At 71.6% G+C, this 55,379-nt stretch carries 51 protein-coding genes, 1 tRNA gene and 4 pseudogenes (1 of these 56 only partly in view); 33 read left to right on the top strand and 23 right to left on the bottom strand.

Features of this window, described 5'->3' with window-relative positions; genetic code table 11:
- Positions 1-572: the start of a low temperature requirement protein A gene (locus GA0070613_RS07300; protein ID WP_089011590.1), read on the bottom strand. 610 nt of this gene lie to the left of the window's left edge; only the first 572 of its 1,182 coding nucleotides appear in the window; the start codon lies at positions 570-572; its stop codon lies off the left edge, out of view.
- A gap of 666 nt (positions 573-1,238) precedes the next feature.
- Entirely contained in the window at positions 1,239-1,883 is a 645-nt protein-coding gene (locus GA0070613_RS07295; protein ID WP_089011589.1) for a class I SAM-dependent DNA methyltransferase, read from the bottom strand.
- Between the two features lie 166 nt (positions 1,884-2,049).
- Here GA0070613_RS07295 and ssd point away from each other — a divergent pair, with 166 nt between their 5' ends.
- The 7 genes and pseudogenes from ssd to GA0070613_RS07260 all read left to right on the top strand — a co-directional run bounded on the left by ssd (position 2,050) and on the right by GA0070613_RS07260 (position 7,580).
- Positions 2,050-3,153: a septum site-determining protein Ssd gene (gene ssd / locus GA0070613_RS07290; protein ID WP_089011588.1), complete on the top strand. Its 1,104-nt coding sequence runs from the start codon at positions 2,050-2,052 to the stop codon at positions 3,151-3,153.
- On the top strand, positions 3,150-4,361 hold the full coding sequence (locus GA0070613_RS07285; protein WP_089011587.1) for a TadA family conjugal transfer-associated ATPase: 1,212 nt from the start codon (positions 3,150-3,152) through the stop codon (positions 4,359-4,361). Before ssd ends, GA0070613_RS07285 begins: the two co-directional genes overlap by 4 nt.
- A gap of 998 nt (positions 4,362-5,359) precedes the next feature.
- A pseudogene (locus tag GA0070613_RS34345) lies at positions 5,360-5,686 on the top strand (hypothetical protein); the annotation flags it as partial.
- Positions 5,686-6,429: a type II secretion system F family protein gene (locus GA0070613_RS07275; RefSeq protein WP_089015807.1), complete on the top strand. Its 744-nt coding sequence runs from the start codon at positions 5,686-5,688 to the stop codon at positions 6,427-6,429. The pseudogene GA0070613_RS34345 and the gene GA0070613_RS07275, both read left to right, overlap by 1 nt.
- Positions 6,430-6,451: 22 nt before the next feature.
- Complete coding sequence (locus GA0070613_RS07270) at positions 6,452-6,619, top strand: DUF4244 domain-containing protein (protein ID WP_076470820.1); 168 nt, start codon at positions 6,452-6,454, stop codon at positions 6,617-6,619.
- A 185-nt stretch (positions 6,620-6,804) separates the two neighbouring features.
- Entirely contained in the window at positions 6,805-7,197 is a 393-nt protein-coding gene (locus GA0070613_RS07265; RefSeq protein WP_231929703.1) for a TadE family type IV pilus minor pilin, read from the top strand.
- Between the two features lie 20 nt (positions 7,198-7,217).
- Positions 7,218-7,580: an Rv3654c family TadE-like protein gene (locus GA0070613_RS07260; protein ID WP_231929702.1), complete on the top strand. Its 363-nt coding sequence runs from the start codon at positions 7,218-7,220 to the stop codon at positions 7,578-7,580.
- Positions 7,581-7,730: 150 nt separating this feature from the next.
- Here the strand turns inward: GA0070613_RS07260 and GA0070613_RS07255 are convergent, their stop codons facing one another.
- Together GA0070613_RS07255 and GA0070613_RS07250 are read right to left on the bottom strand one after the other, a co-directional pair.
- Positions 7,731-8,309: an LURP-one-related/scramblase family protein gene (locus tag GA0070613_RS07255; RefSeq protein ID WP_089011585.1), complete on the bottom strand. Its 579-nt coding sequence runs from the start codon at positions 8,307-8,309 to the stop codon at positions 7,731-7,733.
- 170 nt (positions 8,310-8,479) lie between these two features.
- Positions 8,480-10,999, bottom strand: coding sequence for a DEAD/DEAH box helicase (locus tag GA0070613_RS07250; RefSeq protein ID WP_408630992.1), 2,520 nt, complete (start codon positions 10,997-10,999; stop codon positions 8,480-8,482).
- Between the two features lie 35 nt (positions 11,000-11,034).
- On the opposite strand from GA0070613_RS07250, the gene GA0070613_RS07245 reads away from it, so the two are divergent.
- From GA0070613_RS07245 to GA0070613_RS07215, 7 genes are all read left to right on the top strand, one after another.
- Complete coding sequence (locus GA0070613_RS07245; protein ID WP_089011584.1) at positions 11,035-11,391, top strand: STAS domain-containing protein; 357 nt, start codon at positions 11,035-11,037, stop codon at positions 11,389-11,391.
- On the top strand, positions 11,391-11,825 hold the full coding sequence (locus GA0070613_RS07240; protein ID WP_089011583.1) for an ATP-binding protein: 435 nt from the start codon (positions 11,391-11,393) through the stop codon (positions 11,823-11,825). Before GA0070613_RS07245 ends, GA0070613_RS07240 begins: the two co-directional genes overlap by 1 nt.
- 317 nt (positions 11,826-12,142) lie before the next feature.
- On the top strand, positions 12,143-14,503 hold the full coding sequence (locus tag GA0070613_RS07235) for a sodium-translocating pyrophosphatase (protein ID WP_089011582.1): 2,361 nt from the start codon (positions 12,143-12,145) through the stop codon (positions 14,501-14,503).
- A gap of 119 nt (positions 14,504-14,622) precedes the next feature.
- Positions 14,623-15,162, top strand: coding sequence for a hypothetical protein (locus tag GA0070613_RS07230; protein WP_089011581.1), 540 nt, complete (start codon positions 14,623-14,625; stop codon positions 15,160-15,162).
- Complete coding sequence (locus GA0070613_RS07225; RefSeq protein ID WP_089011580.1) at positions 15,153-15,764, top strand: hypothetical protein; 612 nt, start codon at positions 15,153-15,155, stop codon at positions 15,762-15,764. The genes GA0070613_RS07230 and GA0070613_RS07225 overlap by 10 nt, the downstream gene beginning before the upstream one ends.
- Positions 15,765-16,157: 393 nt before the next feature.
- Positions 16,158-19,004 (top strand): type I DNA topoisomerase, encoded by a 2,847-nt coding sequence (topA, locus tag GA0070613_RS07220; protein WP_089011579.1) that lies wholly within the window; start codon positions 16,158-16,160, stop codon positions 19,002-19,004.
- A gap of 81 nt (positions 19,005-19,085) precedes the next feature.
- Positions 19,086-20,339: a CapA family protein gene (locus GA0070613_RS07215; protein WP_231929700.1), complete on the top strand. Its 1,254-nt coding sequence runs from the start codon at positions 19,086-19,088 to the stop codon at positions 20,337-20,339.
- Here the strand turns inward: GA0070613_RS07215 and GA0070613_RS07210 are convergent.
- Positions 20,291-21,619, bottom strand: a complete 1,329-nt coding sequence (locus tag GA0070613_RS07210; protein WP_089011578.1) for a D-arabinono-1,4-lactone oxidase — start codon at positions 21,617-21,619, stop codon at positions 20,291-20,293. The two genes, GA0070613_RS07215 and GA0070613_RS07210, sit on opposite strands and share 49 nt — an antisense overlap.
- Positions 21,620-21,841: 222 nt before the next feature.
- Between GA0070613_RS07210 and GA0070613_RS07205 the strand changes: the two genes are divergently transcribed.
- The gene (locus GA0070613_RS07205) at positions 21,842-22,414 is read left to right on the top strand and encodes a TetR/AcrR family transcriptional regulator (RefSeq protein ID WP_089011577.1); all 573 of its coding nucleotides are present in this window, start codon (positions 21,842-21,844) and stop codon (positions 22,412-22,414) included.
- Positions 22,415-22,558: 144 nt separating this feature from the next.
- Here the strand turns inward: GA0070613_RS07205 and GA0070613_RS07200 are convergent, their stop codons facing one another.
- A complete protein-coding gene (locus GA0070613_RS07200) occupies positions 22,559-23,767 on the bottom strand; it encodes an alanine racemase (protein ID WP_089011576.1) in 1,209 nt (402 codons plus the stop codon).
- 148 nt (positions 23,768-23,915) lie between these two features.
- On the opposite strand from GA0070613_RS07200, the gene tmk reads away from it, so the two are divergent.
- The 6 genes from tmk (at position 23,916) to GA0070613_RS07170 (ending at position 29,974) form a co-directional block, all read left to right on the top strand.
- The gene (gene tmk / locus GA0070613_RS07195) at positions 23,916-26,138 is read left to right on the top strand and encodes a dTMP kinase (protein WP_269459034.1); all 2,223 of its coding nucleotides are present in this window, start codon (positions 23,916-23,918) and stop codon (positions 26,136-26,138) included.
- Positions 26,138-27,409, top strand: coding sequence for a DNA polymerase III subunit delta' (locus GA0070613_RS07190; RefSeq protein ID WP_089011574.1), 1,272 nt, complete (start codon positions 26,138-26,140; stop codon positions 27,407-27,409). Before tmk ends, GA0070613_RS07190 begins: the two co-directional genes overlap by 1 nt.
- 118 nt (positions 27,410-27,527) lie before the next feature.
- Positions 27,528-27,857, top strand: a complete 330-nt coding sequence (locus tag GA0070613_RS07185; RefSeq protein ID WP_089011573.1) for a YbaB/EbfC family nucleoid-associated protein — start codon at positions 27,528-27,530, stop codon at positions 27,855-27,857.
- A gap of 1 nt (position 27,858) precedes the next feature.
- On the top strand, positions 27,859-28,164 hold the full coding sequence (locus GA0070613_RS07180) for a type VII secretion target (protein WP_089011572.1): 306 nt from the start codon (positions 27,859-27,861) through the stop codon (positions 28,162-28,164).
- Positions 28,164-28,832, top strand: a complete 669-nt coding sequence (locus GA0070613_RS07175; RefSeq protein ID WP_089011571.1) for a hypothetical protein — start codon at positions 28,164-28,166, stop codon at positions 28,830-28,832. Before GA0070613_RS07180 ends, GA0070613_RS07175 begins: the two co-directional genes overlap by 1 nt.
- A 302-nt stretch (positions 28,833-29,134) precedes the next feature.
- Positions 29,135-29,974, top strand: a complete 840-nt coding sequence (locus GA0070613_RS07170) for a PSP1 domain-containing protein (protein WP_089011570.1) — start codon at positions 29,135-29,137, stop codon at positions 29,972-29,974.
- Between the two features lie 51 nt (positions 29,975-30,025).
- On the opposite strand, the gene GA0070613_RS07165 is transcribed toward GA0070613_RS07170, so the two are convergent.
- The gene (locus GA0070613_RS07165) at positions 30,026-31,762 is read right to left on the bottom strand and encodes a metallophosphoesterase family protein (protein WP_089011569.1); all 1,737 of its coding nucleotides are present in this window, start codon (positions 31,760-31,762) and stop codon (positions 30,026-30,028) included.
- Between the two features lie 134 nt (positions 31,763-31,896).
- Between GA0070613_RS07165 and GA0070613_RS07160 the strand changes: the two genes are divergently transcribed.
- A tRNA-Thr gene (locus GA0070613_RS07160) sits at positions 31,897-31,973 on the top strand.
- A gap of 154 nt (positions 31,974-32,127) precedes the next feature.
- Here the strand turns inward: GA0070613_RS07160 and GA0070613_RS34340 are convergent.
- Positions 32,128-32,235 (bottom strand): annotated as a pseudogene (locus tag GA0070613_RS34340) (tyrosine-type recombinase/integrase); the annotation flags it as partial.
- Between the two features lie 190 nt (positions 32,236-32,425).
- On the opposite strand from GA0070613_RS34340, the gene GA0070613_RS07150 reads away from it, so the two are divergent.
- Positions 32,426-34,327, top strand: a complete 1,902-nt coding sequence (locus GA0070613_RS07150; protein ID WP_157746292.1) for a cell wall-binding repeat-containing protein — start codon at positions 32,426-32,428, stop codon at positions 34,325-34,327.
- A gap of 391 nt (positions 34,328-34,718) precedes the next feature.
- Here GA0070613_RS07150 and GA0070613_RS07145 read toward each other — a convergent pair whose 3' ends face one another.
- The 3 genes and pseudogenes from GA0070613_RS07145 to GA0070613_RS34335 all read right to left on the bottom strand — a co-directional run.
- On the bottom strand, positions 34,719-35,237 hold the full coding sequence (locus tag GA0070613_RS07145) for a site-specific integrase (protein WP_157746291.1): 519 nt from the start codon (positions 35,235-35,237) through the stop codon (positions 34,719-34,721).
- A gap of 131 nt (positions 35,238-35,368) precedes the next feature.
- Positions 35,369-35,596, bottom strand: coding sequence for a helix-turn-helix domain-containing protein (locus GA0070613_RS07140; RefSeq protein WP_089011566.1), 228 nt, complete (start codon positions 35,594-35,596; stop codon positions 35,369-35,371).
- Between the two features lie 119 nt (positions 35,597-35,715).
- Positions 35,716-36,000, bottom strand: a pseudogene (locus GA0070613_RS34335) (replication initiator); the annotation flags it as partial.
- Between GA0070613_RS34335 and GA0070613_RS33280 the strand changes: the two are divergent.
- The 3 genes from GA0070613_RS33280 (at position 35,999) to GA0070613_RS07125 (ending at position 38,024) form a co-directional block, all read left to right on the top strand.
- Positions 35,999-36,097 (top strand): divalent-cation tolerance protein CutA, encoded by a 99-nt coding sequence (locus GA0070613_RS33280; RefSeq protein ID WP_231929699.1) that lies wholly within the window; start codon positions 35,999-36,001, stop codon positions 36,095-36,097. The pseudogene GA0070613_RS34335 and the gene GA0070613_RS33280 sit on opposite strands and share 2 nt — an antisense overlap.
- 112 nt (positions 36,098-36,209) lie before the next feature.
- A complete protein-coding gene (locus GA0070613_RS07130) occupies positions 36,210-37,325 on the top strand; it encodes a hypothetical protein (RefSeq protein WP_089011565.1) in 1,116 nt (371 codons plus the stop codon).
- A 201-nt stretch (positions 37,326-37,526) separates the two neighbouring features.
- Complete coding sequence (locus tag GA0070613_RS07125) at positions 37,527-38,024, top strand: YcxB family protein (protein ID WP_089011564.1); 498 nt, start codon at positions 37,527-37,529, stop codon at positions 38,022-38,024.
- A 75-nt stretch (positions 38,025-38,099) separates the two neighbouring features.
- Here the strand turns inward: GA0070613_RS07125 and GA0070613_RS07120 are convergent, their stop codons facing one another.
- On the bottom strand, positions 38,100-38,660 hold the full coding sequence (locus GA0070613_RS07120) for a GNAT family N-acetyltransferase (RefSeq protein WP_089015804.1): 561 nt from the start codon (positions 38,658-38,660) through the stop codon (positions 38,100-38,102).
- Positions 38,661-39,578: 918 nt separating this feature from the next.
- On the opposite strand from GA0070613_RS07120, the gene GA0070613_RS07115 reads away from it, so the two are divergent.
- From GA0070613_RS07115 to GA0070613_RS07105, 4 genes are all read left to right on the top strand, one after another.
- Positions 39,579-40,142, top strand: a complete 564-nt coding sequence (locus GA0070613_RS07115) for an NADPH-dependent FMN reductase (RefSeq protein WP_089011563.1) — start codon at positions 39,579-39,581, stop codon at positions 40,140-40,142.
- 64 nt (positions 40,143-40,206) lie between these two features.
- Positions 40,207-40,431, top strand: a complete 225-nt coding sequence (locus tag GA0070613_RS07110; RefSeq protein ID WP_197699059.1) for a hypothetical protein — start codon at positions 40,207-40,209, stop codon at positions 40,429-40,431.
- 11 nt (positions 40,432-40,442) lie between these two features.
- Complete coding sequence (locus GA0070613_RS32685) at positions 40,443-40,853, top strand: DUF6069 family protein (RefSeq protein ID WP_172875721.1); 411 nt, start codon at positions 40,443-40,445, stop codon at positions 40,851-40,853.
- Positions 40,854-41,440: 587 nt separating this feature from the next.
- Positions 41,441-42,949, top strand: a complete 1,509-nt coding sequence (locus GA0070613_RS07105) for an MFS transporter (RefSeq protein ID WP_089011562.1) — start codon at positions 41,441-41,443, stop codon at positions 42,947-42,949.
- A 530-nt stretch (positions 42,950-43,479) separates the two neighbouring features.
- Here the strand turns inward: GA0070613_RS07105 and GA0070613_RS07095 are convergent.
- The 7 genes from GA0070613_RS07095 to map all read right to left on the bottom strand — a co-directional run bounded on the left by GA0070613_RS07095 (position 43,480) and on the right by map (position 50,112).
- Complete coding sequence (locus GA0070613_RS07095) at positions 43,480-44,025, bottom strand: MarR family winged helix-turn-helix transcriptional regulator (protein ID WP_089011561.1); 546 nt, start codon at positions 44,023-44,025, stop codon at positions 43,480-43,482.
- A 483-nt stretch (positions 44,026-44,508) separates the two neighbouring features.
- Positions 44,509-45,885 (bottom strand): permease prefix domain 1-containing protein, encoded by a 1,377-nt coding sequence (locus tag GA0070613_RS07090; RefSeq protein ID WP_089015803.1) that lies wholly within the window; start codon positions 45,883-45,885, stop codon positions 44,509-44,511.
- A complete protein-coding gene (locus GA0070613_RS07085; protein ID WP_089011560.1) occupies positions 45,882-46,256 on the bottom strand; it encodes a PadR family transcriptional regulator in 375 nt (124 codons plus the stop codon). The genes GA0070613_RS07090 and GA0070613_RS07085 overlap by 4 nt, the downstream gene beginning before the upstream one ends.
- Positions 46,257-46,845: 589 nt before the next feature.
- Entirely contained in the window at positions 46,846-47,286 is a 441-nt protein-coding gene (locus GA0070613_RS07080) for a VOC family protein (RefSeq protein ID WP_089011559.1), read from the bottom strand.
- 508 nt (positions 47,287-47,794) lie between these two features.
- Positions 47,795-48,607, bottom strand: a complete 813-nt coding sequence (locus GA0070613_RS07075; protein WP_089011558.1) for an alpha/beta fold hydrolase — start codon at positions 48,605-48,607, stop codon at positions 47,795-47,797.
- Positions 48,608-48,719: 112 nt separating this feature from the next.
- A complete protein-coding gene (locus GA0070613_RS07070) occupies positions 48,720-49,280 on the bottom strand; it encodes a transposase (RefSeq protein ID WP_231929698.1) in 561 nt (186 codons plus the stop codon).
- 13 nt (positions 49,281-49,293) lie between these two features.
- On the bottom strand, positions 49,294-50,112 hold the full coding sequence (gene map, locus GA0070613_RS07065) for a type I methionyl aminopeptidase (RefSeq protein WP_089011557.1): 819 nt from the start codon (positions 50,110-50,112) through the stop codon (positions 49,294-49,296).
- 90 nt (positions 50,113-50,202) lie between these two features.
- Here map and GA0070613_RS07060 point away from each other — a divergent pair, with 90 nt between their 5' ends.
- Complete coding sequence (locus GA0070613_RS07060; protein ID WP_089011556.1) at positions 50,203-50,469, top strand: helix-turn-helix domain-containing protein; 267 nt, start codon at positions 50,203-50,205, stop codon at positions 50,467-50,469.
- A 37-nt stretch (positions 50,470-50,506) separates the two neighbouring features.
- On the opposite strand, the pseudogene GA0070613_RS34160 reads toward GA0070613_RS07060, so the two are convergent.
- Positions 50,507-51,452, bottom strand: a pseudogene (locus GA0070613_RS34160) (IS701 family transposase); the annotation flags it as partial.
- Positions 51,453-51,578: 126 nt separating this feature from the next.
- On the opposite strand from GA0070613_RS34160, the gene GA0070613_RS07050 reads away from it, so the two are divergent.
- Positions 51,579-51,962 carry a hypothetical protein gene (locus GA0070613_RS07050; RefSeq protein ID WP_197699058.1) on the top strand — a complete coding sequence of 128 codons (384 nt, stop codon included), beginning with the start codon at positions 51,579-51,581 and terminating at the stop codon, positions 51,960-51,962.
- On the opposite strand, the gene GA0070613_RS07045 is transcribed toward GA0070613_RS07050, so the two are convergent.
- The 3 genes from GA0070613_RS07045 to GA0070613_RS07035 are packed head-to-tail and all read right to left on the bottom strand — an operon-like array spanning position 51,943 to position 54,371.
- The gene (locus GA0070613_RS07045; protein ID WP_089011555.1) at positions 51,943-52,734 is read right to left on the bottom strand and encodes an ABC transporter permease; all 792 of its coding nucleotides are present in this window, start codon (positions 52,732-52,734) and stop codon (positions 51,943-51,945) included. The genes GA0070613_RS07050 and GA0070613_RS07045 overlap by 20 nt on opposite strands.
- Positions 52,731-53,693 (bottom strand): ATP-binding cassette domain-containing protein, encoded by a 963-nt coding sequence (locus GA0070613_RS07040; protein WP_089011554.1) that lies wholly within the window; start codon positions 53,691-53,693, stop codon positions 52,731-52,733. Before GA0070613_RS07040 ends, GA0070613_RS07045 begins: the two co-directional genes overlap by 4 nt.
- A 12-nt stretch (positions 53,694-53,705) precedes the next feature.
- On the bottom strand, positions 53,706-54,371 hold the full coding sequence (locus tag GA0070613_RS07035; RefSeq protein ID WP_089011553.1) for a DUF4097 family beta strand repeat-containing protein: 666 nt from the start codon (positions 54,369-54,371) through the stop codon (positions 53,706-53,708).
- Positions 54,372-54,597: 226 nt separating this feature from the next.
- On the opposite strand from GA0070613_RS07035, the gene GA0070613_RS07030 reads away from it, so the two are divergent.
- Positions 54,598-55,332, top strand: coding sequence for a GbsR/MarR family transcriptional regulator (locus GA0070613_RS07030; protein ID WP_089011552.1), 735 nt, complete (start codon positions 54,598-54,600; stop codon positions 55,330-55,332).
- Positions 55,333-55,379: the final 47 nt, after the last annotated feature.

Raw genomic sequence — 55,379 nt, 5'->3', positions numbered from 1 at the left:
GGCGTACGGCCCGCCCCCGGGGTGGGGAAGCCGATTCTGCCTGCCGTGTGGTCAAGGACCACCGCGAGTGCCCACAACGCGCCACGCGCCGTACCGTGCACGAGCGCCCCCGCGATCCACGGCAGCGCCGACAGGCCGTACCAGAACAGCCCGCGCACGCCGATGCGCTGCAGCTCGTGGCCACGCAGAAAGGCCACGAGGACGAGCCCGCGGCCGAGCTGGATGGCGACGTAGGCGCCCGCGAAGATCAGGCCCGTGTCGCCGAATGCCTCGGGCACCGCGGCCGCCATCACCAGGGTGCCGACCATGGTCGCGATGACCAGTGCCTGGATTGCCGGTTGTTGCGGGTCCGTCCGGTCGGTTAGCCACGCGGTGCTGGACCAGACCCACCACATGGCCCCCAACAGCACCAGCGTCCGGAAGGCACCGCTCCACCCGAGATCCTCGGCCAGGCCGCGCGAGAGCTGAGCGAGCGCGACGACAAGCACCAGGTCGGAGAAGAGTTCCAGGAACGTCTCCCGCTGCGGGTCCTCGGCTTTCCGCAGCAGCTTGGCTGCTCTGCTCGTCGTCATCGGCTTGCCCGTTCTGCCAGCTCTGCTCCAGGTTGGGGGCATTCTGGCATACGGCAGCGGCGGTGACCGCGGACGTGCTGCCGTGGACTGGATCGAGCGGCCCGCGTTACACGGACGGGCGACGGTCGAGGCCGATGAGTTCCTTCCATCCGTCGCCGCGGGTTCGGATTAGCTCGTCGACCTTGGCCAAGCGTCGGCCAGTGCTACGGAGGGCGGAGTGTCACCCAGGTCCTGATGCCGATATGTCACGCAGGTCCTGAGACCGGACAGCCGGCTGCCAGCGTTCAAAGTTTCTGAGCGTCTTCAAGGAGGCCCTGAGCGGCCGCACGCGCCGTCGCCTGGGCGCGCGGCCTGCACTCCGCTGCCGCTCCGCTCCAGCCACGCAGAACGCCCGGCGGCTGGCGCGGAAAGCGGAAAGCCCGGAGGGCCGCCGCAGCACGACAGACTGTTGATTGGTGAGGCGGTAGACCGGCAGCCGGCCGGGCCGCGCCGCCAGGACCCGTGCGGCGTGGGGGCGCGCACGCCGACTGCGCCGGCGGCCTGGTGGGGGTCGCCGGGTTGCGGTTACTGCGCCTCCGGCGGGGGCGCCCCGGCTCCAGGATGGCCGGGGCTGCGCCGGCGGCCCGCGGTCCGTCGGTGGTTGCGATAGTCCATCCCGCCCTGCAGCTAGGGCTGGCGGCGCGCGAAGAGGACGGCCCCTGGAACGCTCTCGTCCAGATCGAGCAGCATCTGAGCCTCGACGGTGAATCCGGCGTCGCGCAGCCAGGCTGCCACTTGGCCAGGCTGACGGCGGTGGACGTAGACCCTCATCGGGTGGCCACCGTAGCCCTGTGTTTTCAGCCGCGATCCGTCGCCGACGTGAACGCCGAGCAGCAGCGGTCCGCCGGGACGCAACGCTCGCCGGAAGTGGCCGAAAACCCTGGAGACCGCGTCGTCGGGGACGTGGATCAGCGACCAGAAGGCGAGCAGGCCGGCAACCGAGGCGTCGGCGAGGTCCAGGTCCGTCATCGAGCCCACCTCGAACCGCAGGCCGGGGTGGTCACGCCGGGCCACGTCGACCATCGCGGGTGAAAGGTCGATGCCAAAGGCGTCGACGCCCAACTTGCGCAGGTGGGCGGTGACGTGTCCTGGTCCGTAGCCCACGTCCGCCACCGACCCGCCGCCGGCGGCGTGAACCAGGTCGGCGAACAACGCCAGACTCCCTCTTAGGTAGGGCTCGACCGCGAGAGCGTCGCGCACCTGGTCGGCATAGCTGACCGCGACCGTGTCATAGGAGGTCCGGGTGTCAGCCAACCAACCTTGATCGCTCATCCCTGAAGGGTAGTGACTCGACGCGCCATAGCAGATCCAGATCTGTCGCGGGCGTTGTCCACAGCGGTCGAAGTTGTCCACAGGCGACCGGCCTGGGGCTCCGGACCGGTCCGGTCGGCGGCAGGCTCGACGGCAGCACGTTCGAGCCCGACCGCTGGAGGCCGCCATGCCGCCCCGTACCCCGCTCCCACCGCACCGCCGCCTTCCCCTGCTGGTCACCGCCGACGGCGACCTGCTCGACGAGCTGCTCCGGCTCGCCGCGGCGGGTGGCACCGAGGTCGAACTCGCCGCCGACCCCGCCGCCGCCCGCGCCCGCTGGCTGCCGGCCCCGCTCGTGCTGGTCGGCAGTGACCAGGCTCAGGCCTGCCTGCGGGCCCGGCTGCCACGCCGGTCCCGGACGGTGCTGGTGGGTCGCTCCGGTCACCTCGACCCGGGCGCGGAGATCGCCGAGCTGATCGGGGCCGAGCATGTGGCCACGCTGCCCGCCGCCGAGCCGTGGCTGGTCGACCGGTTCGCCGAGTGCGCGCTGGGCCCGGCCACCGGCGGCGCGGCACGGATCCTCGCGGTGCTCGGCGGGCGGGGCGGCGCGGGTGCCAGCGTGCTCGCCGGCGGCCTCGCCGTCACCGCCGCCCGGGCTCGGCTGCGCACCCTCCTGGTGGACGCCGACCCGCTGGGCGGCGGGCTCGACCTGGTGCTCGGCTGGGAACAGCTGGAGGGCCTGCGCTGGCCCGGGCTCACCGGCACCGACGGACGGGTCGACCCACCCTCGCTCGTCCGGGCCCTGCCCAGCCGGGGCGACCTGGTCGTGCTCTCCTGGGATCGCGGCGACCCGCTGCACCTGCCCGCCGAGGCGATGGCCGCCACGGTCGACGCCGCCCGCCGGGGCCGGGATGTCGTGGTCGTCGACCTGCCCCGGCAGCTGGACGACGCGTCGGTTGTGGCGTTGCAGGCGGCAGATCGGGCCCTGGTGGTCGTACCGGCCGAGCTGCGGGCCACCGCCGCCGCGGCCCGGGTGGTCGCCACGGCCGCCCCGCACTGCGCCGACCTGGCGCTGATCGTGCGCGGCCCAGCCCCGGGCCGGCTCAAGGCCACCGAGGTGGCCCGGGCGCTCGGCCTGCCGCTCGCCGGCACCCTCCGCCCCGAGCCCGGGCTCTGCCGGGGGCTGGAGCGGGGTGAGGCACCCGCGGCGGGCGGGAAGGGGCCGCTCGCCGCGCTCTGCCAGCGGATCGTCGGCGAGCTGACCGGCGTGCCGGTCACCGGTGCGGCATGACCGGCCCCGTCGACTCCGGAGAGCTGGCGGCCCGCGTCCGGCGCAGGTTCGCCGCCGCGGCCACCCCGGTCACCCCCGCCGCCATCGTCTCCGCCGTACGTGCCGAGCCGAGCGCCGCCGTGCTCGGCGACACCGCCCTGCTGCGCATCGCCGATCGGGTGCACGACGACCTGGTCGGCGCCGGCCCGCTCGCCCCGTTGCTGGTCGACCCGCAGGTGACCGACGTGCTGGTGAACGGCACCCGGGTCTGGGTCGACCGGGGGCTGGGGCTGCGCCAGGTGGCGGTGCCGATCGGCTCCGTCGAGGACGTACGCCGGCTCGCGCAGCGCCTCACCGCGGCGGCCGGCCGCCGGCTCGACGACGCCTCCCCGTACGCGGACGCCCGACTGCCCGACGGCACCCGGCTGCACGCCGTGCTGCCGCCGGTGGCGACCGACGGGCCGTACCTCTCCCTGCGGACCTTCCGGCAACGGCCGTTCACCCTCGAGGAACTGGTCCGGCAGGGCACCGTGCCCCGACCGGTGGCGCCGTTGCTCGCCGCCGTCGTGGCGGCCCGGCTGGCGTACCTGGTGACCGGTGGCACCGGTTCGGGCAAGACCACGCTGCTCAACACGCTGCTCGGGCTGGTGCCGGCGACGGAGCGGATCGTGCTCGTCGAGGACGCCGCCGAGCTGCGCCCGGTGCACCCGCACGTGATCGGCCTCCAGGCCCGCACCTCGAACGTGGAGGGCACGGGCGCGGTCGGGCTGAGCGACCTGGTCCGGCAGGCGTTGCGGATGCGCCCGGACCGGCTGGTGGTGGGCGAGTGCCGGGGCGGCGAGGTGGTCGACCTGCTCGCCGCCCTGAACACCGGCCACGACGGCGGGGCGGGGACGCTGCACGCCAACGCCCCCACGGACGTACCGGCCCGGCTGGAGGCGCTCGGGCTGCTGGGCGGCCTGCCCCGGGCCGCGCTGCACGCCCAGGTCGCGGCGGCGCTGCAGGTGCTGCTCCAGGTCCGTCGCGGCAGCGACGGCCGCCTGCTGGAGTCGATCAGCCTGCTGGTGCCCGAGGGGCCGGACCGGCTCGTCACCGTGGTGCCGGCCTGGGTACGCGGTCGCGGCCTCGGTCTCGCCGCTCGGGCGCTCGGGGCGCTGCTGCGGGAGCGTGGGGTCGACGTACCGCCGATCCTCTGTGCGGTCTGGCCGGGCTCGGCGGGCCCCTCGTGACCGGCCCGGCCTGGCTGGTGACCGCGTTCCTGGTAACGGCCGCGGCGGTGGTGGTGTGGCCGCTGCGCAGCGGTCGGGCTCGGCGCCGCGCCGTCTTCGGCTCGCCGTCCCGGTCGGCTCCCGGTGGCTCGCCGACAATGGGTGCGACGCACGCTCCGGCCTCCCTCCTCGCGGGGTTCCGGTCGAACCGGGGGCGGCTGCCGACGGGCACCGCGGTGGTTCGTCGCGGTGCCCGGGCGCCGGTCGTCGGGCGGTCGTTCCCGACCAGGCCGCCGGGTCGCAGAGACCCGCGCCGTCCGGCCGGTGCCGCGCTTCCCGACGACCTCCGCCACGCCGCGACGCCCGTCCGGCGGGCGGCGGTCCGATCGGCCACAGCTCGGGACGGGCTCCCTCTCGGCGGGGTCGGGGCATCCGCGCCGGGACGAACGGTGCTGCTGGCCGCCGTGGTGGGCGGCGGGATCGGTGCCGGGGTGGCCGGCCCGGTGGCCGCGGTGGTTCTCGCCGCCTACGGCGCGCTGGGGATGCGTGCGGTCCTGCGGCGTCATGCCGGACGGCACGCGCAGCGGGCCCGGCGGCAGAGTCTGGACCAGCTCGGCGGCCTCGCCGCCGACCTACGGGCCGGGTTGCCGGTAACGGCCGCGCTCGGCGGTGCGGCGTCGGGGCCCGTGACGTTCGGCGGTTCGGCGACGGCAGCCTTGACGTTCGGCGGTCTGGTGCCCGGGCGGTCGACGCTCGGCGAGACGTTGCCCGGGCAGCCGGCGCTCGGCGGTCCGGTGCCCGCGCCGTCGACGCTCGATGGATCGGTGCTTGCGGCGTCCGGGCGGCTACTCGCGGACGGGGACCTGGTTGTGGGCCCGCCGCCTCCGGTGGAGGGCCCGGCGTCCGCCCCTGCCGATGGCGAGACCGGCAGCGCCGGTCATCGCTCCGCAGCCGACGGCGGTGGGCGCACCCGGTCGCCGGGAGGCACGGTCCTCGACCGGCCGGAGCGGGTCGCCGAGCTCGCCCGGGCCGCCGTGCGGCTGGCCGACCGCACCGGCGCTCCCCTCGCCGAACTGCTGGAACGGATCGAGGCCGATGCCCGCGCGGCCGACCGTGGGCTCGCTGCGGCTGCCGCCCAGGCCGCCGGCGCGCGGGCCACCGCCTGGCTGCTCGCCGCGCTGCCGCTCGGCGGCATCGGGCTCGGCTACGCCATCGGGGTGGACCCCGTCGCGGTGCTGCTGCGCACGCCGGTCGGTGGCGCCAGCGCGGTCGCGGCCGTCGCGCTGCAGATCGGCGGCCTGCTGTGGGCGGAACGGCTCGGCGCGGCCCCGGGGCGGGCCGGCTGATGCCCCGGCAGGCGTTCGCGGCGGCCTGCCTGGTCGGGGCGGCGCTGCTCGTGATCGTGGCCGGCTCGCCGGCCGTCCGACCAGGCCGGCGTCTCCGCTGGCTGGGCCGATCGTCGGAGGGCGGGGCCGAACGGACGCGGCCGTTCTGGTGGCCGGACCGCGTCCGGCTCGGCGCCGGGCTGGCCGGAGTCGCGGCCGCGATCGTCGTCGGCGGCTGGGCGGGCCTGCTCGTCGGGGTGCTGGTCGCGGTCGCGGCGGATCGCCTGCTCCGCCGGATCGAGCCGCGAGCCGCCCGGGACCGCCGACTACGCGAGATCGCCGACCTGCCGCTCGCCGCCGACCTGCTCGCGGCGGCCCTCCGCGCCGGAGCGCCGGTCGACCGCTCGGTGCTGGCGGTCGCCGAGGCGCTGGGCGGGCCGATGGCCGACCGGCTCGGGCGGGTCGGCCGGACGCTGCTGCTCGGTGGCGAGCCCGCGGAGGCCTGGTCGCAGCTGCTGCCCGTCCCCGGCGCGGAGCGCCTGGTGGCCGCCGCGCTCCGCTCGTCGAACAGCGGCGCGGCACTGGCCGGCGCGCTCACCCGTCTCGCCGATGACCTGCGGGCCGACCGTTCCACCGCGGCCGAGGCGGCGGCCCGCCGGGCGGGCGTGCTCATCGTGCTGCCGCTGGGGCTCTGCTTCCTGCCCGCCTTCATTCTCGCCGGTCTGGTGCCGGTGATCGTCGCCGTCCTCGGCGACGTGCTCTGACCCTAAGAGGAAGGGAAACGACATGCGGAAACTCCTCGCCCGCCTGCGCGGCGACGCCGGGATGAACACCGCCGAGTACGCCGTGGGCACCCTCGCCGCGGTGGCCTTCGCCGGCATCCTGCTCAAGGTGCTCACGTCCGGCAACGTGCAGTCCGCGCTCACCGCCGTCATCGACCGGGCACTGAAGTGACCGGGCGCCGGCCGGCCGGCCACCACCGTGGCTCGGGCAGCCTCCTGGCGCCGAGCGGAGCCGTTGACCGTGGCTCGCGAGCGGCGCTGGACGGTGAGCCTTACTCGCTGGCGACCGCGTCCGACCGTCGCCCCGGTTCGCGGGCGACGTCCGGCCGTGGGTCTGGCTCTCGCGCCGCGCGTCCGGTGGCGGGGTCCGACCACCGTTCGTCGGCCGGCGAGCTGACGGTCGGGTCGGACCGTGGCTCGTTCACCGCCGAGTTGGCGGCCGGCCTGCCGGCGCTGGTCCTGCTGCTCCTCACCGGCCTCACCGCGGTCAATGCGGTGACCACGAGGGGCGGTTGCCTGGGCGCGGCCCGGGAGGCGGCGCTCGCCGCCTCCCGGGGCGAGAACGGAACGGCCACCGGTACGCGGTACGCGCCGCCCGGCGCCGACGTCGCGGTCACCGTCACCGGTGACCGTGTCACCGCCACGGTCCGCGTGCCGGTCCGCACCCTGGGGGCGCGGCTGCCCCGGCTCACGGTCTCCGCCACCGCGGTCGCCGCCGTCGAACCCGGCGCCCCGGCACCACGACCGTGAGGCCGGGAAGCGGGCTCCGGGTGAACCGGGCCAGCGCGGCAACGGACCGGGGCGGCGCCACGGTCTGCCTGCTCGCTGTGGGGCTGGTCTTCGTGCTGGTAGGCCTGTTCGGCGCGGCACTCGGCGCCGCCCGGACGGCCCGGCAGCAGGCCCGGGTCGCGGCGGACTTCGGGGCGCTCGCCGGCGCCGGTCGGGCGCTCGACGGCGAGGTGGCGGCCTGCGGGGCGGCCGGGGAACTGGTCGGCGCCAACGCCGCACGGCTCTCCGCCTGCCGCCTCAATGGCCTGGACGTGCTGGTCACGGCGGAGGTCACGGTCACGCCGCTGCCCTGGCTGACCCGCACCACCACCGCGACCTCCCGGGCCGGCCCGATCCGAGGCTGACCGGCCCAGGCCCGGTCATCCAGGCGACCTACCGGTCGGGTCGCATCACCGGCGGGGCCGCCTGCCGGCCAGGTCGCATCACCGGCCGGGCCACTTGCCAACCGGGTCGGTCGGGGCGCGGTGAGCTGCCGCGCCCCGACCGATGACGGCTCAGCGGGACTGGAGGGCGTCCAGGCCGACCGCCATGGCGATGACGAGTCGCCGGTCGATCTGCGGGTTCTGGATCTCCACCACGTACCGGTCGCGCAGACCCCACTTCTTGACGACCGAGAACACCGGCTGGCCGCCGGCGACAAAGTCGAAGTGGTACGGCAGCCACGACAGCGAGTCGACGAAGCGGCGCAGCAGCGCCACCGGCAGGCTCCGCTCCTGGCCCGTGATCTGCGGCAGGCCGGCCTGCTCGACGTGCCACGTCGAGCGCAGCAGCGACTGGGCGAAGTCCTTGCGGAACAGCCCGATCGGGTTGCCGGCGTGGTCGGTCACGTCGTACGTGGCGCCGAGGTCGAGCCGCTGGCGGGCCTTGAAGCCGAGCAGCGGGTACTGCTTGGAGTCGTCCGTGTAGATGGTCACCTGCTCCTTGAAGGCGAGCCGCTTCTGCTGCGCGAACGCGAGCAGCTCGCCCTCCGTGCCGTCCGGTGCCACCGCGCGGACCTCGTACTGGTTGACCATCATCCGGATCCGCTGGCGGATGAAGAACTGGTGCTGGGTCTGCAAGGCGTCGAGCTGCATGCGATCTCCTTCGAGGGGTAACGCCGGAGTCTCGCACAGCCGGGCCCTCAGCGTCCGCCCTCGCTTGTCGCCTTCATCGCCCAGCCGCTGAGCACCTGGTGGATGCCGCGCAGTCGTTCGTTGATCTGCTCCAGGCGTTCCGCCTGCACCAGGCTGGCCAGCGCGGCGGGTCAGGGCGTGTCGGTCGTCGCGCTGGCGCGGTCCGGGACCCGCTCGTCCTGGCGCGGGAGGGCTGGGGCCGGGCCGGCCGGGGCGTCGCCGTCGGGCGGCAGGTTGGTGAGGACCACGTCGAGGACCTTCACCGCGTCCGACTTGCCCAGCGGGTTGTTGCCGTTACCGCACTTCGGGGACTGCACGCAGGACGGGCACCCCGACTCGCAGCCGCACTCGGCGATCGCGTCGCGGGTGGCCCGGAGCCAGGCCGCCGCCGTCCCGTACGCCCGCTCGGCGAAACCGGCCCCGCCCGGGTGCCCGTCGTAGACGAAGACGGTGGGCGCCTCGGTGTCCGGGTGCACGGCGGTGGACAGCCCGCCGATGTCCCAGCGGTCACAAGTGGCCATCAGCGGCAGCAGCCCGATCGCGGCGTGCTCGGCGGCGTGCAGCGCCCCCGGGATGTCCGCCGCCTCGACCCCGGCCGACGCCAGCGACTCCGGCGAGACGGTGAACCAGACCGCGACGGTGCGCAGCTCCCGGGCCGGCAGGTCCAGCGGCCGGGTGTCGATCACCTCGCCGGAGGCGATCCGGCGCCGCTGGTACGACACGACCTGGCTGGTCACGTCCACCTCGCCGAGGAAGAGCCCGACCGGCCCGGCGTCCACGTACGACCGGACCGACACCACCGACAGCGAGGTGACGTCCCGGGCGTGGGTGGACCAGTCCGGCTCCTCGGCGTGCACCAGCGCGCAGCCGTCGGCCAGGTCGAGCGAGTCGACCACGTACGAGACGCCCTGGTGCAGGTAGACCGCGCCGGGGTGGATCAGGAAGTGCGACGAGCCGCCGTCGACGGTGCCGAGCAGCCGCCCGGTGGGCGCCTCCACCACGCAGACCGGCGCGCCGCCCTCGCCGCGCAGGTCGACCTCGGGGCGTTCCCGGTGCCGCCAGTACCAGCCGGTGGGCCGCTGCCGCAGCGCGCCGGCCTCGACGAGCGAGTCGACCGCCTCCTTCGCGCCGTCGCCGAACAGCTCCAGGTCGGCGGGGGTGAGCGGGGCCTCGGCGGCGGCGCAGGCGAGCTGCGGGGCGAGCACGTACGGGTTGGCCGGGTCGAGCACGGTCGCCTCGACCGGCCGCCCGAACAGCGCCTCCGGGTGGTGCACCAGGTAGGTGTCGAGCGGGTCGTCCCGGGCCACCAGCACGGCCAGGGCCTCGTCGCCGGAGCGGCCGGCCCGGCCGGCCTGCTGCCAGAGCGACGCCCGGGTGCCCGGCCAGCCGCAGATCAGCACGGCGTCCAGCCCGACCAGGTCGACGCCGAGTTCGAGGGCGTTGGTGGAGGCGAGCCCGAGCAGGTCGCCGTGGAGCAGCGCGCGTTCCAGCTCGCGCCGTTCCTCGCGCAGGTAGCCGGCCCGGTAGGCGGCCACCCGGTCACCGAGCCCGGGGACCGCCTCGTCGAGGGACCGTCGGGCGTTCGCCGCGACCACCTCGGCGCCCTTGCGGGAGCGGACGAAGGCCAGCGTGCGTACTCCTTCGGCGACGCTGTCGGCGAGCAGGTCGGCCGTCTCGCGCAGCGCCGACCGGCGGACCTGCGTGAGATCGTCCGTGACGGCGTCCAGGGAGGACGGCAGCAGCGGCGGCTCCCAGAGCGCGAAGGTCACCCCGCCGCGCGGCGAGGTGTCCGCGGTGACGGCGGCCACCGGCAGGCCGGTGAGCCGCCCGGCCGCCGTCGCCGGGTCGCCCGACGTCGCGGAGGCCAGCACGAAGACGGGGGTACGACCGAAGCGGGCGCACTGTCTGCGCAGCCGGCGCAGCACGTGCGCCACGTGCGAGCCGAACACGCCCCGGTAGGTGTGGCACTCGTCGATCACCACGTACGCGAGCCGGCGCAGGAAGCCGGACCAGTGCGCGTGCCCGGGCAGGATGCCGTGGTGCAGCATGTCCGGGTTGGTCAGCACGAACCGGGAGTGCCGGCGGATCCACTCCCGCTCGGCGCGCGGGGTGTCCCCGTCATAGCAGGCGGGGCGTACCCCGTCGAGCTCCAGGCCGGCGACGGCGCGCAGCTGGTCGGCGGCGAGTGCCTTGGTCGGCGCCAGGTAGAGCACGGTGGCGCGCGGGTCGGCGAGCAGCGTGCTCAACGCGGGGAGCTGGTACGCCAGCGACTTGCCGGACGCGGTGCCGGTGGCCACCACGGCGTGCTGTCCGGCGTACGCCAGCTCGGCGGCCTCGGCCTGGTGCCGCCAGGGTGCGACCACGCCGCGGCGGGCGAACGCCGCCCGCAGCTCCTCCGGGGCCCACGCCGGCCACGGTGCCGGCTCGCCGGCGCGGGCCGGCACCCGCTCGACGTGGGTGACCGGGTCGGCGGTGTGCCGGGCGCGCAGCCGACGCAGCAGCTCGGCTGGCGGTCGCCCGGGGCCGGTGCCTGCAGATACGGTGGCGTAAGTCACGTCCTGCACTCTCGCACTGGTGTTCGGAATTGGGAACCCGAGCCCGTGGGTATGGGGGAGCTCACCGGTGACCCGGCAGGGGCCCGGGGGCGGGATGGTTAGATGCCCAGGAGAGTCTACGAGGAGGACCGATGGAGCTGTCGCTGGCGACCCGCACCGTGGGGGAGCACACGGTGCTCGAGGTCGGCGGTGAGGTGGACGTCTACACCGCGCCGCGGCTGCGGGAACGGCTCCTGGAGTTGATCGACGGCGGGGCCCGCCGGGTCGTGGTGGACCTGGGCCGGGTGGACTTCCTCGACTCGACCGGCCTCGGCGTGCTGGTCGGCGCCCTCAAGCGGCTCCGCTCGGCCGGTGGTTCGTTCGCCCTGGTCTGCGACAAGGAGCCGCTGCTCAAGATCTTCCGGATCACCGCGCTGGACCAGGTCTTCCCGCTGCACCCCACGGTCGACGCGGCGATCAGCGCCGACCCGACCGGCGCCGGCGCGTGATGGCGACCGTCAAGCTCTCCTTCTCACCCGCCCCGGTGCACGTGCGCACCGCCCGCCTGGTCGGCGTCGCGGTGGCCCGTCGGGCCGGGGTACGCGAGGACCTGCTCGACGAGGTGCGCCTGGCCATCGGTGAGGCGTGCACCCGGGCGGTGGCCCTGCACCGGCAGTACGGCCTGCACGACCCGGTGCTGGTGGAGATGTCCGACTCCGGCGCGTACTCGGTGCGGGTGGTGGACCGCGCCCCGATCGAGGCCGGCATCGGGCTGGCCGCGCTGCCCCCGGACGAGTTGGCCAAGGAGTCGCTCAGCGAGGACGCGCTGACCACCGGCGTCGGCTTCGCCCTGCTCGCCGGCTTCGTCGAGGACCTCCAGGTCCGCCCGGTCGACGAGGGCATCGGCACCGAGGTCCGGATGGTGTGGCCGGTCGGCCGCTGACCTGACAGTTCGTCCCCGCAGGCCGCGTTCCCGCTCGGGAGCGCGGCCTCGTCGTGCTGGCCGCCCCATATATCAGATTTCTCCTCATAACACAGTTGCGAAGATCATCGAGAGAGGGTGCCCCCTCGGTGTGACCTCCAACACTGCGGAGGGCTACAGTACCCGGGTTGTCAGCAAGTAACCCGTCCCGCAGCCAGCGGGAACGGGGGTTCATCGCTGGTCCGCGGTGGTGGGTTGGCGCGCTGGCGAGTTCGCATCCAGGCGTCGGCCCGTGCGTCTCCACGGCCGGCGCGAGTGTTCGGTACAGGAGGACATAGATGTCCGGGACCTTGGCCGCCGACGGCGGCGCACTGTCCCTTACCGGAGCCAACACGACGTACGTCGTCATCGCCGCGGTCATCGCGCTGGTGGCGCTCGTCTTCGCCGCCGCCTTGACCAAGGCCGTGCTGGCAGCCGGTAAGGGCACCACCAACATGCAGGAGATCTCCGGGGCGGTGCAGGAGGGCGCGTCGGCGTACCTGCTGCGGCAGTTCCGGACCCTGGCGATCTTCGTGGTGATCGCCGTCGTGCTGCTCTTCCTGCTGCCGGTGCACGACACCGACGGCAACCAGACCCTGGTGAAGATCGGCCGGTCGGCCTTCTTCGTGGTGGGCGCCCTGTTCAGCGCCTCCATCGGTGGCGCCGGCATGTGGCTGGCCACCCGCGCCAACCTGCGGGTCGCCGCGGCGGCCCGGGAGCGCGAAGGCGGGCGCGAGGCCGCCATGAAGATCGCCTTCCGGACCGGTGGCGTGGTCGGCTTCCTCACCGTCGGCCTCGGCCTCTTCGGCGCGGCGCTGGTCGTCCTGCTCTTCGAGGGCGACGCCCCGACCGTGCTGGAGGGCTTCGGCTTCGGCGCCGCGCTGCTCGCCATGTTCATGCGGGTCGGCGGCGGCATCTTCACCAAGGCCGCCGACGTCGGCGCCGACCTGGTGGGCAAGGTCGAGCAGGGCATCCCGGAGGACGACCCGCGCAACGCCGCCACCATCGCGGACAACGTGGGCGACAACGTCGGCGACTGCGCCGGCATGGCCGCCGACCTCTTCGAGTCGTACGCGGTCACCCTGGTCGCCGCGCTGATCCTGGGCCGGGCCGCGTTCGGCGAGACCGGTCTGGTCTTCCCGCTGATCATCTCCACCATCGGGGTGCTCGTCGCGATCGTCGGCGTCTTCATCACCCGCCTGCGCGCCTCCGACCGCAACGGTCTGACCGCGATCAACCGGGCCTTCTACCTCTCCGCGGTGATCTCCGCGGTGCTGGTGGCGATCGCGGCCTTCGCCTACCTGCCGGCCAGCTTCAGTGAGTTGGAGGGCGGCCTCACCGACGTCAACCGCAACCCGCGGCTGGTGGCCATCGGCGCGGTGATCATCGGCATCGTGCTGGCCGCCGCGATCCAGGCGCTGACCGGCTACTTCACCGAGACCAACCGGCGCCCGGTGCAGGACATCGGCAAGAGCTCGCAGACCGGGGCGGCCACCGTCATCCTCGCCGGCATCAGCATCGGCCTGGAGTCGGCCGTCTACTCGGCGCTGCTGATCGGTGCCGGCGTCTTCGGCGCGTTCCTGCTCGGCGGCAGCTCCATCACGCTCTCGCTGTTCGCGGTCGCGCTGGCCGGCACCGGCCTGCTCACCACCGTCGGCGTGATCGTCGCGATGGACACCTTCGGCCCGATCTCCGACAACGCCCAGGGCGTGGCGGAGATGTCCGGCGACATCGACGAGCACGGCGCCCGGACGCTGACCGAGCTGGACGCGGTCGGCAACACCACCAAGGCGATCACCAAGGGCATCGCGATCGCCACCGCGGTCCTCGCCGCGACCGCGCTGTTCGGCTCGTACACCGACACCCTGCGGTCGTCGTACGCCGACGCCGGCGTGGGCGACGTGGGTGCCGAGATCCTCAACGCGCTGAACGTGGCCAACCCGCGCAACCTGGTCGGCCTGATCATCGGCGCGGCGGTGGTCTTCCTCTTCTCCGGCCTGGCCATCAACGCGGTTTCGCGTTCGGCCGGCGCCGTGGTGATGGAGGTCCGCCGGCAGTTCCGCGAGCTGCCCGGGATCATGGACCGCACCCAGCGCCCCGAGTACGGCAAGGTCGTCGACATCTGCACCCGGGACGCGCAGCGCGAGCTGATGACCCCCGGCCTGCTCGCCATCCTGGCGCCGATCGCGGTCGGCTTCGGCCTCGGCCCGGGCGCGCTGGCGTCGTACCTGGCCGGCGCGATCGGGGCGGGCACGCTGATGGCGGTCTTCCTGGCCAACTCCGGCGGCGCCTGGGACAACGCGAAGAAGCTGGTCGAGGACGGCGCGTACGGCGGCAAGGGCTCCGACTCGCACGCCGCGACCGTCATCGGCGACACCGTCGGCGACCCGTTCAAGGACACCGCCGGCCCGGCGATCAACCCGCTGATCAAGGTGATGAACCTGGTCTCGCTGCTGATCGCGCCGGCCGTGGTGGCCTGGAGCGTGGGCGCCGACCGGAACACCCCGCTGCGGGTGACGATCGCCCTGGTCGCCGCGCTGATCATCGTGGCGGCCGTGGTGTTCAGCAAGCGCAAGGGCATCGCGATGGCGGACTCCGACACCGGTACCGACGCCGGTGCGGGCAGCCCGGAGGAGCGTCCGGAGCCGGTCAACGCCTGAGGGTCCTGACTGGCAGCGGTTCCCGGTCGGCGCACGCCGGCCGGGAACCGTGCTCCCGCGGTCCCGCCGGTGAAATCTGACCGGTGGCAGTTCCACCCGAAGGCCGTACGCTGCTTCGCATGCGTACGCGCCGGGCGGCAACCGCCGGAAAGCTCACGGTGGTCCTGGCCACGCTGGCCCTCGTCGTCACCGGCTGCGGCGGTCCCAGCCCGCGGGCCTGGGCCGCCTCGGTCTGCGAGGCGCTCACCCCCTGGCGCGCCGAGATCAACAAGCTGACCAGCAGCACCCAGCAGCAGATGACCGCGCAGACGACCCCGGCCCAGGCCAAGGAGAACCTGGTCCGGCTCTTCGCCGGCGCCGAGCAGGCCAGCGAGACCGCCCGCCGGAAGGTCGAGCAGGCCGGGGTGCCGGCGACCGACCACGGCGAGGAGGTCTCCGCCGGCTTCCGGGCCTCGCTGAGCAAGATGCGGGACGCCTACGGTCGGGCCCGGGACACCATCGACGGACTGGACACCGGGCAGGCCACGGCCTTCTACGACGGGGTCCGGGCCGCGGTGGAGACCCTCAACAAGGAGTACGACGCGAGCGCGCTGGACACCGGCAAGCTCAACTCCAAAGAACTCAAACAGGCCTTCGACGAGGTCCCGGAGTGTCGCTGACGCCACCTTTCCCCGACCCGGTCCGGCAGCTCTCGCTGTTTTCCACCGAGGCGGCCGACCCGTCCCTGGCGGACCTGGCCGGCCTGCTCGCCGGGCCGGGGGAGATGGTCCGGATGGGCGGCACGGCCCGGCTGTCGGTCGTGGTCGACGCCGCCTGGCGGGTGCACGTGCTGGTCGCCGAGTTGGCCGCGCGCGGGGTGTCGGCGAGCTGGGAGCCGACCGAGGACGGCCGGCACCTGGTCCGCACCGCGTACGCGAGCACCCTGGCCCCGCTGGCGGTGGCCTGGTTGCGCGGCGCCGGGAAGCGACCGCCGGCCGGGTTCCACCTCAACGGGCGCCGCCTGCGGCTCTGGCTCGCCGCCGCCGGGGCCGCCGAGCCACCCGGCTTCCTGCTCCGGCTCGGCGCCGGGGACGAGTCCTGCTGGCCGCAGGTACGGTCGGCGCTGGCCGCGGTCGGCCTGCCCGGGGCGCTCCTCGACCCGGGGGCGGGCGGGCCGGCGTACCGGATCACCGGGCGACGGCGGCTGGCCCGGCTGGCCGAGCTGGTGGGTGACCGCCCACCCGCCGCGCCGGCGGCCGACTGGCCCGGCGTCTCCGCCTGAGCACGGGCGCGGGTGGGCCGCCCCGCGCCCGCCATCGCGCCCCGAGGGGTCCCGCCGGCCGGTCCCCCGGCCCGCAACCCCCGTCGGCTGTCCGATCCCGGACACCGCCCCGGTTGGCGGTTTGTCCAGGAAAACGGACCGGTGACTCCTCGGCCGAGGGTCCGTGATCGCCACAGTGGCCCGCTCGGCGCCCTACCCGCGGTGTACGGTGGCGCCGTCCGGTGGGAGTCCTGCGCGGCCGGGCCGGTGGCCGCCACGTACCGACCGGTTTGCTGCCCGCGAAACCCGAAACGCGGCCGGCGCGTTACGTTGGACATCCGGACCGCCAGTGGTCCGGCCGGTGCAACGCGGCCCGAAACGGGGCATGGAGCAGGAGTGAGGTCGGAGAGAGACGTGCCGAGCAACGCTGGAACCACCCGTCTGGTCATCGTCGAGTCACCGGCGAAGGCCAAGACGATCTCGGGCTACCTCGGCCCGGGATACGTCGTGGAGGCCAGCTTCGGCCACGTCCGGGACCTCCCGCGCAACGCCGCCGACGTGCCCGCCAAGTACAAGGGCGAGCCCTGGGCCCGGCTCGGGGTGGACGTCGACAACGGCTTCCACGCCCTCTACGTGGTCTCCGCCGACCGCAAGCAGCAGATCAGCAAGCTGGTGAAGCTGGCCAAGGAGGTCGACGAGATCTTCCTGGCGACGGACGAGGACCGCGAGGGCGAGGCGATCGCCTGGCACCTGGTGGAGACCCTCAAGCCCAAGGTGCCGGTCAAGCGGATGGTCTTCCACGAGATCACCAAGCCGGCGATCCAGGCCGCGGTGGCCAACCCGCGCGAGATCGACCGGGACCTGGTCGACGCGCAGGAGGCCCGCCGCATCCTCGACCGGCTGTACGGCTACGAGGTCTCCCCGGTGCTGTGGAAGAAGGTCATGCCGAAGCTCTCGGCGGGCCGGGTGCAGTCCGTGGCGACCCGGATCGTGGTCGAGCGGGAGCGCCAGCGGATGGCCTTCCGCACCGCCGAGTACTGGGACATCCTGGCCACCCTCGCTGTCGCGAACGCCGGCGAGGGACCGCGCACCTTCAACGCCACGCTGATCGCGCTGAACGGCGACCGGATCGCCACCGGCAAGGACTTCGAGCCGACCACGGGTCGGGTGCGGGCCGGGGCCGGCGTCGTTCACCTCGACGAGGGCGGGGCCAGGGGTCTCGCCGCCCGGCTGGAGGGGCGGCCGTTCGCGGTCACCCGGGTCGAGGAGAAGCCCTACCGCCGCCGCCCGTACGCGCCGTTCATCACCTCCACCCTCCAGCAGGAGGCTGCCCGCAAGCTGCGGTTCTCGTCGCAGCAGACGATGCGCACCGCGCAGCGCCTGTACGAGAACGGCTACATCACCTACATGCGTACCGACTCGGTGAACCTGTCAGAGACCGCCATCACGGCGGCCCGCCGGCAGATCGTCGAGCTGTACGGCGAGCGCAGCGTGCCGCCGGAGCCGCGCCGCTACACCGGCAAGGTGAAGAACGCGCAGGAGGCGCACGAGGCGATCCGCCCGGCGGGGGACAACTTCCGCACCCCGGGGGACGTGGCCAAGGAGCTGTCGGCCGAGGAGTTCAAGCTCTACGAGCTGATCTGGCGGCGGACCATCGCCTCGCAGATGACCGACGCGGTCGGGTCCAGCGTCTCGGTGCGCATCCGCGCGGTCTCCTCGTCGAGCGAGGAGGCCGACTTCGGCGCGACCGGCAAGACCATCACCGACCCGGGCTTCCTCCGCGCGTACGTCGAGTCCAGCGACGACGAGAACGCCGAGGCCGAGGACGCCGAGCGCCGGCTGCCCACCCTGGTCAAGGACCAGCCGCTGACCGCCGACGAGCTGGCCGCGCAGGGGCACCACACCCAGCCGCCGTCGCGCTACACCGAGGCGTCCCTGGTCAAGGCCCTGGAGGAGCTGGGCATCGGCCGCCCGTCGACGTACGCGTCGATCATGCAGACCATCCAGGACCGCGGCTACGTGACCAAGCGCGGCCAGGCGATGATCCCCACCTTCCTGGCGTTCGCGGTGATCGGGCTGATGGAGCGGCACTACCCCCGCCTGATCGACTACGACTTCACCGCCAGCATGGAGAACGAGCTGGACGAGATCGCCGGCGGTGAGCACGCCTCCGTCGACTTCCTCACCTCCTTCTACTTCGGCAGTACCAACGGCGCCGGCGACCAGACCATCGCCCGCTCCGGCGGGCTGAAGAAGCTGGTCACCGAGAACCTCAGCGAGATCGACGCCCGCAGCGTCAACTCGATCCCGCTCTTCACCGACGAGGAGGGGCGCGAGGTCGTCGTCCGGGTCGGCCGGTACGGGCCGTACCTCCAGCGGGCGGTGCCGGGCGAGCAGCCGGCGGCCCCGGCGGAGGGCGAGGAGGGCGGCGGCCAGGGCGATCGGGCCCCGATCCCCGAAGGGCTGGCTCCGGACGAGCTGACCCCGGAGAAGGTGCACGAGCTCTTCCTCGGTGGCGGGGGCGAGCGCAAGCTCGGCGACGACCCGGCGACCGGCGAGCCGATCGTGCTCAAGTCCGGCCGGTTCGGCCCGTACGTGGCCAGCGGCGAGCGGAAGTCGTCGCTGCTGCGCTCGCAGACGCCGGACTCGCTCACCTTCGACGAGGCGCTGAAGCTGCTCAGCCTGCCCCGGCTGGTCGGCGTCGCCCCGGACGGCGTCGAGGTCTTCGCCAACAACGGCCGCTACGGCCCGTACGTCAAGCGCGGTGACGAGTTCCGCTCGCTGGACTCCGAGGACAAGATGTTCACCGTCACGCTGGACGAGGCCCTGGCCCTGCTGGCCGCGCCGAAGACCCGCCAGCGTCGGGCCGCCGCGCCGCCGCTGCGGGAGATGGGCAACGACCCGCTCACCGAGAAGCCGCTGGTCATCAAGGACGGCCGGTTCGGGCCGTACGTCACCGACGGGGAGACCAACGCGTCGCTGCGGCGCGCCCAGACCCCGGAGGCGCTGACCCTGGAAGAGGCCTCCGAGATGCTCGCCGAGAAGCGGGCCAAGGGGCCGGCGCCGAAGAAGGCGGCGAAGAAGGCCGCCCCGGCCAAGAAGACGGCGGCGAAGAAGACCGCCGCCGCCACCAGGTCGACGGCGGCCAAGAAGACGACCACCGCCAAGGCGACCACCGCCAAGGCGACCACCGCCAAGAAGGCCCCGGCGAAGAAGGCGGCCCCGAAGAAGGCCGCCGCCGCCAGCCCTCCCGAGGAGTGACGGCCGCCGACCGCCGCCCCTAACGGCTGAAATGCCCGATCTGGCCTTGGGGTGGTGGTGACCGCTCCCTAATGTGAGGGAATGGTCGCAGCCGCCGTCACGCGCCGCCGGGTGCTCCTCGGCGCGGCGACGGGAGCGCTGCTGCTCGCCGTGGCCGTGGTCGGCTCCCGGGCGATGGACGACGAGGGACCCGTGCCGGCCGGCACCACCGCGTCACCGGCCCACCCGCGGACCGTCGCCCCCGGGTCGTTCACCGGGCCGGCCCGGAATCCCGCCGGCCGGCGTACCGTCCGGCTCCTCGCCGCGGGTGACGTCCTGGTCCACCCGGAGGTGACCGCCCAGGCGCGCCGTGACGCCACCCGGTCCGGCAAGCCGGGAGGCCTGGACTTCGCCCCGATGTTCACCGGCGTCGCCCCGGCCGTCGGCGGCGCCGACCTCGCGCTGTGCCACCTCGAGACGCCGCTGGCCGATCCCGCCGGCCCGTTCTCCGGCTATCCGTCGTTCAACGCGCCCCCGCAGGTGCTCGACGGGGTGCGCTCCGCCGGCTTCGACGGCTGCTCGACCGCCTCCAACCACACCCTCGACCAGGGCGCCGACGGGGTGTCCCGGACGGTCCGCGCGCTCGACGCCGCCGGGCTGGGCCACACCGGCAGCGCCCGGAGCGCCGCCGAAGCGGCCACCGCCCGGATCTACCGGGTCGGCGACGTCCGCGTCGCCCACCTGGCGTACAGCTTGAACTTCAACGGGCTGAGCCGCCCGCCCGGCCAGGAGTGGTTGGCCAACCTCATCGACCCGCCCGAGATCCTCGCCGCCGCCCACCGCGCGCGGGCCGCCGGCGCCGACATCGTCGTGCTCAGCCTGCACTGGGGTACGGAGTACCAGCACCTGCCGGACGCCGACCAGCAGGCCTGGGCGCGGCAGTTGATCTCTTCACCCGACGTCGACCTCATCCTGGGCCACCACGCCCACGCGGTGCAGCCGTTCCAGCGCTTCGGCGACAAGTGGGTGGTCTTCGGGATGGGGAACGAGCTGGCCCGGCACGCCGAGCCGGTCGACGACAACCGCGAGGGTGTGATGGCGCGGGCGACCTTCACCGAGACCGCCCCCGGGCGCTGGACGGTGACCCGGATGGAGGCGCTGCCCACCTGGACCGACCTGGCGCCGGACCTCCGGCTGGTCGATCTGACCGCTGCGCTGGCCGACCACGCCACCCCGGCGGGCGTGCGGGGCGACTACCGGGCGGCGTACGAGCGGGTGCTCGGCTACGTCCGGGCCCTGGGTGCCGGTCAGGCGGTGGCGCCGGAGGGCGCCCCACCGAGCACCCGGTCGAGGTAGTCGTTGGCGAACACCCGCTGTGGGTCGAGGCGGTCGCGGACCGCGAGGAAGTCCCGGAACTTCGGGTAGGCGGGAGCCAGTGAGGCCGCGTCGCGCCAGTGCAGTTTGCCCCAGTGCGGGCGACCGCCCAGTTCCGTGGCCACCTCCTCGAACGCCCGGAAGTACGGCTCGTAGGGCGCGCCGACGTACTGGTGGATGGCGAGGTACGCCGAGTCGCGGCCGTACCCGTGCGACAGCCAGATGTCGTCGGCGGCGGTGAACCGCACCTCGACGGGGAAGAGCACCTTGAACGGGAGCCCGTCGACGATCCGCCGGAGCGCGTCGAGCGCGGTGGGCAGGACGGCGCGGGGCAGGGCGTACTCCATCTCCACGAACCGGACCCGGCGCGGGGTGCAGAAGACCCGGTCGGAGCGGCCGGTGTAGGTGCGTCCGGTGAGCGCCCGGGCGGAGACCGCGCTGATGCCCGGGGCCAGCGCCGGCACGACGCGGCCGAGCCGGCAGGCCCCGGCGAAGACGGTGTTGGCCAGGAACTCGTCGTCCAGCCAGCCGCGCCACCGCGGCAGCGGCCGGTCGTCGGCCGGCACTCGGTCGTTGGTCTTGACCTGCACCCGGGAGGTGTACGGGAACCAGTAGAACTCGACGTGGTCGTGCCCCTCGATCAGGGACGGCAGCTCGGCGAGCACCGCGTCCAGCGGCGCCGGTCGTTCGTGCGCGCGGAGCACGAAGGCGTCGACGCAGCGCAGGGTGACCTCGACCAGCACCCCGACCGCGCCGAGGCCGACCCGGGCGGCGGCGAAGACGTCCCGGTGTTCGTCGGCGGAGCAGCGCAGCACCTCGCCGGCGCCGGTGACCAGGGTCAACGCCGTGACGAAGGTGGAGAGGCAGCCGAGGCGGGCGCCAGTGCCGTGGGTGCCGGTGGAGAGCGCGCCGGCGATGGTCTGGGCGTCGATGTCGCCGAGGTTGGGCAGCGCCAGGCCGTGCCGGGCGAGCAGGTCGTTGAGGGCGTGCAGGGTCATCCCGGCCGGCACGGTGACCAGCCGCCGGGCGGTGTCGACGGTGACGCCGGTGTCCAGTTCGGCCAGTTCGAGGCGGTCCCCGTCGGTGAGGGCGGCGCCGGTGAACGAGTGCCCGCTGCCCACCGCCCGGATCCGCCGGCCCGCCGCGGCCGCGGCCCGGACGGCCTCGGTGATGTCCTCCACGGTCCGAGGGCGCAGGATGGCGCTGGCAGTGCTGTGCTGGTTGCCGGCCCAGTTGGACCAGGCGGGTGGCGTACCGGGCATGGACGCTCCTCGACATGAATATGAACTGACTTCATATCAGGAACGTTGTAGCTGGTAAATACCGCAAGTGGGGCCCGTTCGTTGTACCGGTAGTCACGGTCTCGTGACGTGCAGATATGTTCATCCGTCGAAGGGGGGTGGCGAGTGTCCACACCAGCCGCCACGACCGGGCCGCTGCGCCGCGTACCGGTGCAGGGTCGAAGTGTCGCGCGGGTCCAGCGAATGCTGGACGCCTGTGCCGAGCTCGTCGACGAGGTGGGGTACGAGGGACTGACCACGACCCTGCTCGCCGAGCGCGCCGAGGTGGCGATCGGGTCGGTCTACCAGTTCTTTCCGGACAAGCGGGCGATCGTGCAGGCGTTGACCCTGCGCACGATGGAGTCCTACCTCCAGCGGCTCGACGAGCGGTTCGCCTCCGACGACCTGACCCACTGGTGGGACGGCGTCGACGCGGGGATCGACGAGTACATCACGATGCACCGCACGGTCCCCGGGTTCCGTACCCTGCACTTCGGCGACGTGGTCGACCTGCACCTGCTCGATGAGCAGCGGGACAACAACGGCGTGATCGCCGACCAGTTGGCCCGGGCGCTGACCGAGCGCTTCGGCCTCGACGCGCCCGATCTCCGGTTCCACCTGGAGGTCGCGGTGGAGGCGGCCGACGCCCTGATCAAGCTGGCGTTCCGGCGCCTGCCGGAGGGCGACGAGCGGGTGCTGGCCGAGGCGAAGGCGCTGATCCGGGAGTACCTGCACCGCCAGGTCGACGACCGGACCGAGGCAACGCAGCCCGGCTGAGCACGGCGCCGCGGATCCGTGGTGCGTCGGCCGGCGGCGGGAAGCACAGAGCCCGGGTGCGACCGGGTGGCGTCATCAGGAACGGGGCCCGGGGTGCGACCGGGCGGTGGGATTCCAGCGGCGGGCCGAGGGCCGGGCGGTGATTCAGAGGAACGCCCGGCCCTCACCTCGGTAGGTGGGTACGGTCGCCACCACGGCGTCCCCCTCGACCAGGTGCAGCTCGTTGACGTGCTCGCAGAGTTCGCCGGCCTTGGCGTGTCGGAACCACACCCGGTCGCCGACCCGCAGAAGGGCCGCCGCCGCGCCGGCCAGCGGGGTCTGCACCTCGCCGGCCCCCTCGGGGCCGAGCAGCTTCAACCCGGCCGGCAGCCACGGCCGGGGCAGCCGGCTGTCGGCGGCGGGGCCGGAGGCGATCCAGCCGCCGCCGAGCACCGTCGCCAGGCCGGGCGCCGGCCGGCGGACCACCGCGCAGGCGAAAAAGGCGGCCGGGGCGGGCCGCCAGGCACGGTACGCGTCGAAGAGCGTCGGCCCGTACAGGCCGGATCCCGCGGTGACCTCGGTGACCGCGGGATCGGCGCTGGTCGCGGCCACGCTGCCGGTGCCGCCGCCGTTGACGAATTCCAGGTCGGCGTGGTCGCGTACCGCGGCGACCGCCGCCGCGCGCCGGGCCAGCAGCTCGCGGTACGACCCGCGCTGGGCGACCCGGATCGCCGTACCCAGCAGGGCCTGTCCGGGGGGCGCGTCGCCGAGGCCGGCGATCTGCGCCTCGTACGACATCAGCCCGACCAGCCGGAAGCCCGGCCGGCCGGCGACGGCGGCGGCCAGGGCGGCGGCGGCCCGGGCGCTGTGTACCGGGGAACGGCGGACACCGACGTGCACCCGCCCGCCCAGTGGGCGCCAGGAGGCGTCCAGGTCGAGGCAGACCCGCAGCGCCGGCCGGCGACCGGGTGGGCACACCTCGTCGACCAGGTCGAGCTGTTCGGTGCCGTCCACCATCAGCGTCACCGCGTCGGCGAGCGCCGGGTCGGCCGCCAGTTCGGCGAGGGCACCCCGGTCCGCGGTGGGATAGGCCACCAGCACGTCGGTCGAGACGCCGGCCCGGGCCAGCCAGATCGCCTCGGGCAGGGTGAATGCCATCACCCCCCGCCAGCCGGGCCGGTCCAGCGCCCGGGTCAGCAGATCCCGGGAGCGGACCGACTTGCTGGCGACCCGGACCGGCTTGCCCCCGGCCCGGTCGGCCAGCGCGGCCGCGTTGGCGTCGAAGGCGGCGAGGTCGACCACGGCGTACGGCGGGTCGAGGTGGGCGGTCGCCCGATCCAGGCGAGCGCGAAGTCTGTCACTTTCGGTGGCCACGTCTGCACGCTAACTGTCTGGGCGTCAATGCGAAATACCCTCGCGTCTGTCCGGCTGCCTTCGGTGGCTCCGGCGGCCTAGGCTCGGCGAGCAGGCGAATGTCGCGGGCGGGGTCGCTCCCCACCGGGACTAGAGTGTTCCACCGGGGATGCCCAGCTCTGGGCCGGCACGTGGAGGTACGGCCATCGAAAGCCAGAAGAACGGCGAGTCGCCCGGCGTGTCGTCGCCCGGTGACCAGGCCGACCGGTCCGCCGCCGCGGCGATCCGCTCGGTGCTGCGCATCCGGCCGTTCCGCCGGCTCTGGATCGTGCTCGGTGTCGCCTCGTTCGGCGACTGGCTCGGCCTGCTCGCCACCTCCGTGTTCGCCGCCGCGCAGGTGTCCGGCAGCACCGCCCAGGGCGCCGCGTTCGGTGGCGTCATCGCGGTCCGGCTGCTGCCGGCGCTGGTGCTCGGGCCGGTGGCCGGCGTCTTCGCCGACCGGTTCGACCGGCGCTGGACGATGGTCATCTGCGACGTGCTGCGGTTCGTGCTCTTCGCCTCGATCCCGCTCTACGCCCTCACCGGGGCCAGTGGCGGGCTGGTGGTCACCTGGGCGGCGATCGCCACCTTCCTGATCGAGACGATCACCCTGCTCTGGATCCCGGCCAAGGAGGCCGCGGTCCCGAACCTGATCCCGCGGGCCCGGCTGGAGACCGCCAACCAGCTCACCCTGATCACCACGTACGGCCTGACCCCGGTGGCCGCCGCGGTCGGCCTGGCGGTGCTCGACCGCAGCGTGCGCGGGCTGGCCGGGGGCGAGATGCCGAACTGGGCGGAGCCGGCCCAGCTCGCCCTCTGGTTCAATGCGTTCTCCCGGCTGGCCACCGCGCTGGTGGTGGCCCTCGGCATCAAGGAGATCAGCCGGAGCCAGGCCGACGAGCGGGAACGCGCCGAGCAGAGCATATTCCGCCAGTTCACCGAGGGCTGGCGGTACATCGGCCAGACCCCGCTGGTGCGCGGCCTGGTGCTCGGCATCTTCGGCGCGTTCGCCGGCGGCGGCATCGTGGTCGGCACGGCCAAGTTCTTCGCCGCCTCGCTCGGCGCCGGCGACGCCGCCTTCTTCCTGCTCTTCGGCGCCATCTTCATCGGTCTGGCGATCGGCATCGGGCTCGGACCGATGATCGTCCGGGACATGTCCCGGCGCCGCTGGTTCGGCATGAGCATCGTGCTGGCCAGCGCCTCCGTGCTGGTGCTCGCCTTCGCCATCCACCTGTCGATGGCGATCCTCGGCGCGATCCTGGTCGGCGCGGGCGCCGGCATGGCCTTCCTGGCCGGCACCACGCTGCTCGGCGGCGAGGTCGCCGACGAGGTGCGCGGCCGGGTCTTCGCGGTGGTGCAGATCGGCACCCGGCTGGTGCTGATCCTGGCCATCGCGCTGAGCAGCCTCCTGGTGGGCGTCGGCGGCTCGCGCAAGCTGACCATCGCCGACCTGGGCATCTCCGTCTCCTCGACCCGGCTGCTGCTGCTCGCCGCCGGCGCCGCCGGCATCTTCGCCGGGATCAGCGCCTTCGGTCAGATGGACGACAAGAAGGGCGTTCCGGTCCTGGCCGACCTCTGGGGTTCGATCCGGGGCCGTCCGCTGCTGCCAGCCGAGCCGTTCGTCTCCAGCGGCCTCTTCGTGGTCTTCGAGGGCGGCGAGGGCGCCGGCAAGTCCACCCAGCTCCTCGCGCTCGCCGAGCGGCTGCGCGAGCAGGGCCGGGACGTGGTGGTGACCCGGGAGCCGGGCGCCACCGGTGTCGGCGAGCGGATCCGCTCGCTGGTGCTGGACAACGCCGGCGCGGAGGCGCCGTCGCCGCGCGCCGAGGCGCTGCTCTACGCCGCGGACCGGGCGCACCACGTCGCCTCCGTGGTCCGGCCGGCGCTGGTCCGGGGCGCGGTGGTGATCAGCGACCGGTACGTCGACTCGTCCCTGGCGTACCAGGGCGCCGGTCGTACGCTGCCGGTGCAGGAGGTCTCCTGGCTCTCCTCGTGGGCCACCGGCGGGCTCAAGCCCGACCTGGTGGTGCTCCTCGACGTGGACCCGCACACCGGACTGTCCCGGGTCGAGTCCCGCAGCTCGGGCGCCGACCGGCTGGAGGCCGAGTCGATCGCCTTCCACGAGCGGGTCCGGTACGCCTTCCTCGACCTGGCCGCCGCCGACCCGAAGCGCTACCTGGTGCTCGACGCGTCCCGCCCGGTCGAGGAGATCGCCGACGCGGTGGCCCGGCGGGTGGAGGAGTTCCTGGCCGACCCGGCCGCCATCGTGCACCCGCGCCCGGCGCACGGTCCGGACACCACGGTCCAGCCGGAGTTATCCGACGCGGAGCTGGTGACCATGGAGCCCCCCAGCTGATGCCGGACGTCTTCGCCGACCTGGTCGGGCAGGACGAGGCCGTCGACACGCTGCGCCGCGCCGCCGCCTCGGCCGCCGCCCTGCTGCGGGCCGCCGCGGTCGGCGCCGCCAGGGTGGCCGAGCCCGACGAGCTGGACGCGCTCGCCGAGGCCGCCGAGGAACCGGCCGGGACCGGCCGGGAGCCGGGGGCGGGGATGACCCACGCCTGGATCTTCACCGGGCCGCCCGGCTCGGGCCGGTCGGTGGCCGCGCGGGCGTTCGCCGCCGCGTTGCAGTGCGTGCACGGCACCGGCTGCGGCCGGTGCCCCGGCTGTCACACCACGATGACCGGCACGCACGCCGACGTCCGGCTGGTGGTGCCGGAGGGGCTCTCCATCGGAGTCAACGAGATGCGCGCCCTGGTGCTCCGGGCGGCCAGCACGCCGTCCGGCGGGCGGTGGCAGGTCGTCATTATCGAGGACGCCGACCGGCTCACCGAGGCGGCCGGGAATGCCCTGCTCAAGGCCATCGAGGAGCCGCCCCCGCGGACGGTGTTCCTGCTCTGCGCCCCGTCCACCCACCCGGACGACATCTCGGTGACCATCCGCTCGCGCTGCCGGGTCGTACCGCTGCGGCAGCCGCCGGCGGCGGCGGTGGCCGAGGTGCTGGTACGCCGGGACGGGATCGCGCCCGACGTGGCGGAATGGGCGGCGGCGGCCGCGCAGGGGCACGTGGGCCGGGCCCGGCGGCTGGCCCGCGACCCGGAGGCCCGGCAGCGCCGCGACGCCGTGCTCGCGGTGCCGCGCCGGCTGACCGGGGTGGGCGCGGCCTTCGACGCCGCCTCCGCGCTGATCGAGGCGGCCGAGGCGGAGGCCGCGGCGTCGGTCACCGAGATCGACGAGACGGAACGCGCGGCGTTGCAGACCGCGCTCGGCGCGGGTGGCACCGGCCGGGGCGCGGCCGGTGCGATGCGCGGCGCGGCCGGCCAGCTCAAGGACCTGGAGAAGCGGCAGAAGTCGCGGGCCACCCGGGCCCAGCGGGACGCCCTGGATCGGGCCCTGGTCGACCTGGCCGGCTTCTACCGGGACGCGCTCACCATGGCGCTGCGCGCCCCGGTCGCGCCGGTGCACACCGACACCGCCGCGGTCGCCGAGGCGGGCGCGCAGAAGTGGGACGCCGAGGGGGCGCTGCGCCGGCTGGAGGCCGTGCTGGAGTGCCGGGCGGCGATCGAGGCGAACGTGAAGCCGCGGATCGCGGTGGAGGCGATGATGCTCGCCCTCTGGAAGGGTTGACCTCCTCCACCGTCATCCACAGGGCATCGACAGGCGCAATTGACGTGCGGTACGGTCCGGTGTGCCGTGGTGACGGTGACGGCACGCTCAGTAATGATCCGCCGGGAGGAGTCCGCCGATGCCGCGGGGGGAGATCGACGAGGCCTGGATCGAGGAGGCGGTGCGGCGCTACCGCCGCATCGAGTCCCTGCAGGCCGAGTTCGACCAGGCGGTGGCCACGGTCGAGGTCACCGTCCGCTCGCCCGACGGGCTGGTCGAGGTGGTGGTGACCGCCGGCGGGCGGATCACCGACGTGCGCTTCCTCGGCCCGCTGCACGCCCGCAACCCCCGGGACCTCGCCGACTCCGTGCGGGCCGCGGTGACCGCCGCCGCCGACGCCGCGCAGTGGGCCCGGGAGAAGCTGCACAACGAGACCTTCGCGGCGTACCGGCCGCTCGCGGGGGCGTGACATGGAGACCCTGCACGCCCTGGCCGCTCGCCTGGACGAGGCGAGCGCCACCCTGGCCGGCCTCGCCCACGCCGTCACCGCCAGCGACCCGGCCCACCCGGCCTTCGGTGCGCAGTCGTCCGGCCGGCCCGGCGAGATCGGCCGTGCCCTGCACCGGCGGTGGACCGCGGCCACCGACGACCGGGCCCGGGAGGCGGCCGCTGCCGCCGCCCGGCTGGCCGCCGCCGCGGCCGCGCTGCGCACCGCCGCCGACGGGTACGCCGCGGTCGACGACACCGCCCGGCGGCGGCTGGCCGGGGAGGCCTGATGGACGCCCTGGACCGCCTCGCCGAGCCGGGCCTCGACCTGCTCGCCCGGGTGGACACGCTGGTCGCCGCCGGCGTGCCCGAGGGGCACCGGCTCTGGCCGCTGCTGCGCCGGATGCAGGTGCTCCCCGGCGACGCCGTGCGCGAGTTCCTCGACCTGCATCCCGCGCCGCTGGCGACCGCCGGGCACGCGGTGCGCCGGCTCGTCCGGGCGTACGACGACGCCTGCGCCACGCTCACCGATCCGGTCGCCTGGTCCGGGCCGGCCGCTTCGGGGTACGACGAGGCGCGCGGCGCCCTGCTCCGGCACCTCGACGAAGGGCCGGAGAGCCTGGTGGGGCGACTGGAGTCGACCGCCGGTTACGCCGACGCGCTGGCCGACTGGGTGGAGGGGAGCCGGCTCGCCCTGGCCCGGGCGCTGGCCGACGTGCTGCGTTCCGCCGAGGCAGTCACCGTGCTCGCGGCCACCCGGTCACCGGGCGACGCCGGCAACGCCGGCGCGTACGCGGCGGCCGAGATCGGGGCCCGGGTGCTGACGGTGCTCGGCGTGGCGTACGACGGCGCGGAGACGCTGCTGCGGCAGTGGTCGCCGAGCCTGGCCGAGACGACCTGGCGGGAGCGTACGGTCGCCGCGCCCCGGTACGGCGGGACCACCCGGATCGGGCGCTGAGACGGGTTCGACGGACGGAGCACCGCACGGTCCACGGCGTCGCACGCCGGGCCGGCGTGACCGGGCTCCGGCGGCGACGCCGTGGCCTTCCCCTGCACCCCCCGCAGGTCTGCCTTCACTCAACGCCGTTCGTCGCCGTTTGTCCCTGGTGTCGGTCGTGATTCAGCCGTCCGGGCGAGGATCAACGGCACGACGGGGTGGGGTCGGTCGGTCGAGTCGACGATCGTGGATCGCTGCGCGCCGTGACCGTCCGGCGACGCCCGGTCGGGCCGGACCGCCCGCCGCATCGTAGGGTGAGGGGCATGGGCATGCTCTGCGCGGTCAGCTTCAACCGGTACGGGCGCCTCTACTACCTCGACCCGGGTGAGCTGCGCCCGCAGGTGGGCGACCGGGTGTTGGTGCCCACCGACGACGGGCCCGAGGTGGCCGAGTGCGTCTGGGCCGCGCAGTGGGTCACCGAGGACACCGACGGCTTCCCCAAGCTGGCCGGGCTCGCCCAGGAGGACGATCTGCGCCGTGACGAGCTGCTGCGCCGGTGCAAGGCCGAGGCGAAGGTCGCCGCGAAGCGGCTGATCCGGGAGCACGGCCTGCCGATGAAGGTGGTGGCGATCGACCACGTGCTGGGCGCGCCGGAGACCGGCAGCGACCGGACCACCGTCTACTTCACCGCGCCGCACCGGGTGGACTTCCGCTCCCTGGTCCGCGACCTCGGGGCGACCCTGCGCTGCCGGGTCGAGCTGCGGCAGCTCTCGGCCCGGGACTCGGCGCGGGTGCAGGGCGGGATCGGCTCCTGCGGCCGTGACCTGTGCTGCGCCACCTTCCTCAACGACTTCGAGCCGGTCACCATCCGGATGGCCAAGGACCAGGACCTGCCGCTCAACCCGCTGCGGATCTCCGGCGCGTGCGGCCGGCTGATGTGCTGCCTCAAGTACGAGCACCCGCTCTACCAGCGGTTCCAGGAGTCAGCCCCGACGATCGGCAGCCGCGTCTCCACGCCGGAGGGGGACGGCAAGGTCGTCGGCCACAGTGTCCCCCGCGACTCGGTCACGGTCCGCTTGGACGCGGACGGCTCCCGCTGCTCCTGCAGCCGAGCCTCCGTCTGCGCCCCCCGCCAAGCCCACGACCAGCACTATCCCTCCTGACCCAACTCTCCCTCCCCGCCCCCGCCCCCTGATCGACGCCGCCCTACCCGGTCAGGTAAGGGTGATGGGGGGTTCGGCCAGGCGGGGAACCAGGGAAGCCTTGGGCGTGAGCCAGGAGGCGGTGGGGGACTGGTCGGGGTTGAGCTGCCAGGCGTGGGAGACCTTGTCCACGGCGATCGGGTAGATCGTCAGGGTGCCGTCGGGGTCGATGCGCATCCGCAGGAAGGACTTCGAGTCCTCGATGCCCTGGCCGGCGAAGAGCTCGTTGACGTTCACCCCGAACGCCCCCGCGATCAGCAGGTACAGCGCCACCACCTGGCTGGACACCAGACCCATCAGCGGACCGTAGACAACCGCCGCGGCGACCACCGGCAGTGGCCACGGCCAGTCGTACAGGGGAAGCTCCAGCCAGGCCCAGGTGCCCGCGGCGGCCAGCGCGACCTGCGCCAGCCCGTGGCTCACGCCCAGGATCCAGTGCCGGGCGTGCCGTTTTCCGCCCGCGCTCGGCGGCTTGGCGAAGAACGCCGCGCTCAGCAGCGTCACCAGCAGCATGATCACCAGCGGCACGCTGAACAGCCGCTGCTCCGTGGTGCCCGCCCGGTTCGTCGCCACCCCGGCCATCGCCAGCATCAGCAGCGTGTGCAGCGTGCCGAGCAGGGTGGTGAAGCCCGGGTTGCGGAACGGCAGCCGCGCGAAGATGCCCCAGCCGTAGCGCCGGGAACGGCCCTTGTCGGGATAGCGGGCCGCCAGGTCGTACGGGCGGGTGCGGCTGGCCCGGCGGGAGAGCGTGTCCCGCGGCGGCACCTCGAGCCGCTCCGGCAGCTTGTGCGTCGGGTAGAGGTAGGCGCCGCCGCCACCGCAGGTGATCAGCTGCCGGTCCGGGCCGGTGTAGCGGGCGTAGTGGTGCAGGTCGCCGGAGACCAGCAGCCGCACCTGGGCCCCGGTGGGCGCGATGATCGTACGGATGAAGTAGTCGATCGAGTCGTATGCCGTGGGATGGTCCGCGGCCTTGACCCAGGTCGGCGCCGGCACCGCCAGGATGATCCGGGACCGCGGGGTGAGCTTGCGGGCCACCTCGTCGAAGTAGGTGAGCTGTGGGTCGTCCAGGTACGAGCCGGACTGGTCGTCGAGGCCGAGCAGCCACCAGCCCGCGGGGAGCTCCACCGCGAAGTACGACCGGGACTGGCCGGTGCCCCAGCCGGCGAAGTGCCGGTCCCGGGAGCGGACGAAGAGCCGCAGGAAAGCGGTCAGGCCGTCGTACCAGTCATGGTTGCCGGGGACCGCGAAGAGGGTGGGCCGCTCGGGCGGCGCCACCGGCAGCGCGGCCTGGTAGGGCCCCTTGCACCGGTCCTCGTACGCCTCGTAGGACGCCGACGGATAGACCTGGTCGCCCCCCATCACCAGGGTCTGCGCCCGGGGCAGCCGGCGCCCGTCCACCGCCAGCTCCGGCTGGGCGAGCAGGTAGGCGACCGAGTAGGTCGAGTCGAAGCCGTCACCCAGGTCGGCCACGTAGTCCAGCCAGAGCCCGCCGTCCGGCCCGACCTGACGGAAGATCCCGTCGCCGAACGCGTTCTGCAGCTCCCGTTTGTCCAGGTACGCCCCGAACAGCATCGCCAGCAGCGTACGGATGCCGGTGCTGATCAGCAGGAACGGCGCCAGCCACGGCACCGGCTTGCGCGGGGCGAAGCCCAACTCCAGCGGATCCGTGCTCAGCGGGCGGCGGACCGCCCGCTCGCCCGGGTGCGCCTCGGGGATCGGCTGCTGCTCCGGTACGTGATCGTCGCTCACCCGCCGCAGGGTAGTCCCGACCGCCTGCGAGCGCTGCCCGGCGAACGACCAAACATTCCTCGATGTCCGGATCCCGGTGCCGGGGGATCCCGTTCGGCCAGGGGCGGGAGTGTGCCGTACACTTGACGATCGTTGCCGCCTTAGCTCAGTCGGCTAGAGCGACGCACTCGTAATGCGTAGGTCGACGGTTCGATTCCGTCAGGCGGCTCCATAGAGAGGTCCAGGTCACCGGCTTGATCGCCGATCATGACCTGGGCCTTCTTCATGCCGTCGTAGAGCCGAGCAGCCAGAGAGTCACTCACTCGACCACAGCGCCCCCCTCCAGCCGCGATGCTGCTTCCCGCGCGATCTCGAGGGGCGACATGTGCGTAGATGTTGAGCGTCACGCTGATCTGCGAGTGGCCGAGGATCTCCATGACCACACGGGCGGGCACGCCTTGGGCGATGAGGACGCTGGCCGCCGTGTGCCGCATCGTGGAGGCGGACCTGCCGGAGACCGACATGCTGGATGATCTTACGGAACGAGCGGTAGTCGGTGCGCGGATTTTCGATCACGGGCACCACGGAGTCGGCCGATAGCTATAGGGTCTCCGGTGCGCGCTGCCCTCGTCGGATTCAATCGACACACGGAAGAAGGCGCGCTTCCCCGCAAGGAGTGCGCAGGTGCCTCGATCTCCGATCCGGGGGCCGGTCGCTGCCGCGTCGGCCCTCGCATTCGCTGCGACCGTTCTGCTGGCCGGCGGTACGCCTGCCACGGCCAGCTTCCCTGGCTCGGGCAGCGTGCTGACGAGCAGTAGCGGCGGGACCGCCATCAAGTTTCACGGGGATCCGTCCCGGACGGCCCTCAGCTCGCCGGACACCATCACGGATGCCACCTGGTCTCCGGATGGCAGTCAGGCGATCTATTTCGACCAGCATGCGGGCATCAAGAGGATCCGGTTCAACGATGGTGCGGCCCGCTACACGGTGAACTCGCCACCGGATGGCGGGGTCCGACGCAGCGGCCTGACGTGGTGGGCTGACGGTAGCGCTGTCGCCTGGTCGGAGAAGGCTTCAGCCAGCGCCCCATGGCGTGTCGTGACGGATCAGGTCGGCGGGCTCCTGGGCCACGGGTGGCTCTCGCCCAACGACGGGAAGCACTATCTGAATCCGGATGGCGGGCCCGGCAAGCTCGTGGTGTGCCAGCGCCAGGACGACAACGGTTCGGGTCTGCCGTCCGGCCAGCCGGCCGTCCTGATGTACGACGGTTCGAAGGAGTGGTTCGAGCGCTGGAGACTTGTTGACGACAACGGGTCGAATCCGTCGATCTCGCCGGACGGCTCCCGGGTGGCCTTCGTTCGCGCCGGCCGGATCGTCGTATCCGATCTGGCCGGTGAGAACGAGGTGACGGTCACCCCTGCCGGCGTCCAGTACGACAACCCCACCTGGTCGCCGGATGGCACCTCATTGGCGTTCAGCAGGGTCACGTCGACGGGTGCGTGGCCGGTGTACACGGCGTTGGCGGACGGTTCGTCCGCGCCGGTGGCGGTGCCGGGTCTGGACGGTGTGCCGGCGTATCAGCCGCAGAGAAGGGAGCGGGTCGCGCGGCTGTCCGGTGCGAACCGGTTCGAGACCGCGGTGGCGGTGTCCCGATCACGGTGGGCTGATGGCGGCGCCTTCGCGGCGGTTCTGACGCGGTCGGACACCTATGCCGACGCGCTGAGTGGTGGGGCGTTGGCGGCGCAGATGGGCGGTCCGCTGTTGTTGACGCCGCCGGACCGGCTGGAGGCGACGACCAAGGCCGAGATGCAGCGGATTCTGCTTCCCGGACAAAGCACGGTCTACCTGTTGGGTAGCACCGGGGCGCTGTCGAAGGCGGTCGAGGATCAGGTTCGAGCGATGGGTTACTACGTGAAGCGGCTCGCTGGCCCGGATCGCTTCGCGACGTCGGTGGAGATCGCAAAGGCGATCGATCCGAATCCGGAACAGGTGTTCCTGGCTACCGGGATGAATTTTCCGGATGCTCTGGCCGCTGGCGCCGCGGCCGGTGCCACCAACGCCGGGGACGGCCGCTACCGGTCCGCTGTGGTGTTGCTCACCAGGGACGGGGTGATCCCGCCGGTGACGAAGGCATTCCTCGACTCGCAACCTAAGGAGCAACGGATGCTGTACGGCATCGGAGCGCAGGGCATGGACGCGGCCTACTCGTACGACCCGGTCGGTCCGTACGTCCGTGGGTTCTCCGGCCGGACCCGGTACGAGACGGCGTACGCCGTCGCCCTGGAACTCTTCGAGGGCCAGCGGTACACGGGCTTCGCCACCGGGACCAACTGGCCGGATGCGCTGACCGGCGGCGCGCTGATGGGCGTGCTCGGTGGCCCGTTGATGCTCACCCCGGGCGCCGATGCCGCCCTCGGGACCGACGGGGTCTCGCTGCTCAAGGAGTCGAGCGGATCGGTGCACACCGGCCTGGTCTTCGGCTCGTCCGTAGTGGTGAGCTCGTCCCAGCAGACACAGATCGGGACGTGGCTCGGCGGGCCGCTCGGGGCCACTTCGTCGAGCAACCCCACGGACATCGGACGTTAGTCCCTCCTGAGCGATCAGCAGTGCGGGCTCGATCGCACCGACCGGCCCGGCACTCTGCTCGTCGATGGGTCGCCACCAGTGGTGACAGCCGACAACTCGGTACCCACTGCTGCCCCATGGCGGAACGCCGACGGCCAGCACCAGCGGCTGATACGCGAGCAGCCAAGTGAGCAGCCAACCCGGCGAGCAGGAGCGGACGATCGCGAACGCGGACACCATGTGGGGCACGAGGGCCAGGCGGTGGGCCAGCGCCCGGGTACTGACTCGTAATGCGTAGGTCGATGGTTCGATTCCGTCAGGCGGCTCCAGAGAAAGGCCCAGGTCACCGGCTAGATCGCCGGTCATGACCTGGGCCTTTTCCATGGCCTTCAAGAGCCGAGCAGCCAACATGTCACTCACTCGACCACAGCGCCCCCTCCAGCCGTGCCGCCGCTTTCCGCGCGATCTCGGGGGCGACATGTGCGTAGATGTTGAGCGTCACGCTGATCTGTGAGTGGCCGAGGATTTCCATGACCACGCGGGCGGGCACGCCCTGGGCGAGGAGGACGCTCGCCGCCGTGTGCCGTAGGTCGTGCAGCCGGACCTGCCGCAGACCGGCCTGTCGGATGATCTCGCGGAACGAGCGGTAGTCGTTGCGTGGGTGGATCGGGGTGCCGACGTGCGCGTAGCGGACAGTGGCCGGAGCGAGGCCGGACGCGGTGAGCCGCTGAACCCAGGCCGCCACCTCGGCATGAGACACTGCCGAAAGCGGGATCTCCCCCCACATCGGGAGCACCTGACGCCGTAGCGCCAGCTCGTAGCGGGCGCGAGTCGTCGGCTTGAGCTGCACCTCAGCCGCCATCCACTGCGCCGCCCAGGCGCCCACCGTCACCCGCGACCGAGCCGGGTCGATCCAGTCGCCCCGCGCCATGGGAGCCTTAACGGACGCCTCCCACCGCTCCGCATCCGACTTACGGTCGAAGTGCCGAGCGATCTCCTTCCCAGAGGCCTCCCGGACCCGAGCCCGCCACTTCCGATTCGGCCGCCTCTCGACGCTCACGGCTACCCCGCCTGCTTAGTCAGGCAGGAGCGCACGTCGGCCGGGTCATATCGCAGATGCCGACCGACCCGAGACGCCCGCGGCCCGATCCGGCGGTAGCGCCACTGATAGAGGGTGCCCACCGGTACCCCGAGGAAGGTCGACACGTCCTCAGCCGTCCACAGCGGTTCGATGGTCTGGGTCGGGTCTTCATGCTGCTCCCTCCTGGTTCGTGGAGTTGCCGAAAACATGGGGTGGTGCCTGGTTGCGTCTGGTGGCGTCGAGTGTTGCCCGCCATTGGCGTGCGTTCGGATATCGCCCGGAGGACGCGGTGACCGAGGGGTGGCACGTCAGGGTCGGTGGGTTTGGCGAGCTCCCAGGCGTGCCGTTGTTCACCGCCGGCCGATGCGGTATCGGCGTCGGTGGTGACGCCGAGCAGCGCTTTGACCCACTCGCGGCGGTCGGTCCGGTGGTCGGCCAGGGTCTTGCCGGACCACTGGCGGGAGAGCAGCACCCGCCGGCCGCCGCTGCCGAGAGTTTCCCGCTTGTGGACCTTGTTCTTGCAGTTGCCCGGCTTGAGCCCCGGGCGCGCCTTCTTGGGTTGGACGCCGTAGAGCAGCCAGTTGGCGCACCGCTCCGAGCACGGGGTCGCCATGCCGGTCATCGCCGGCAACCCGGCCTACCTGCAATGGGTTTTGGAGGAGACGGCCGAGCCAGCACAACAGCAGCCGGCCGACGCATCCGCCGTGTGACCCGACAACTGATGTGCGACGCGGATTCGCCAGGTGATGTGCGACAGGCGCCGGAGCTTAGGCGGCGTGCCGTCGGCGCCTGAACGTACGGATCTGCCGATGAGCGCGGATCATGGATGTTGTGCATGTTCTGTTTGATGATCGCGTCTCTGTCGAATTCCACGTGTTCCGCTTGGGGGGCGATGTGGCCGCCCACGCGGTCGGCGACGGGCAAGGTGGTCAGGTCAACGGGCTGTGCGGAGCCGCCGAACCCGGCGCGCTCGTGTTCAACACGGGATTGCATACCGGCTATGTGCCGCTGCGCATCGAACGGCACGAAAGCGAGCCGCTGCTCGACCCAGTCTGGACCGAGGTAGCGGAGGCGTCGTACACCCGCACGGAGCCGGACCAGCTGCTCCTGACGGGCGATCACAGGCTGACCGTCCGGCTCGAGTTGGACCAGGACACCTACCGCGTACGGTTCTGCGCGATCGGCTACGACAACGAGGATCGCGTTGTCGACGACCCGCCCGAGCGGTACCTGCTGCAGTTCTGGCCCGCGAAGGCGGGGCCCGACCGGATCGTCCGGCAGACCTCGACGGTCGCTGCGAACCGGCACCGCGTCGCTCAGAAGACGCCGCCGCGGCCGACCTACGCGGAACGTGTCGAAGCGGCCCGCCGGCAACAGGAGGAGAAAAAGAGGCGGGAGAGGGAGTATTTCCGCGCGCGGGCGACGCGTGACTGGGGCGGTCGCCTGCCGGACAGTGACCGGCTCCGCCAGGTCGAAGCGTGGGCGAAGGACGTGGCCCGCGTCGACCGCGACCTGGTCGATGAGATCGCCGCCGCCGAGCCGGCGCAGCAGCGTGCCATGGCAGCCTGGGCCGCCCGGTCAGCTGCTATCCAGGCTGGTGCCGCCGAGCTGGACTGGGTTGCCGAGGCACTGGATGCCCTCGACCGGGGTGACCCGCCGCCTCCCTCGTTCACCGACTACCGGACGGCGCTCAACCGCTTGTGGGATGTGCCGGAGGAAACCGCCGTGCACAGCTTTAGTTCTTCCTTCATCTACAGCCCTACCTCGATCGGGAAGATCGAGCTGCCCGCGATGGAGCCACAGGTGCAAATGGTCTTCGCGATAGTCGCCGCCCGTGAGGAGGATCCGCTCGTCGCCGCTCTGAGCACGCTCAAGTCCGCGCTCGAGATCGGCCCGGTCGATCTCGCTGCTTTCCGAGCCGTGTTCACCCAGAAGTAGCTGCCGCTCGCAGCCTCACCGGTCCCATTTCACCTTTCGAGCAGGCCGTAGACCTCCACTTCTGCCGCTGATCGCGCCCGGAATGTGACTGGCAGCCAACGTACTGATTTGCCGCTGACAACGGGCGGCCCCCGACGATCCGCCCAGCGGGGCGCGAGTCAGGCGCTGCCCGGGGGCGGGTGGGGGCACTATCGTTCTGGCGTGCACATCCGTTTTGACGTCCCAGCCGATCCCGCCTACCCAGGCCGCGTGGCCGCTGCGCTCAGCAGTGTTCGGCTGCGCAAGTACGGTTATATCGGCGCGGTGCTGGCGGCGGTCGGGGCGATCGGTTTCGCCGTCTCGCGGGCGTTCGCGTGGGGCGACCAGATCTCGCCGCTGTGCATGGCGATGGTTGTGGGTGGCCTGCTGTCAATGCTGTACTCGCCGTGGGTGCGGTTGCGCGCCCGGCGCCGCTCCAGTCGCTACGCTGTCGAGGGCGCCTACGAGATCACCGACGACAACATCATGATGCGCAGCGGCTCAGAGTCCGGCGGCATCGCCTGGGACGGGGTCGCTCAGGTAAGGGACACCCCTGAGTTCTGGATCGTGTACGTCGGCCGGATGCCGGCGACCGTGATCCCACGCCGCTTGATGTCCTCCGAGGACGCCGAAACGTTGCGAGCCTATATGGCCAAACGTGGGCTGCTCCAGCTTCGGTGAACTCATTTGCCGCCGACCGCGCGCCCACCAGCCGCTACCGCCCGACTCTGCCGATGAGCGGATGTTTACCTCAGCTCAGCGAGAGGTCGGTGGCCGACCGTTGAGAATGCGCTCGAAGAGGTGGCTGTCCTGCCATCTGCCGTTGATATACAAGTAGTTGCGTGCCGTCCCGAACTGCTCGAACCCGCTTTTCGTCAGCACCCGCTGCGAGGCAACGTTCGCCCGATTCGTGCTTGCTTGGACCCTGTGCAGGCCGAGATCCCGGTCGGCGAAACGGCAGAGTGCGCCAACCGCGGCGCTGGCGAGTCCTCGTCCGACCTCAGCGACATCCACCCAGTACCCCAGATTGGCGCTGCACAGCGGACCGAACGCAATCGTGTTGAGCGACGCGCATCCCACCACCAGATCGTCACGCTGCATCGCGCAGGCCAGCAGCGTGCCTTCCTCTTGCTGCTGCATCAGCGAGTCAAGCCGCCTGCGCTGGCCATCAAGGGTCCAGAAGGAGTCGGGTCGCTCCGGATCGAAGGGACGCAGGTGCTCGCGATTGCGCACGTACGCATCGAGTAGCGCGGGTGCGTCGCCGCTGTTGAGTGGACGCAGTAAGACCCCACCTGGCAGCACCGCACTAGCGATCATCATGGCAGCGTAGAGGGTGACCAGTAGCAAGCAGCGTCCGCACATGCCGCCGAGCGTGCGCTCAACGCCGCGCTGGGCGTCGCTGTCAGTAGCAGCCGCGGCTCCGGCAAAGTGCGGACCTCAGGATGGCTCCGGCGGCCGCACGTGCGGAGCCAGTCGTTCTCCAGCAGCGAGGTTGTCACGCCAGTAGCGGTAGACGAGGCCGTGTGCCACCTCAACGACCCTGCTGCGACGAGACAGGAAAGAAGATCGCCCCCGGCCGGTGCATCGACGTCGAAGGCAACGACCACTGGTGATTCTTCACCGACATGCCGAGGCACCAGTGCGCGCTCCTCAGGGGTGGGTTCTCGGAACCGAGGATCCCAGAACTGGGTCGGGCAGGCCAGGTATGCGACGTCGGTGAAGACCACCTCGAGACCGTGGTGGTAGGTCAGGTCGTGTCCCGCGGCCAACCGAAGCTGGGAGCCGTCGAAGTGCAGCACGTCCCAGTCCCACCAAGATCCCCGGGCAGTTTGAACCTGAACCCAGGCTGTCGCACGACAGCTGGTATCGAAACTTCGCACATCTGGTGAAGTTAGGCAGCCCCGGGACAGACCCTGCCGGCCGGCGTCTACGCCGACGGTTCCCGGCTGCCCGTCGGGCAGCAGCTGTCCGGCAGCAGTCGGGTGAGCCCAGGCACATCCCTTCAGCCTGCCCGAATCCCGACGCGTTGGGCACTTCGCACCCAAGCAACGGCTCAAAGGTTCACGAGTCGCAGCTCACACTTGAACGTTCATGTGTTGCTGTCTAAGGTAAGACGTGAACGTTCAAGTGAAGGGTATGGCAGGCCGGTGCCTGTGGCTCAGCGCCACGACCCGCGCCCGCCGCGCATCCGCCGGCTCAGCCTCGCGCCGGCCGGCCCATCAAGGAGAGAACCGCATGAGTGACCTGAAGATCGCCGTCATCCTCGGCAGCACCCGGCCCGGCCGCAACGGCAAGGCTGTCGCGGACTGGGTGGTGGACCGGTCCGGCGCCCGCACCGGCGCCGAGTACGAGCTGGTCGACCTCGCCGACTTCCCGCTGCCCCACCTGGACGAGGCCATTCCGCCGTCCATGGGTCAGTACCAGGGTGAGCACACCAAGGCATGGGCGACCAAGATCGCCGAGTTCGACGGCTACATCTTCGTGACCCCCGAGTACAACCACTCCACCTCCGCCGTACTCAAGAACGCGATCGACTACCTGTACGGCGAGTGGAACAACAAGGCCGCCGCCTTCGTCTCCTACGGTTCCCTCGGCGGCGCTCGGGCCATCGAGCACCTGCGGGGCGTGGCCAGCGAACTGCAGCTGGCCCACGTACGTCAGCAGCTGTCCTTCTCGCTGTTCACGGACTTCGAGAACTTCTCCGTCTTCAAGCCGGGAGAGCAGCACGACGCCGCCGCGACCACCCTGTTCGACCAACTGGAATCCTGGGCCCGCGCCCTCAAGACGGTCCGGGTCTGACGCCCTCGCCCACCGGAAGGCAGGCGACGGGAAAACCGTCCATCCTCAGGCCGGTGGCGTCGTCGTGTCCGTCACCGTCCAGGTCGAGGTGCCCACCGGCTCCCCGATCAACGCGGTGCACTTCGTGGCCCGCAACGACACCAGTCACCTCGCCGCACTGGTCGCGCTCGTCGACGCCGGCGCCGTCCGGGTCGACATCACCGCGTCCCGTCCGCTCACCGACCTGGCCGCGGTTACCGCGACGCCGAGTCCGGCCGCGCCCGCGGCAAGATCATCCTCGTTCCATTGAAGGAGTCCCTGATGACCAGCACGTCCGTCCCCCCGACAGCCGCGCGGCTGCGCGTCGGCGCTCTCACGGTCGGCGGTGCCGTCCTGGCCGCCGCGCTGCTCTGGACGGCCGCCCAGATTCTGGGTATCGAGCTGCGTGTCGACCCCCGTAATGGCCAGGCGCCCTCAGTGGTTGGCCTGCCGCTCACCGTCACGTTCACGCTCGCCGTCAGCCTGCTCGGCTGGGGTGCGCGGGCGATGCTGGGCCGGTTTACCCGCAGCGCACCGGTCGTGTGGACCGCCCTTGCCGTGTTGGTGTTGTTGGTATCTTTCCTGCCCCTGTTCATCTTCGAGGCAACCGGGGCAGCCAAGACGATCCTGGCGCTGATGCACGTCGCGGTCGCCGCCGTGTTGATCTCAGCTTTCAGCCGCCGGAAGCCCTGACCACCGGTCAGCGGAACCGCGATGCCGGTCGCCGCTGAGCCACCAAGCAGGTCGGATCGCCACCGTGCGGGCTGGTACGGCAACAGGCGGAGCGGGCGGTGTCCCGGAACGGAACGGACAGGGTTCAGGTTCCGGGACCAGCACCGAGCCACTATCTGCCGAACGTCTGAGCCCGGAGAAGCGCAAGCGTATGCGTACGGTGGGTGCTTCAAGACTGGCCCGCCTGAGCACAGTTCCCCCGGCTATGGCTACCGCCTAGAACTCGCCCACCGAGTCGGCCCGTCCAGGTAGCCGCGTTCGCCCACTCCCCGATCGAGGACGGTCGGCCCAGCGGATGCCTGTCCACGTGGCGGCCCGTCAGCGAGACCAGCCGGTCCGCATCATCGACCTCACGCCCTGACCAGGCACGGGGCGGGGGTCCGGGGCGGAGTGCCGCCCAGCGTGCTGACGACGCGAGCGGGTATCGCCGGAAAGAAGTCACCTTCTCCGCGGAGGAGGCCTTCGCGGATGCGGTGATCCCTTCGAAGCACGTCCTCAGGCACCTTCAGCCAGTCTGTTCCTCACGAAGTCCCGAAGTGGATACCCTCATGTCTCGAACAGCCTTCAAGGCTGCCGGCGACGCGCACGCCGAGCGCTGGAAAGCGCTCGTCTTCATCGCGCTCGCCCAGCTGATCGTCGTCCTCGACGCCACCATCGTGAACATCGCCCTGCCCTCCGCCCAGCAGGACCTGGGCATCTCCGACGGCGACCGGCAGTGGGTCGTCACGGCGTACGCCCTGGCCTTCGGCGGCCTGGTCCTGTTCGGCGGCCGGGTGGCCGACCTGTGGGGCCGCAAGCGCGCCTTCGTCATAGGCCTGATCGGTTTCGCCGCCGCCTCCGCGCTCGGCGGCGCGGCGACCACCGGCACGACGATGTTCGGGGCCCGCGCCCTCCAGGGCGTCTTCGGCGCCCTGCTCGCCCCCGCCGCGCTCTCGCTGCTCGCCGTGATGTTCACGGACGCCAAAGAGCGCGCCAAGGCGTTCGGCATCTACGGCGCGATCGCCGGCGGCGGCAGCGCCGTCGGCTTCATCCTCGGCGGTGTGCTCACCGAGTACCTGGACTGGCGCTGGACGTTCTTCGTCAACATCCCGTTCGCGATCGTCGCGGCGGCCGGCGCCTACTTCGTCGTCCGCGAGCCCGAGGGTAGCCGCAACCGCTCCCCGCTCGACATCCCCGGCGTCGTCCTGTCCACCCTGGCCCTGGCCTCGCTGGTCTACGGCTTCACTCGCGCCGAGTCTCACGGCTGGGGCGACACCACGACCATCTCCCTGTTCGGCGGGTCAGTGGTCCTGCTACTCGCCTTCGTCCTCACCGAGGCCAGGGTCAAGGCACCGCTGCTGCCCCTGCGAGTGGTCACGGACCGCAACCGCGGCGGCGTCTACCTCTCCCTCGGCATCGCGGTCATCGCGATGTTCGGCACCTTCCTGTTCCTGACCTACTACCTGCAGGTCGTGAAGGGCTACTCGCCGGTCAAGAGCGGGTTCTGCTTCCTGCCGATGGTGGCGGGCATGATGGTCGGCTCGACGCAGATCGGGCCGCGTCTGATGACCCGCGTTCCGGCCCGGTTCCTGATGGGCTCCGGCTTCCTGGTGGCCGCGGCCGGCATGTTCCTGCTGGCGCAGCTGGAGATCGGCTCGTCCTACGCCTCGACCGTCCTGCCGGCTCTGGCGCTGCTCGGTCTCGGCATGGGTATGACGTTCATGCCCGCCATGTCCCTGGCCACTCTGGGCGTCGAGCCCCGGGACGCCGGTGTCGCCTCCGCGATGGTCAACACCTCGCAGCAGGTGGGCGGCGCGATCGGCACGGCCCTGCTGAACACGATCGCCACCTCCGTGACGACCTCGTACGTCCAGGACCACATCGCCAACGCCGCGACGAAGCCGCAGCAGCAGCTGGTCCAGCTGCAGGGCGTGGTGCACGGCTACACCAACGCCATCTGGTTCGCCATCGGCATGCTGGTGCTCGCCACGCTGATCGTCCTGTCTCTGGTCAACGTCGGCCGTACGGGCCGCGAGGGCGCCGAGGACGAGGTGGCGGTGCCGGTGGTCGCCCACTGAGGCACCAGGTCCCCCTGACGAAACCTGTCGTGGGAGCGTGGCGGAGCGCCGCGCACCCACGGCTCCCTGAGTGAGTGGCTCAGCGGAGTCAGGGCAGGTCCGCAGTTCGTCCGGCTGAAGACCCTCGACGACGATCTCCACGATCTCGCCGAGGCTTCTGCTGCTCGGAGGGGATAGCCGCTCGAACGGCGCCTGGCGCAAGGCGGTCACATGGGCCGGCGCTGGCTGACCTGCTGGAGCATCAGCAGCGCTGCCGGGTGCTGGACGCGTGGGCGCAGAGCCCGTGCCAGCGACAGATGGGTCTGGGTGAGCAGGCCCTCAGTCTGTTTGCTGATGCGGGTGGCTTCACCGGCGACATTGTCAGGGACGAAGCTCCGTTCCGGATCGTGTCGGTGCCGGTGACCAGAGGTGCCGCGGCGTCAGTGTCCCTACGAGGCGACCGCTTCTGCAGATTCCAGGCCAGGGGTCGCGACACGGCGGCGATGGCATGCGGGACGCCGGATGCCCGGCCTCGCCCCCATCGCGGCCCATCAGGACATGGCGTTGCGCTGTGGCAGCTGAGGGGCGGTGTCCGTGCGGGGGCAGCTCTGCTGCTCCCGGCGGTCGATCCTCTCGCTGATCTTCTCGGCAGCGGTGCGCAGGCTGTCCAGCTCGGCGGGGTCGAGAACGTCGTAGACGAGGTCGCGTACCCGGGCCACGTGCCCCGGGGCGGCCTCGACGAGATGGGCGTGGCCGGCTTCGGTCAGGATCGCGTGGGTGTAGCGGCCATTGGTGGGGTCTGGTTCGCGGCGGACGAAACCCCGGCGCTCCATCCTGCTGATCATGTGGGAGAGACGGGACAGCTCGGCGTTGGCGAGGACGGCCAGGTCGCTCATTCGCATGCGGTGTCCCGGTTGGTCGGCCAGTCCGGCGAGGACGTAGTACTCGACGTAACTAAGGTCCGCGTCCTGCTGCAGCTGCGCTTCCAGGGCAATGGGCAGTTTGTGCAGCATCAGGGCGAATTGCTGCCATGTCTCCAGCTCTGCCGGAGTCAGCCAGCGCGGCTGATCGTTCGGGCGTGGAGGCTGTTCAGGCATGCCCGGAGTCTAACTGGCGTGAACGTTCACGTGTCACATTTGAATCTTCATGCGGGGGCGCCCCAGGGCAACTGCCCACACGCTGAGTCCCTGCGCGTATCAGAACGCCGGCGCCAATGGCCTCGGCCTCGTCCATCCAGGTGCGGTGGATCCTCCGTGCGGCGTGCGCTGATCGGGTGGGGTGCGGGGATTCGGCGTGCAGACACATGCCAGGCAGGACCCTGGGGTGAGCCACTTCGCGCATGCGAGATCGCCAACCTGGTGCCTCCCAGCCTTTCACGGCAACGCACGCTCATGCCGCCGACCATATGTCACGTTGAGTGACAGGGCTTGGCGACGATGAGGGGCACCTGCGGAGAACCATCCGTGTTTCCTGCGCACGATTGGGCCGGACGCGCGTGTTTGGCACGCAAGCGATGCGGCAGGCCTGTCACACCGATGGGCGGGTCGTCGACATCGCCGTCATGGGGTGGACCTTCTCGGTCAGACATAGCTGAACAACGGAGGGAAGAGGAGGACCACGATCCAGGCCCACACGGCGTACACGGGTAGGTAGCCGGTCTGCCAGCGCTCGAGCGCCGCGAACGGTGTGCGCCGCCGGATGAACCTCAGCAACAGCCACGCCGAGTAGGCGAGGTTGGCCAGCAGGATGACGTTCTCGCCGAGCGCCGCAGCCCTGTTGGGTGTGGTGCCGTACTCGTCGGTGATGCGTCCGGTGATCGCGAGCAGTACCAGTACGTCGATTGCCAACGCGCTGACCACGAGAGCGAGCTGAAGTTTGTCGAACAGGCCGGTCGGGGCCAGCGGATCGCGGGCTGAGATCGAGTAGAGCAGTAGCCCCAGCACCACGACCAGCAGGAGGTCGAACAGGATCAGTGCTTCGCGCTCCACGTTGATGCCATGGCTGGTCCAGACGACGGCGACGAGGAAGGCCAGCAGTGCTGCCGTGAACAGCGGAGTGAATAGCCGCGTGAGCACCGGGGCGATATTTTCGACCACGCTCTGCTTGGCCTCGACCAGCCACCCGGCCACGACAGCCCCGGCCACGGCGCCGCAGGGCAGGAGCCACTGCGAGATGAACTCCTGCGGGATGATCCCGATGGCATTGAAGGTGTGGAACAGGAACAAGCTGAGCACACCGCCGCCGAGGGCGATGAGTATGAAGTAGATGAACCACTCGCCGGTGAAGCGGATGAAGTCCATGCGTCGGCGCGAGGAGCGCCAGTCGTCGGCAACGTAGGCCAGACCCACCACAAGCCACAGGGCGATGGGGAGGTGGATGCTGGTGAGGACCAGCGACTTTGACTCCTCGGCCAGGGGGTAGGCGTTGGCCGCCACCGCGCCGAGCCCGAACAGCGCCACCAGTGTCCCGATCAGCGGGCGTCGGGCCTGTCGGCGCCAGGCCAGGAAGACCGCCAGCCAGGGCAGGGCGAACAGGGTGAAGTTCCGCGCGTAGAACGCGCCGTCGTCCGCCAACCTCAGCCCGAACAGCTCCGGCACCTTGATGGACACCGCCGCGCCCGCCCCGCAGAGGACCATCGCCCACATGTCCCGCCGTGAGTGCGTGTCCGCCGCCGGGCTGTCAGGGTCGCCGGTAAGCACCAACTGCTTCCACAATCGTTCCGAATGCTCCCGGGCGAACTCGCGCGACAGTTCGTCGAGGCTGCCCATCCGCTTCACCGCGACGAGGAACGCCTCGTCCGGGCTCAGGCCTGCAGCTATGAGCTCGTCGACGGATCCGCGGAGATGGTCTTCGAGTTCGTCGACGTCGGACGGCTGCAGTTCCCTGCGGCGGAGCACGTAGCGACGCCACTGCTCGAACTGCGCCTCCAACTCCTCCTGACCCTCCCGCGCCGTCATGCCCGGCACTCCAGCGGGATCGCCGTCAGCGGCCTGCGGTCGCCGAGGCCGAGCCAGATCTCCTTGAGCGCGTCGGTGACCGTGTCCCACTGGCGGCGTTGCTCGGCCAACTCAGCCAGGCCCTTGTCAGTGATGCGGTAGTACTTGCGCCGCCGCCCGCCGGCTACCGACTGCCAGCTCGACTCCGAATAACCGAGGCGCTCAAGCCGGTGCAGCAACGGGTAGAGCAGCCCCTCGGTCCAGTCCAGCTCGCCACCGGACAGCTCGTTGATCCGCCTGAGGATGGCGTAGCCGTAGCTCTCCCCCTCGGCCAGGATGCCGAGCACCATCGGTGTCGCCGAGGCGGCCACCAAATCCTTGGCGACCTTCACGAGAACTCACCCCGTTCCATACCCTAGAAGTATTGTGCATAGTACTGCCAGGTATTGTGTGGCACAACGGCCCGGTCACGCGTCCGTGGCGGCGGTACCCGCGATCCGGCCGCAGCCAGATGACCTCTCATGGCACCCCTCTGGTCAAGAGGAGGCGAGGAGTGGTGTTCTAGGCTTGGTGTCGGCGGGTCCGGGAAGTGACTGTTCCGAAGTGTCGATCATGGGGATCGTATCGGCCGCGCTGGATTGCAGAGTCGCCCCCACGTGTCCTCCCGGGCCCGTCCCGGCTTTTGGGCAGCCGATGAGAGAGCGACCCCACCGGTCACCTCGACCAAGCCTGGCCGGGCCGCGGTCGTACCACCAGTAGATAAGTAGCCGCCGAGGGCGCTCGGCAACGACGGCTCGCCGGCGGACCCCGGGTCGTCGTTGCCTCACCGCGTGAACCAGCGCCGCGATCGGTCCAGCCCACGGCCCGCAGTGCCTGCTCGATCTCACCGCCAAGGTGCTCCGCCGTCGAGGGTTTCTCAGGTGGTGCCTTGGCCCATCGGCGGTCGGGCGCGGTTGGCTGCACGGTCCCCTTCGGCAGACTTCAGCTGAGCTGTTCGGCCAGTCCGACGATGATGCCCTCCGGGCCGCGGACGTAGCAAAGCCGATAGCTGTCCTCGTACTGCGCCAGCTCGCCGACGAGTTCGGCGCCGTGGGTACGCAGGCGGGCAACGACGTCCTCGATGTCGTCGACGGCGAACATGATGCGACGAATGCCCAGCGTGTTCGCCGGTGCATCCTTCGGCTCGGCGCTGATCGCCTTCGGCGTATGGAACATCGCCAGCTCGATCCGGCCGTGGCCGTCCGGGGTCCGCAGCATCGCGATGTCCTGTCGGACGTCATCGATCCCGATGACACGCTCGACCCAACGTCCCTCGACTGGCGCCTTGCCCTCCAGCTCCATGCCAAGTTCGATGAAGAACGCAATAACAGCGTCAAGGTCGTCGACAACGATCAGGACGTTGTCCATCCGCTGGATCGTCATGCAGGTCTCCTTAGCCTTGTGCGGCCACGGTGGCCGCATCCACTCCTGAGACGGAGCCGTTACGCCGTTCTGGACAGACTGTGCACCAATTTCTGAGGGAAACCTCGTGACGCGGCAGTGCCCATCACGCGCCAGTCGTACCGCTTCGGACGAAACACCGCACGCCAGCCGGCCCAAGAAGCCCTCCCGTGCCGAGCCTCGGCGATCGTCGGTGTGTACTCATTTGCCGCTGAGCGCGCGCCGGCCACCAAGCCGCCCTACGCCAACTCGGCAACCGCCTCGTCGGCATCCCGCACGGCTGCCTCAAAACCAATACGACCTACGACGAGGCAACCGCCTGGGCACATCTCCAGCCCACTTCTTGACAACCTCAGAACATGGGATGTCTGCCGCCGACCGCGCGTCACGCAGCGTCACGTGCGTTGATCAAGTCAACGTCCGGTCGTGCCGAATAGCGGATGTGCTTCAATCCGCTCCGGTTCCGCGGCCATCTGGGGAGCGCCGGTTCTCAGCCGCTCGTTACCCACGTCAGCATCGCTTGCCAGTGGGCCGGGGACGGCGTGTGGGCTGCGTCCTCGCTGATGCGAATCTTGGCGTTGGGCATCCGTGCGGCGATCAGCGGTGCGTCGGGAACGGCTCGGCCGGGGTCGTGTCGACCGGCCCAGATGAGGACGCGGCAGGGCACGTCGCGCAGGCCGAACCCCCATGGGCGGATGTCGGTGGCGAGCCAGTCGCCGGCCAGCCCGTCCGCGCCTTGGCGGGCACCTTCGCGGTTGGACTCCTCGTGGGGCCGCATCCAGGGGTCCTGGCCCGCGGCAAGCAAATGCCGGTGCTGCTTGAGCGGATCCTCGGCGTACCATGCGGCGGCGCGGGTCACGTAGCGGCGCCCGAGCCCCGGAACGGTCCGCAAGGCCCACGCCTGAAACCGCTGCCAGCCACGCACCGTGCGCAGTTCCCGATAAGGGCCGGTGAAGCCTGCGGCGACCACCCCGGTCAGTCGATGCGGGAACCGGGCCCCACAGGCCACGGCGTACGGCGCGCCGCCAGAGAACCCGATCAGGCCGAAGCGCTCGATCCGCAGAGAGCTCATCAGCGTACCGACGTCGTCAGCGACGCCGAGGAGCGTTGGCTGTCGGACAGGTGTGGACCGACCGTACCCGGGCCGGTCCACGGTGATCAGGCGGACGCCCGCCAACGCCGTGTCGTCCGGGCGGCTGATCCGAGAGCCCGGCGTGCCGTGCAGGAACACCACCGGCGGCCCGGCCGGATCGCCGTACTCCGCCCAGCCCAGGACCCGGCCGTCCGGCAGCGCAAGATCCATATCGCCTCTCCGCTAGACACCCGACGCAACACCCAGTACAGCGCATAGACATGCGTCGTCATATTGTGCAGTGTGGCAATGCCGAAGCGCACTGACATGGCACTCCTTTATGTCAAGGCGCCGCTGGAACCAGGGGTTTAGGGTGGTTGCTGGCGGGTCCGGGAAGTGGCTTGTCCGAAGGGCCGATGTCCGGGGTCAGGTCGGTCACGCTGGATTGCAGAGTCGTCCCCGAGTGCCCTCCCGGGCCTGCCACCTGCCGTCGTTTCTGGTCTTGGACCATGCGGGCGTAGACGACGTTGGACAGTCGCCGTTTCAGGGCGCGCACGGCTTCCATCGAGGTCTTTCCGGCCGTCTTCTTCGCGTCGAAGTAGGCGCGACCTTCGGTGCGGTTGCGCAGCTGAACGACGGCCATGATGTGCAGCGTGCGGTTGATGCGGCGGTTGCCGGCGCGGGAGAGCCGGTGGCGTTGCTGGGCGCCGGAGGAGGCGTCCAGGGGTGCGGTGCCGTTCCAGGAGGCGAAGCGGTCGCGGTCGGCGAAGCGGCGGATGTCGCCGACGTCGGCCAGCAGCCGGGCGGCACCCGAGGGACCGATGCCGTGCAGGCCGTGCGGCTGGGACTTGCTCAGGAAGCTGCGGCAGGCCCCATCCCCTGAACGCCCTGAGTCACGCCCCAAGGCGGGCAGTGGGTCAGGAGGCTGTGGCGGGCTTTTTTGTGGGATCGGCCGAGGTGGCGCCGTGAGTGGGGCGGCGGGTCAGGACCTGGGGGCCGGAAGCCGCGATGGCGACTGTGTGTTCGGAGTGGGCGGTGCGGGAGCCGTCGGCGGAGCGGATCGTCCAGCCGTCGTCGTCGAACTTGATTTTGTCGGTGGAGCGGCAGAACCAGGGCTCGATGGCGATGGTGAGGCCGGGGTCGAGTCTCATGCCGCGGCGGGCGCGGCCGTAGTTGGAGACGTGCGGGGCCTCGTGCATGGTGCGGCCGATGCCGTGGCCGCCGAACTCGGCGTTGACGCCGTAGCCGTAGGAGTGGGCGACTTCGCCGATCGCGGCGGAGATGTCGCCGAGGCGGCCGCCGGGCTGGGCGGCGGTGATGCCGGCCTCCAGTGCGACCTCGGTGGCCTCGATCAGCTTCAGGTCGGCCGGGTCGGGGGTGCCGACGATGACGGAGAGCGCGGAGTCGGCGACCCAGCCGTCGATGCCGGCCGCCATGTCGATGCTGAGCAGGTCACCGTCCCGCAAAACATAGTCGTGCGGCAGGCCGTGCAGCACCGCGTCGTTGACCGACAGGCACAGCACGTTGCGGAACGGGCCGCGGCCGAACGAAGGGGCGTAGTCCCAGTAGCAGGATTCGGCGCCGCGTTCCTTGATCCGGCGGCGGGCGTGGTGTTCGAGGTCTATCAGGTTGACGCCGACTGCGGCGACACCGCTCAGCTCGGCGAGCAGCTCGCCGACGAACTGGCCGGTCACCGCCATCCGGCCGATCTCCTCGGCGGACTTGAGCTCGATCACGACAGCCTTCCTCTCCGGATGCGGTATTTTTATACCGGGATTTTTATACCACGCCAGGTCGGGGATGCTCCGGAGGGATATCCTGCTGGCATGGTTCGCCAACCACTCACCGCCGAGCAGATCGCAGCGGGCCAGCGCCTCGGAGCCGCCCTCCGGGCCGCGCGGGCCGGCCGTAGCCTCGTCGAGGTGGCCCTGGCAGCCGGCATCTCCCCCGAGACGCTGCGCAAGATCGAGGCGGGCCGCCTTCCCGCACCGGCGTTCGGCACTGTGGTCTGCCTCAGCCAGGCCCTCGACGTCCCCCTCAGCGACCTGGCCGACGTCTGGCTGGCCGACATGCCCATCCGCCAGGCATCCTAGAGACCAGCCGCCCTAGTACTCCAGTAGGAGATCCGTTTCAGGGTTCCGTGAGGGCTTGCCGGGTGTAATGGCTGGTCTTGGCGGCGGCTTGATGCCTGCGTCGGAAGAGGGACCAGGCGATGACGTCGGCGGCCCGCCGTGCCGGGTCGATGATCAGGGCGTGGAAGAGCCGGCGTAGTTCGTTGACAGTGATCGCGATCAGGCCGTCCGGGCTGCTGGTGGTGACGGTTGTTGCGGCGGCGAGGAACGCGTGGGCGGCGATGACCAGGGTGGTCCAGCGGTGCCAGGCTTTCCAGCGGCGGTGCTGGTGCTGGTCGAGGCCGAGGCCGGTCTTCGTGGCTTGGAACGACTCTTCGATGCTCCAACGACGCCCGGCGACGGCGACCAGGTGGTGCAACGGGACGGGTTCGGGTGACCAGCAGAGGTAGAAAGCCAGCTCACCGGTGGTGCGGTTGCGGCGGATCAGCAGCCAAGTGATGACCTGCGTGCTCGTCGATGGCTTGCGGCAGCGTGATGAACGCCCAGTCGTAGTAGCGGTAGCCTTTCGCCCCGTTGCCGGCAGAGACTCGCTGCCATGCCTGTTTCGGCAGGCCGGCGGCGATCTGGTCGGTCCGCTGGATGCCGAGACCGGTCGGCACGCGGTGCGAGCAGGCGACCGCGAGGACGTAGCCGAGCCGGTTTCCGCGCAACGCGGCGGCCAGGTGTGGGTCACCGCCGTAGGCTTCGTCGCCGGCGACCCACCTGCAGGGCAAGCCGTCGGCGAGGGCGGTTGCGATCAGCCGTCGCGCCAGCTGCGGTTTCGTGGCGAACCCGACGGCGTCGGGCACTCCGGCCTCAGCGCGGTGTGCGGGATCCTCGGTCCAGGATTTCGGCAGGTAGAGGGCGACGTCGCCCCGCGTGTGCCCGAGTGGCGAGGCGTAGGACAGGTGGACCGAGAGCTGACAGTTCTCGATCTTTCCCGCGGTGCCGGAGTACTGCCGACGTTGATTGCCGACGCGGGTTGTCGACACTGCCCACCTGCGGGTTCGTGATCACGGGGGTGAGTGTCGGCAGACGGTCGTTTGCCGACACTTGAGAGCCGGCCGGCGAGCCAGTCCGGGAGGTCGAGAATGGGGGCGTCTCTGGTGATGGTGTACGTGCGGCTGCGCGAGGGCTGGTCGCTGCATGGTCCCGATCCGTGCATGGATGCCTGGGCGCTGCAGATCCTCGGAGCTGGGGTGACCGCGCACGTCCGGGCGGGGCGGCTGGGGTTGGCCGTGGCGGGCCTTGCGGGCGGCGACCCTTCCGCGGTGCGGTTGCTCGCGCTGGCCGAGCGGCTCGGCGTGCTGCGGGAGTTCGGGCCGACGATGTCCGTGGGCCGGGCCCGGCGGATGGCCGAGAACGCCGACGGGGCGGCGTACGCCGACGTGGTGTCGGAGTACGCCGCCCTCGGGCGGGACGAGTTGCGGGCGGCGGCCCGCGCTGTCGTAGCGGTTACTTGGGGTCGCGGTTGAACTTCGAGGTCGACCAGAAGTAGCCGAGCACCGCGAGACCCAGGCACCAGACGACCGCGAGCCACCCGTTGTGGCCGATCTCGCTGCCGAGCAGCAGGCCGCGCAGGGTTTCGATGGCGGGCGTGAACGGCTGGTACTCGGCGATCGGCTGGAACCAGCCGGGCATGGCGTGGACCGGGACGAAGGCGCTGGACAGGAGTGGCAGCAGGATCATCGGCATCGCGTTGTTGCTGGCGGCCTCGGCGTTCGGGCTGACGAGGCCCATGCCGACCGCGATCCAGGTGAGCGCCGTGGCGAAGAGCACGAGCAGCCCGAACGCCGCCAGCCACTTCAGGACGCCGGCATCCGTGGACCGGAAGCCGATGGCGACGGCGACTGCGCCCACGAGGACCACGCTCATGATTGACTGCAGCACGCCGCCGACGACGTGTCCGACGAGCACCGAACCGCGGTGGATCGCCATCGTGCGGAAGCGGGCGATGATGCCCTCGGTCATGTCGCTGGAGACGGACACCGCGGTCCCGATCACGGTGCTGCCGATGGTCATCAGCAGGAGGCCGGGGACGACATACGCGATGTACTCGGAGCGGTCCGCACCGCCGCCGCCGATGCCCGAGCCCATCGTGTCGCCGAAGATGTAGACGAAGAGCAACAGCAGCATGATCGGGGTGAGCAGCAGGTTCAGGGTGAGGGACGGATAGCGCCGGGCGTGCAGGAGGTTGCGGCGCAGCATCGTGGACGAGTCGCGTGCGGCGAGGGAGAGGGAGCTCATCGGACGGCCTCCTTGGGCTGGTTGGGGACGCCGGCGCCGCCGGTCAGGGCGAAGAACACGTCGTCGAGGTCGGGGGTGTGCACGGTCAGCTCGTCGGCCTCGATGGTGGCCGAGTCCAGCGAGTCGAGGATGGAGCGAAGCTCGCGCTGGCTGCCGTCGCTGGGGATCTGCAGCGCGAGGGACTCGTCGTCGCGGGTGGCGTCGCGAAGCGCGAAGGCCGCGGACTGGTACGAGGCCGGGTCGGTGAAGCGGAGCCGGACGTGTCCGCCGGGGATGAGCCGCTTCAGTTCCTCGGCGGTGCCCTCGGCGGCGATCTTCCCGTCGTTGAGCACGGCGATGCGGTCGGCGAGCTCGTCGGCTTCCTCCAGGTACTGGGTGGTGAGGAAGACGGTGGCGCCGTCGGAGACGAGCTCGCGGATGATCTGCCACATGTTGTGGCGGCTGCGGGGGTCGAGGCCGGTGGTGGGCTCGTCGAGGAAGATGATCCGCGGGTTGCCGACCAGGGTCATGGCGAGGTCGAGGCGGCGCTTCATGCCGCCGGAGTAGGTGGAGGCGGGCTTCTTCGCGGCGTCGGTGAGGTCGAAGCGCTCCAGCAGCTCGGCGGCGGTGCGGTGGCCCTCGCGCTTGGACAGGTGGTGCAGGTCGCCCATGAGGAGCATGTTCTCCTCGCCGGTGATCAGGTTGTCGACGGCGGAGAACTGGCCGGTGACGCCGATCGCGGCGCGGACCGCTTGGGGGTCGGTGGCGAGGTCGTGGCCGCCGACGCGGATCTCGCCGGAGGCGGGGTCGGGGGAGATGAGGGTGGAGAGGATCTTGACGGCGGTGGTCTTGCCGGCGCCGTTCGGGCCGAGCAGGGAGAAGATCGTTGCTTCGGGGACGGCCAGGTCGACGCCGTCGAGCACGACCTTGTCGCCGTAGGACTTGCGCAGCCCGTTCGCCGCGATGGCCAGGTTGGTCATGATGGGTGCTCCTCAGAGGCTGCGGGCGACGATGTCGCCGTAGGCGGTGGTCGCGTGGATGTTCAGGTCGGCGGTGCCTTCGGTGTTCTTGAGCCCGTTGTGAATCCGGCCGTGGGTGGTGCCGGCGTCCAGGGAGGCGGAAACTCCGTGGGCGGCGCCGACCGACACGTCGCCGGCCTGGGTGCGCAGCACGACCGTGCCGCGCACGGCCTCGGCGATCCGGATGTCGCCCTTTGCGGTGCTGATCTCCGCGGGGCCGTTGAGGCGGCCGACCGAGACATCACCGGCGAGGGCGGTGAGGCGGACGCTCGCGGCCTCGTCGAGCTTGATCGCGCCGTGCGCGCCGTCGAAGGCGACGTCCCCGAACCGTCCGACGGCCCGGAATTCGGCGCTGGCCGCCTTCACCTCGACCCGGGAACCGGCGGGCAGCTGGACCGTCACCTCGATGGATCCGGAGGGGCCGAGGATCTGGTTCTTCGCCGAGGCCCCGATCCGTAGGACGCCGTCGCCGTATTCGACCTTGGTCTGCTCCGCCACCTTCACGTCACGGCCCTTCGAGGCGTCCGCGGGCAGGACCTCGACCGTGGTGTCGGCCCGGTCGGCGGCGATGAACTGGACGCGCCCTGCGGGGATGTCGAGGACGGCGGAGATCGGGGTGGGGGTGTCGAACTTCTGCATCGTGCTCTCCTCCTGTGCTTGTTGTTTCTGACGCCGGAAACGCTACGTTGCGTTCATTACCCGTGCAACAAGCTCGTCGCTCGCAACCGGCATTAGTGCAGGCAGAGCCCCAATTATCGTTGCAACGGTCATGGTTTCAATGCAACGACCGGCATCCTGTTCGTTGCATTGGATTGGGGGTGAACGCTATGCTGGAGGCATCAAGGAAGCGTGAAGGGAGATCGCGATGCCGGGAGGCAGACTCACCCAGCAGGAACGCCAGCAGATCGCGCTGGGGCTGGCCGACGGGCTCGCCTACGCGGAGATCGCCAGGGGTCTGGATCGTCCAACCTCGACGGTCACGCGTGAGGTGATGCGCAACGGCGGCCCCACCGCCTACCGTGCCGACCTGGCCCACCGCGCCACCGAACGCCGCGCCCACCGGCGCAGGCAGGCCGCTCCCCGCGGGTTGCAGGCGTCGACGCAGGCCCACGGACGCGACGCCGAGGCCGTGCGCGAGTACGAGGAGGTGTTCACCACCCTCTTGATGCAACAGGGCCTGCCCAAGATGATGGCCCGGGTGCTGACCTGCCTGCTCACCGCCGACGCGGGGAGCCTGACCGCGTCCGAACTCGTTCAGCGCCTCCAGGTCAGCCCGGCGTCCGTCTCCAAAGCGGTCGCGTTCCTCGAAAGCCAGGGCCTCGTCCGCCGGGAACGCGACGAACGCCGCCGCGAGCGCTACCTGGTCGACGACGACGTCTGGTACCAGTCGATGATCGCCGCCGCCCGATCCAACGCCCAGCTCGCCCAGACCGCCCGGCAGGGTGTCGGCATCCTCGGCCCCGACACCCCGGCCGCCGCCCGCCTCGAGAACATCGCCCGCTTCGTCGACTTCGTCGGCGAGAGCATCACCCGCGCCGCGGAGCAGGCCCGCGAAATCCTCCACACGAAACCCGAAACGACCTCAGACAGCACTACCTGAGCCACGTTCAGATCGCGGATGGACAGCCTCGGCGACCACCGCCGGGA

Source organism: Micromonospora inositola (genome assembly GCF_900090285.1).
Lineage (GTDB): Bacteria > Actinomycetota > Actinomycetes > Mycobacteriales > Micromonosporaceae > Micromonospora > Micromonospora inositola.
Note: the sequence above shows the minus strand (reverse complement) of the source record. Positions and strands in the feature narration are given on the sequence as shown.

What these genes read in the sequence shown, in the direction of transcription:
- GA0070613_RS07295 (WP_089011589.1), bottom strand. Translation starts at nt 1,883, where the DNA reads ATGAGCGATCAAGGTTGGTTGGCTGACACCCGGACCTCCTATGACACG.
- ssd (WP_089011588.1), top strand. Translation starts at nt 2,050, where the DNA reads ATGCCGCCCCGTACCCCGCTCCCACCGCACCGCCGCCTTCCCCTGCTG.
- GA0070613_RS07285 (WP_089011587.1), top strand. Translation starts at nt 3,150, where the DNA reads ATGACCGGCCCCGTCGACTCCGGAGAGCTGGCGGCCCGCGTCCGGCGC.
- GA0070613_RS07275 (WP_089015807.1), top strand. Translation starts at nt 5,686, where the DNA reads ATGCCCCGGCAGGCGTTCGCGGCGGCCTGCCTGGTCGGGGCGGCGCTG.
- GA0070613_RS07270 (WP_076470820.1), top strand. Translation starts at nt 6,452, where the DNA reads ATGCGGAAACTCCTCGCCCGCCTGCGCGGCGACGCCGGGATGAACACC.
- GA0070613_RS07255 (WP_089011585.1), bottom strand. Translation starts at nt 8,309, where the DNA reads ATGCAGCTCGACGCCTTGCAGACCCAGCACCAGTTCTTCATCCGCCAG.
- GA0070613_RS07245 (WP_089011584.1), top strand. Translation starts at nt 11,035, where the DNA reads ATGGAGCTGTCGCTGGCGACCCGCACCGTGGGGGAGCACACGGTGCTC.
- GA0070613_RS07240 (WP_089011583.1), top strand. Translation starts at nt 11,391, where the DNA reads ATGGCGACCGTCAAGCTCTCCTTCTCACCCGCCCCGGTGCACGTGCGC.
- GA0070613_RS07235 (WP_089011582.1), top strand. Translation starts at nt 12,143, where the DNA reads ATGTCCGGGACCTTGGCCGCCGACGGCGGCGCACTGTCCCTTACCGGA.
- GA0070613_RS07230 (WP_089011581.1), top strand. Translation starts at nt 14,623, where the DNA reads ATGCGTACGCGCCGGGCGGCAACCGCCGGAAAGCTCACGGTGGTCCTG.
- GA0070613_RS07215 (WP_231929700.1), top strand. Translation starts at nt 19,086, where the DNA reads ATGGTCGCAGCCGCCGTCACGCGCCGCCGGGTGCTCCTCGGCGCGGCG.
- GA0070613_RS07210 (WP_089011578.1), bottom strand. Translation starts at nt 21,619, where the DNA reads ATGCCCGGTACGCCACCCGCCTGGTCCAACTGGGCCGGCAACCAGCAC.
- GA0070613_RS07205 (WP_089011577.1), top strand. Translation starts at nt 21,842, where the DNA reads ATGCTGGACGCCTGTGCCGAGCTCGTCGACGAGGTGGGGTACGAGGGA.
- tmk (WP_269459034.1), top strand. Translation starts at nt 23,916, where the DNA reads ATGCCCAGCTCTGGGCCGGCACGTGGAGGTACGGCCATCGAAAGCCAG.
- GA0070613_RS07190 (WP_089011574.1), top strand. Translation starts at nt 26,138, where the DNA reads ATGCCGGACGTCTTCGCCGACCTGGTCGGGCAGGACGAGGCCGTCGAC.
- GA0070613_RS07185 (WP_089011573.1), top strand. Translation starts at nt 27,528, where the DNA reads ATGCCGCGGGGGGAGATCGACGAGGCCTGGATCGAGGAGGCGGTGCGG.
- GA0070613_RS07180 (WP_089011572.1), top strand. Translation starts at nt 27,859, where the DNA reads ATGGAGACCCTGCACGCCCTGGCCGCTCGCCTGGACGAGGCGAGCGCC.
- GA0070613_RS07175 (WP_089011571.1), top strand. Translation starts at nt 28,164, where the DNA reads ATGGACGCCCTGGACCGCCTCGCCGAGCCGGGCCTCGACCTGCTCGCC.
- GA0070613_RS07170 (WP_089011570.1), top strand. Translation starts at nt 29,135, where the DNA reads ATGGGCATGCTCTGCGCGGTCAGCTTCAACCGGTACGGGCGCCTCTAC.
- GA0070613_RS07145 (WP_157746291.1), bottom strand. Translation starts at nt 35,237, where the DNA reads ATGGCGCGGGGCGACTGGATCGACCCGGCTCGGTCGCGGGTGACGGTG.
- GA0070613_RS07140 (WP_089011566.1), bottom strand. Translation starts at nt 35,596, where the DNA reads ATGTTTTCGGCAACTCCACGAACCAGGAGGGAGCAGCATGAAGACCCG.
- GA0070613_RS33280 (WP_231929699.1), top strand. Translation starts at nt 35,999, where the DNA reads ATGCCGGTCATCGCCGGCAACCCGGCCTACCTGCAATGGGTTTTGGAG.
- GA0070613_RS07130 (WP_089011565.1), top strand. Translation starts at nt 36,210, where the DNA reads ATGGATGTTGTGCATGTTCTGTTTGATGATCGCGTCTCTGTCGAATTC.
- GA0070613_RS07120 (WP_089015804.1), bottom strand. Translation starts at nt 38,660, where the DNA reads ATGATCGCTAGTGCGGTGCTGCCAGGTGGGGTCTTACTGCGTCCACTC.
- GA0070613_RS07115 (WP_089011563.1), top strand. Translation starts at nt 39,579, where the DNA reads ATGAGTGACCTGAAGATCGCCGTCATCCTCGGCAGCACCCGGCCCGGC.
- GA0070613_RS32685 (WP_172875721.1), top strand. Translation starts at nt 40,443, where the DNA reads ATGACCAGCACGTCCGTCCCCCCGACAGCCGCGCGGCTGCGCGTCGGC.
- GA0070613_RS07105 (WP_089011562.1), top strand. Translation starts at nt 41,441, where the DNA reads ATGTCTCGAACAGCCTTCAAGGCTGCCGGCGACGCGCACGCCGAGCGC.
- GA0070613_RS07095 (WP_089011561.1), bottom strand. Translation starts at nt 44,025, where the DNA reads ATGCCTGAACAGCCTCCACGCCCGAACGATCAGCCGCGCTGGCTGACT.
- GA0070613_RS07090 (WP_089015803.1), bottom strand. Translation starts at nt 45,885, where the DNA reads ATGACGGCGCGGGAGGGTCAGGAGGAGTTGGAGGCGCAGTTCGAGCAG.
- GA0070613_RS07080 (WP_089011559.1), bottom strand. Translation starts at nt 47,286, where the DNA reads ATGACGATCCAGCGGATGGACAACGTCCTGATCGTTGTCGACGACCTT.
- GA0070613_RS07075 (WP_089011558.1), bottom strand. Translation starts at nt 48,607, where the DNA reads ATGGATCTTGCGCTGCCGGACGGCCGGGTCCTGGGCTGGGCGGAGTAC.
- GA0070613_RS07060 (WP_089011556.1), top strand. Translation starts at nt 50,203, where the DNA reads ATGGTTCGCCAACCACTCACCGCCGAGCAGATCGCAGCGGGCCAGCGC.
- GA0070613_RS07050 (WP_197699058.1), top strand. Translation starts at nt 51,579, where the DNA reads ATGGGGGCGTCTCTGGTGATGGTGTACGTGCGGCTGCGCGAGGGCTGG.
- GA0070613_RS07045 (WP_089011555.1), bottom strand. Translation starts at nt 52,734, where the DNA reads ATGAGCTCCCTCTCCCTCGCCGCACGCGACTCGTCCACGATGCTGCGC.
- GA0070613_RS07040 (WP_089011554.1), bottom strand. Translation starts at nt 53,693, where the DNA reads ATGACCAACCTGGCCATCGCGGCGAACGGGCTGCGCAAGTCCTACGGC.
- GA0070613_RS07035 (WP_089011553.1), bottom strand. Translation starts at nt 54,371, where the DNA reads ATGCAGAAGTTCGACACCCCCACCCCGATCTCCGCCGTCCTCGACATC.
- GA0070613_RS07030 (WP_089011552.1), top strand. Translation starts at nt 54,598, where the DNA reads ATGCCGGGAGGCAGACTCACCCAGCAGGAACGCCAGCAGATCGCGCTG.